The following is a 57,671-nucleotide window of genomic DNA, read 5'->3' as shown; positions in this document are numbered from 1 at the left end:
ATTCAGTTGTAGCCCTTATTTTTGGACTTTACATCATCTACGTAGGCTATAAAATCGTAAGAAAATCTTTAAGCGGTATTATGGATGAACAGGATCCTGATCTTTTGAACCAGATTATCAGAGTACTCGAAGAGAACAGAAGAATAGAATGGATCGATGTCCACAATATGAAAATTCAGCAATTCGGAGCCAATCTCCATATTGATGCCCATATTACCTTACCTTGGTACTACAGCCTTCGGGAAGCGCACAATGAAATGGAAAAAATGATTATTCTTTTAGCTAAAAATACAAAAAGAAGCGTAGAATTTAATTTCCATATGGATGATTGTAAAACAGTATCATGCCCTGTATGCCAGATAAAAGACTGCCCTGTCCGCGAAAAAGATTTTGTAAAAAGAGTGCAGTGGACTCCTGAAAATGTCACCAGTGTGGATAAACATACTGCAGATTAGCCTGTAGTAATAAATTTGTCAGATTTATTTATCTGCTCTTTCCATTAATTGTTTTCTATAATAAAACATCGGAACAATCAAAAGCAAAGCCAGCGGCTGGATGACAAACCTTCTCATATAAAAAGAGAAAAGATACCCTATCTCGAACTTATCATGTATACAGTAAAGATAAATCGGAAAAGTAATCACAAAAATAATGGTAATCAGCAATGCTCCCTGTGCCGTCCACTGGCGGTTTTTAAAAAGACATTGAATGATCAGGCACGAAAAGGCAAGATTAAGCATAAACCTGAAAAGATGTCCTGCAATTAATTTCCCCCATTCAAACCGGGGAAATGCAATATTTTTAATCGCTTCATGAAAATATTCGAGAAAAGGGTCATAGAAAATTTTGTCTTCAAGCATCCGTACGCTTATAAGACCGCAGATTCCCGCTATCACCAGAAGCCAGTTAAGAATTTTCATTTTTCAAAGCAAAGAATTTAATCCAAACCAGCCACAGAACCACAACAGTCCCATAAATAACTGCTGGAAAAATAAAATCATGGAATATTTTTCCATATTCCGGATGATCTACCATAACGATATTTAGTCCCATGATTCGCAGAAGGTTCATAATGTAAAGCAAAACAAGCCCAGCCAATGCGAAAATATATGTTTTAGCACCTTTATAAAATGCAAAAACGAAAGCTATAAACAAGATCATGACGGAAACAGCATTACATCCCTCCACCATTCTTGTCACATAGTTTTTCTTTACATAAAACCAAACCTGTTCATTTTTTACATCATCATAAAGCAATGTAGGAAATCCTATAGTCTTTTGAACAGCAGCAACCTGATCAGCAATCATCCGGGAAAAAGGATCCAGCCCACTTTCTTTACCGCTGTTCAGATAAAACTGATACCCTAGAAGCAGCACCAGGTAGATGACGATGAACCTCAGCAAAATGTTTAAAACCGGTTTAAAATCCTTTAACATGATACAAAGATAGAAATTAGACTGAAACTTAGGTTAATAAATATTTGATATCAGACGTTAGATTTTACAAAATAACTTAACTAACATCAAGTCTCAATCACCATCCAGAGCTCCAAATCCTCTGATAATCCTACTCCAGCTCTAATATCTCAAACCCTCAAACAGCCAAAACAATCAAAACAATCAAACTCCCATTAAATTAGTATATTTGTTTCCATATTATGACTTCCGAAAACGCAAAACGATTTTTTGAAAATTATCTGGGTGAACCATCTTCTGAGTTCGTTACACTGGCTCAAAGTGGTTCTGCGAGAATAAATTTCCTGGCTAAATCCAACACCAGAAAATACATTGTCACCAGCAATGAAAATACCGCGGAAAACGAAAGCTTCCTTTATTATTCTGAAATCTTCTCAGAGCTTGACCTCAACACACCCAATATTTTTGCTGTTTCAGACGACAAAAAGATGTATATACAGGAATTTCTAGGAGAACAAACTCTTTCAGATGTTATTACAACAGAAGGACTTTCCGATAACGTAAGAACATTGGTAAAGCAAACATTAGAAAAGCTTTTCCAGCTCCAAATCCGGACCCAGGCGAAAATTGATTTTTCAAAAACGTTTGAATACGAAAGGTATGACGAGCTTCCCGTGATTCATGATCTGTATTATTTTAAAAACTTTGTAGCTGATATTCTGGAGCTCGAATACCGTAAATCTGTTTTATTGAAAGAATTTAAACAGATTGCCCAGCTTATTGAAAGTCTTGAACCCAAAGGAATGATGATCCGCGATTTTCAGGCAAGGAATATTATGGTGAATGAAGATCGTAAAGTTTCGTTCATCGATTACCAATCTGCGATGGAAGGGCCATTGATGTATGATGTGATTTCTTTCCTCTTCCAGGCCAAGGCCAACTTTCCGGAAGATTTTAAAAATGAAATGCTTGACTATTATATCATGCAGTTTGAAAATGAAGAAATCAAAACTAAACTAAAAAATTCGGTAAAACCAATTCAGATGATGAGATTTCTGCAGGTACTTGGAGCCTATGGCTTCAGAGGGCTAATCCAAAGGAAGCAGCATTTTATAGTCAGCCTTGAAAAAGGAATTCACAATATCACGCAGTTTGCCGCATCCTGGGAACAGATGCAGGATTATCCGGAACTGAAAAAAGTAATAGAACAACTGTCTTCGGAAGAATCAAAATTGAAAATTAATCACATTTTAAATAGCTAGCTTTCGACTCCGATCAAGCCGACAGCTTACAGATAACCGGTTATCAATAAAACTAAATAAGCCTTAATGGTTTAAATAAAAATAAAGAATAATGTTACACATCGACATACACAGTTTTTCTTACAAAAAAGGAGGAATTCCTAAAGACCATTCAGGAAACGGCGGAGGTTTTACCTTCGACTGCAGAGGAATTTTAAATCCAGGAAGAATTGAAGAATACAAAATCCAAACAGGAAATGATATCGGAGTTCAGGAATACCTTGAAACAAAAACCGAAATGCCTAAGTTTCTCGAGCTGGTAAAATCCATTATTTCAATTAATATTGACAATTATCTGGAAAGAGGTTTTGAAGACCTGCAGATCAATTTCGGATGTACAGGCGGACAACACAGATCCGTGTATTCTGCGATCAAGATTGCTGAATTCATCAGGGAAAAATATCCTGAAGGAATAGAAATAAGCCTCCACCATGACGAACAGCACCACCTGAATATGAGTAATGGATAATGAGCAATAAGTAATATTTTACTTTTCATCAATTCCTGAAATTACTCATTACGTATCACTCATTACCTAGATTATATGAAAGCTTTAATTTTCGCTGCCGGGAAAGGCACAAGGCTAAAACCATTTACGGATCACCATCCAAAAGCACTGGCTCCGGTAAACGGCATACCGCTTTTGGAAAGAAATATCAATTATCTTAAAGGCTTTGGAATAAAAGATTTTGTGATCAATATCCATCATTTTGGAAATCAGATTGTTGAATTTTTAAATAAAAACAGTAATTTCGGCTGCAGCATTGAAATCTCAGATGAAAGGGACGAACTGCTGGAAACCGGTGGCGGCTTGATTTTTGCTAGAAGATTCCTCGATCACGGGGAAGATTTTCTAATCATGAACGCTGATATTTTAACGGATATCAATATTGATGCGCTCGTTGAATATCATAAAAAGATAAAAGATTTCGCTACTTTAGCGGTTTCCGATAGAGACAGTTCCAGAAAGCTGCTTTTCAATGATGATATGGTTTTGAGAGGCTGGCTTAATGTACAATCGGGAGAGCAGAGGCTTGCGGAATTCAACAAAGGCTTTAAGGCTCTTGCCTTCAGTGGCGTTCACTGCATCAACCCTGCTATCTTTGAAAAAATAAAGAGAACCGGCAAGTTTTCTGTTATGGAGGAGTATCTTGACCTGATGCAGACTGAGCATATCCACGGATTTGTACATGACAGCATTCTGATAGATGTGGGAAGACCGGAATCTGTAATAGAAGCCGAAAAATATTTTAAATAATTTGCAATGGAAATGGATGGAACCAGGGATGAAAGTTTAGTAAATCCTGCACTTGATATTAACGAAACAAAACTTCACAACAGTCTCAGACAGAAAACCTGGGACGAAACCATCACCAAAGACAGTTGGATGGTTTTCAAAGTAATGGCTGAATTTGTGGACGGATATGAAAAGCTGGCCAAGATAGGACCATGCGTTTCTATATTTGGTTCTGCAAGACTGAAGCCTGAAAGCAGGTATTATGAAATGGCTGTTGAAATTGCTGAAAAGATCACCAAACTGGGCTTCGGAATCATTACCGGAGGCGGCCCAGGGATCATGGAAGCTGGAAATAAAGGCGCTTTTAATGCACAGGGAAGATCCATCGGACTCAATATTGATCTGCCGTTTGAACAGCATTTCAATCCGTATATTAATAAATCCTATTCTATGAACTTCGATTACTTTTTTGTAAGAAAGGTAATGTTTGTAAAATATTCCCAGGGATTCGTAGTAATGCCGGGCGGGTTCGGTACTCTGGACGAGCTTACGGAAGCAATGACCCTGATTCAGACCAATAAAATAGGCAAGTTTCCGATTGTTCTGGTAGGAAGTGAATTCTGGGGCGGATTATTGGATTGGTTCAAAGCAACACTGTTAAAAGAAGGAATGATTGCCGAAGATGATTTAGACTTATACCGTGTGGTAGACACTGCTGACGAGGCTGTTGCACACATCAAGGCATTCTATGATAAATATTCTGTGAACGTAAATTTTTAATTGGCATATTATTTGTGACCTATAATTAGCAAGAATGATTGTAAATCTATTAATTAAGATGAAAAAACTTTTATATATATCAGGAATTTTAACATTTTTTGTGTTAATGAGTTTTATGTATGTAGACTTTTTCTCTTCAATGACCAAAGTTGATTATATAGATGGAAGCAAAACATTGAAGTTTACCACAAAAATGAATACTAACCATATTTCTGATGCTATTAAAATCAATCCTAATACAGCAGGATTTGAAGCAGAAGTAAAAAAATATGTAAATAATAATTTTGATGTGTTCGTCAATGGCTCTCCAAAAACTATAACTTTCACCGGAAGTCAGGTAAGCGGAGAAACTGTATGGGTATATTTTGAGACCGGTGGTGTTTCCGATATCAATACCTTAAAAATTAAAAACACTATTCTTTTAAGTGCTTTTCCTAAGCAGATCAACATTGTTAGTGTTGCTTACAAAGGAAGCCAGAAAGTAATGAACTTCCAGCGAGGCAAGGAAGTGAATGAAGTTGCTTTCTAAACAGAATAATTTTAAAATATGAACCACTGCATCTGCGGTGGTTTTTTGTTTTTACTGTTTTATATAATTCAATCTAAAACCTTCTTCATAATGTGGCTTTCCAATCATATTCCGGATCACCCCTTAGTATATTTAAAAGGAATCCGATTAGGCAATCTGTGATATTATATTTTTTGAGCATAATAAATTCATTTTCAATATCATTAAATCAAAAGCTACAGATATGTCATGCTTTTTTATTAATTCTTCATTTGCATTTGCTCTTATCATTTATCACAACATAAAAAGGCCATCTAATGAAAGACGGCCTGTATTTAAAATATCAGATTTAAATTATTGAACCTGAATATTATCTAACTGAATAGTCGTTGTAACACCAGTTGATGCTCCAGTATATTCAAACAGTATAAATCCATTACCCGTTAATCCGGCAGGTAAAGTATAAGTTCCCGCAGGCGTTAATGTACCGTAACCGCTAACAGGGGTTTGTGGAATTGTAAATGCAGATGTAATATCTGTTTTTGTTGCTGCGGTAATATCTCCAAGTGGAGTATAATTGGTTGTGTAGTATACTTTTAAAGCATTACCGTTCCAGAATCCAACATTTACATCAAATTTCAACGTATTGGCAGCTGTAAAATCAACAGGTACCGCAAAATAGGTCAAATAATTTCCAGACCCTGAATTAGCTCCCAGCTGAATATACTTATTGTTGTTGAAAGTTTTTAACTGCCAGTATCTGTTTCCTAATACCGCATCATTTACATATTTAGGATACACTTCAAGGTTAGCAGGAGTCAGCGAGTAACTTTCAAAGTTTTCAAGGAAAGAACCTGAATAAGTGATCTCAGTACCTCCTTTAGGCGGCGTTGAATCTACTCTTGTTCCAGTGAAATTAATATCGGACAAGCTTCTGATCAGCATCTGCCATGTTGTATTGTATCTGCTTACCACAAAAGTAACAGTTCCGCTTCCTTTCGGTAAAAGCTCTCCTCCACTCTTGAAGAATCCTGAGTTTCTGATTACTGCAGTACCACCTAATTTATCTTCAATATTTCTGTCTGTATCCAAGCCTTGGCCTCCTGCATCATAATCAAGATATTTTTTCTGTACCGGGAAAATTTCACTTATATTGAACTGCACATCAGACACCGTTACTAAAGTATTGATTAGATTAGCCTGCTTTGCATCATTTAATGAATTAAGCTTTGTTGGAATAATAGTCTGGATATCCAATCCGTTTCCACCACAAACTCCGGAAACATATCTTCCTACAAGAGCCTGAGGAATTCTACCAATGGCAAAATTCGGATCTTCAGAACCAAGTTTAATTGATCCTCTGTCAAGTCCTAAACGTAATCCTTTAGCATTAATTCTGATATGTGCCCCTACCGGAAAGTCTGCAAAGTTACTTGCTTTATCTACTTCGATCTGAAGACCCACAGTAGGGTTTACCGTTTTATCCTGGAAGGAAATCGTTTTATAAAAATTTCCCTGAGCATCAGAAGAAACGATATAACCGTCGAAAATCTGATCTGTTGTAATCAATTTGTATCCAGTTGCAGGAGCCTGAGCTGCAAAATCAGCCATTGAAATGGTAGGCGCCTCAAATTTATTTGAACAAGCGATTGGAGGAGTTTCCCAATCATCATTCTTTACACAAGAAGACACTGCAGACAGTACACCTACTGCCACAAATGCCGTTTTGAAAAAGTTAGTGAAATTATTCATTATTATTTTTTTATTTATTAGAATCTGAATTGTAAGTTAACGAAGTACGAACGCCCCTGAGTATACCAGTATTTCGGTCCGAAAGAGGGTTTAGGGCTATAATAATCATAAGCGAAATCCATAGCTTTTGTTTCTCTTGTCTGTTCGAAACCTCCTGTGATGAATCTTCTGTTGTTCAGGATATTATTTACAGAAGCAGTCAACAGTATATAATACTTTCCGATCATGAATGATTTCCCTGCATTAGCATTCAGGAAAAATGCAGAAGGAAGTTCTACCGGTTTCAGCATATCGCGTACATCACCATCGGTAAGACCTAAATAAGGAGTACTTGAATATGGGTTCTGAATAAAGTTGTTCGTTCTTAAAGCCGGAGCCGGATCCAGATAATTATTATCGAAATAGTTCCAGTTGGCTCCTACCCACCAGTATTTTGGATTGTTATATCGGAAACCTAATGAGAAAGCTCTCTGAGGAGTACCTCCCTGCTTATAATCTTTCAGATATGCTTTACCGAAAGAAGTCACACTGCTTCCTGATGCATCAGAAACCAAATAAACTTCCGGATTATTTCTGTACGTATACTGTCCTAAACTTGCAAGTCCCTGTAAAGATAAAGTAGGAATAACTTTTAGATCAACACCTAATTCCACTCCCATATTTCTTTTCTCAAGATTAGACATCACCTGAGTAACGAATGCACTCTGTACCTGAGAAACAGATCCGTCTGGATTGGTGCTGCTCATCTGGATCCCGTCTGCAAAGAAGCGCTGTACGTTGGTTTCATTCTGTGTATCTACAATATATCCTGATGCTCTTAATTTAAGGAAAGGTGTATTGATAACATAGCTTAAATCATTAGCCGTGTAAACCGTACTCCTAATATTAGGATTAACCAGGGCATTGATTCTAGGATTGATAAACAAATCCTCCAGGAATGGTGCCTGATTGTACATCGCTCCGTTATACACTAAGAAATTACGTCCGTTGATACGATAAACGATCTGTCCTTTCAGACCGAAGTTCCAGAAATTGTAATCTTTACTTTTCCCGTAAGAGTTTTCATATAAATAATGCTTGAAAAGACCTTCTCTGTTTGAAGTGGAATATCCTGCCATAGCAGAAACAAATACATCGAAATTACCGGTAGAGAATTTCAGTCCCGGATTTACTTTTGCTTCCTGTCTTCTCAGGATATAATTATAAGTCATACGGTCTCCCACTCTCAACTGAACGTTAGGATCCAACGTATTATAGAATCCTGTAGAACCAGGTTTAGCAGACTCTTTAAACGGATCAACACCAATAGCATAATCACCCCCTAAAAGGTCTTTCATTTCACGGTAAAGTTCAGATTTGTAGTTCTGATAAGAAACGTTCATGATAAACTTTATACGGTCGTTAAAGTTATATGTGTAATGGGTACCTGCGTTGAAGATCTTATCATCACTTACATCATCTACAAGATATATCTTGGAACGTTTCCCTGATAATCCATACAAACGAGCCATTTCAGCCTGGTCTGCAGCATCGTTCTTTTGATTATTGGCATAGATCTGCCCCCAGTTAATCTGAGTAACATTGGGATCTCCATTCTGCCAGTTAGACATACTTGTATTATAGGCATCCCAAAGCGTGTTATACTGCATGGGATCAGTCTCAGTGTTATTAACGGAGTTATAAATAATACTGTTGATATAGTAACTTGGTAAGTTTCTATAATAAGTAGGTGACGGATTGGTTACCCCATTCCAGTCCAAACGCGAACCTTTATCTTTTCCAAACTGGTAAGATGCAGTTGTCCAAAGGCTGGAATTTTTATTAATCTTCCAGAAATCCTGAACCTGAAAAAGCGGCTGGAATCCTCTTCGAACTCTTTCACTCCTTTTTTCTCCATCCTGCCATCCCCAGTAAGAGTTGTAATGTACACCTCTGTAGTCATATACTTCCTGAGTACTTGGACTGGCTGTAGATCTTCTATATGGTGCACCTATCGCATTGAATGTTATCGTATGGCTGTCACTGAATTTCTTTTCTATACCCAGGTAAGCACCATAAGCATCGTAGAAAGTTCCTTCCTGAATTCCTTCCTCAGCCCATCTTCTGGCTCCCATTACAGTAAATGCCCACCCTTTTTTACTCATTCCTGAGGTATAACGTAAAGAGGTTCTGTTTCTGTAGTTCCTGTTAGTCAAGGACTGTGTAAACTGGAATCCTTTTCTATACTCACTGGCTTTCGTATTCTTATAAACAACAGAGCTGTTTCCACCAAAAGCGTATTCAGACGGAGAATGGTTAGATGCGATCTCCGGATATCTCGTGATCTCGTTCAATCCACCCCAATTGCTGAAGTCAACATTACCATTATCAGATTTTACCATTGAGACACCATTCAGCATAGATTCTCCTGTTCTCCCATCAATTCCTCTCGGACGGAACCAGTAAAATCCTAGATCAAAAGCAGCAATTCTGCTGAAAATATCCTGAGAAGATTGTAATAATCCTACTGTAGAAGCTTGCCCGCTGCTGTTGCTGTCATCATCATCATTGTCTATAATCGCTAATCCTTGATCTGCGTTGGTAAGTGCAGAATATAGAGTTATGACCCCTAGATCCTTTCTTTTCTCATCGGTTACGTCAAACTCCATCATTTTGGTTTCGAAGTTTGGTTTCGTAATCATAATTTGATAATGGCCCGGCTGCAGGTCTACAAACTGGAAGTATCCAATTTTGTCAGCCGTTACATCATTTTCGCTCCCTTTAAGATCTACTTCTGCCCTTTCAACAGGCTTTCCATCAGCATCCTTAAGATACGCAAATACAGTAGTCTGCGCAAAATAGAATGAAGCAGGAAGTAAAGTAAATAAAGAGACTAATGATAGTTTTTTAATCATGAGTATATTATTTTTTTTAATACTTTTCTTCTTAATTCTCAACAGTTTAAAAGTTGGGGGCACAAATTTAATCAAAATTTGGAATCTCCAACTTTTTTAACAATATTTTTTCTTAACATTGCAACCTTTTAAGATTCATTATATAAAAGAATTGTTTTATCTTGTTTTAAATTTACAAATATTTAAATGGAGTGAATTAAAAAAAGGTAAATTTGTGGTTTAAATAATTTTAATACTCTAGAGGATGAAGAGATTGATGAGTTTTATCGCTGTTATTTTTTCAATAATGGCTTTTGCACAACAGGGAAAACTTAGGAAAGTGGCTACTGTTGGCTTTTTGAATGTTGAAAACCTTTGGGACACCATCCGTTCTGCAGACTATATTGATGGTACAAAAGATATCCGTAATCCGGCTTTCCACCGAAGCATTCCAATGGATTCCATTAAGTTTTTAGAAGCAGAGAAACATGACGGGCCCTGGAGTGACGGTGCTTTAATAGGCAAAAAAGCAGTAAGATATCAAAGCGGATCTGACGAATTTACGCCAAACAGCAGTAAAAATTATAATACTAAAATTTATAAGGCCAAGCTTGCCAACGAAGCCAAGGTAATATCTGAAATGGGTGCACAGTATACGAAAACAGCACCTGCAGTAGTGGGACTTATTGAAGTTGAAAACAGGCAGGTCATTGAAGACCTTGTAAAACAGCCTGTTCTTGCCAAATATGACTACGGAATTATTCATTATAATTCTTATGATTACAGAGGAATTGATGTTGCATTAATTTATCAGAAAAGAAGATTTACCCCGACCAATTCATTGAAAAAAGAACTAAAAGTTTTCGGTGATGATGGTAAAAGAGAATATACAAGGGACATTTTGGTAGTAACAGGTTTCCTGGACAATGAAAAAGTTGCATTTTTCATGAATCACTGGCCATCAAGAAGAGGTGGCGAAGCTGTTTCATTACCTAAAAGAAATGCTGCTGCCGCTTTACTGAAACAGCAGATGGACAGTATAAGAGCAGCAGACCCTTCCACTAAACTTTTTGCAATGGGTGACTTTAATGATGATCCTGTGAGCGCAAGTTTGAAAAATTATCTAAAAGCTGTTGCAGGCCCCAAAGATCTGAGTGAAACTACACCATATCTTAATTTAATGTATCCTTTATATAAAAAAGGGATCGCTTCACTGGCTTACCAGGATGCTCCGAACCTTTTTGACCAGATTATTGTTTCCAAAAATTTAATAGCTGATCAGGTGACAAAAGAATATTCTGTATACAAAGCAGAAATCTTTGCTCCACCTTATTTAGTGAATAAAGAAGGAAATTACAAAGGATATCCTTTCAGATCCTGGGATGGAGACCGATTTACAGGAGGATACAGTGATCACTTCCCGGCATTTGTTATTCTTCAGAAAGAACCATAAAAAAATTGACTTAGGCACTCATTTTGAGTGCTTATTTTATATACAATGTTCATTATGAAAAATCTTATTATACTATTTTTCTTCGCCTTTATTCCTTTCAGCTGTTTTTCCCAAAACAGTCCCAAGAAAGAAGAAGAAAAATCAGAAATGAAGCCTTCTAAGAACGAAGACGGAGAATGGGAGCTTACTGTGATTGATACCCAGTTTGATTACTTTTTAAATGCTGTAGCCAAACCGATCAGCCAGTACTCAGAATCTTACCTGAAAACAAAAAATACATTTCTGGTTACCGAATGGAATTCCTACTACAATTCAGGGAAATACCGGAATATTATAGAGTCAGGTATAGATTACGACCCAAGAGAAAACTACGGAATAAAATTCGAGTATAAGCTGTATCAGGTTTTTGCCTATGTCAGCTGGAAATACGGACTAAGAATGAATGGACTTTCCGGAAGCGATGCTGTTAGATAAAATAAACACTAATGTTTATACATTTGATCTACAATAAAAAAGGTTCAGAATTTCTTCTGAACCTTTTTATTTTTATAATAGCTGAAAATTATTTGTTGAATAATTCCTCCACTTTATCCCAGTTTACAACATCAAAGAATGCTGAAACATAATCAGGTCTTCTGTTTTGGTAGTTTAAATAATAAGCATGCTCCCAAACATCTAATCCAAGAACCGGAGTTCCTTTCACGTCTGCAACAGGCATTAACGGGTTATCCTGGTTTGGAGTAGAAGAAACAGATACGGATCCATCTGCATTTTTAATCAGCCAAGCCCATCCTGAACCAAATCTGGTTTTAGCCGCATCAGAAAAATCAGTTTTGAATTTTTCTAGACCTCCATAATTTTCAATGGCTGCTTTTACATTTCCTACAGGCTCTTTGCTTCCACCCGGAGTTAAAATTTCCCAGAATAAAGAGTGGTTAAAGTGTCCTCCTCCATTATTTCTTACGGCCGGCTTGCCAGTCCCAGTCTGGCAGATCTCTTCGATCGTTTTTCCTGCCAATTCAGTTCCTTCGATTGCTTTATTTAGATTGTCAATATAAGCCTGATGATGTTTTGTATAATGGATCTCCATAGTCTTTGCATCAATAGTTGGCTCTAATGCATCGTATGCATATCCTAATTTAGGTAATTCAAATGACATAATTTTTATTTTTAATGTTATATCCAAATTTAGCCAATATTTAAGCGATTATCAACAATTGGGGATTACTTTAATAAATCTTTAACATTGATATATTGATTTAGAATGAATTAATTTTTATAGGAGGGAAGCAGAAAGTCGGAAGATGGAGGTATCGCAGTATAAAATACATCTCAAAGTTGTACTTATTAATAAAAATATGAGCAGCTGTCTTTCCTTAACAGTCCCCAATTTCAAGCTTCTTAAATACCTAAACTCTAAGACACTCAAGCTATAAGATTTTCAAAAACTCTCCTATCCAAATAAAAAGCACGAAGATCGCTGATCCCCGTGCTTTTTTATTAACAATTAAATTAATCTATTTATTCATAGACATCAGGAATTCTTCGTTATTTAAAGTTCCTCTGATGTTTTTATTTACAAATTCCATTGCTTCTACAGGATTCATTTCAGAAAGGTATTTTCTGAAGATCCACATTCTCTGAGAAGTAACTTCATCTAAGAGAAGGTCATCTCTACGCGTACTTGAAGACACAAGGTCAATTGCAGGATAAATTCTTCTGTTGGCAATTTTTCTATCCAACTGAAGTTCCATGTTCCCTGTTCCTTTAAATTCTTCGAAGATTACTTCGTCCATTTTAGAACCTGTATCAATAAGCGCTGTAGCAATAATGGTTAATGAACCGCCTCCTTCAATCTTTCTGGCCGCTCCAAAAAATCTTTTCGGCTTGTGAAGTGCATTAGCATCCACACCACCTGATAAAACTTTACCTGATGCCGGCGTAACGGTGTTATAAGCTCTTGCCAATCTCGTAATTGAATCCAGCAAGATCACTACATCATGTCCACATTCAACCATTCTCTGGGCTTTTGCTAAAACAAGATTCGCTACTTTTACGTGCTTATCTGCTGCTTCATCAAATGTAGAGGCAATTACTTCCGCATTTACACTTCTTTCCATATCGGTAACTTCTTCCGGACGTTCGTCAATCAGAAGAACCATCATATATACTTCAGGATGATTGGCCGCAATAGAGTTGGCAATATCCTTAAGCAACATCGTTTTACCTGTTTTAGGCTGGGCAACGATCATCGCTCTCTGCCCTTTTCCGATAGGTGCGAAAAGATCCACAATTCTTGTTGAAAGTGTAGATCCATTTCCTGTAAGGTTAAATTTCTCTTCAGGAAAAAGCGGAGTCAAATATTCAAAGGCAACACGGTCCTTGATGAACGCAAGATCACGTCCGTTCACTTCTGTAGGTTTCAGCAAGGAAAAGTATTTTTCACCTTCTTTTGGAAGTCTTACAATTCCTTTAACGGTATCTCCGGTTTTCAGACCAAAATTTCTGATCTGTGCTGTAGAAACATACACATCATCAGGAGAAGAGATATAACTGAAATCAGATGAACGAAGGAATCCGTAGTTATCCGGAAGGATTTCCAAAACCCCTTCAATACTAACCATCCCGTCAAAACTAAACTCTTTTCTGTGCTCAGAATGATGCTCCTCATTTCTGTCAGCATGTTGTCTTTGCTGATTTTGATTTGGATTCTGATTCTGGTGCTGATTAGGATTTTGGTTCTGACCCTGGTTTTGGTGTTGATTAGGGTTCTTATTTTGGTTTCCGCTGTTTTGCGGATTGTTGTGTCCTTTTTGTTGGGATCTGGCCTGAGGTTGGGGAGTAGCAGGCTTTTCTTCTGATGGAGCAGATCCTTGAGGTTCTGCATTTTTAGGAGCTTCTGCTCTTTCTTGTGGAGTTTCTGTATTGCCTGTGTTGGCAGTTACTCTCTTTCTTTTTTTCCTAGCCTGTGCTGAATTATTTTCTTCAGGAGCGGAAACTGTTTCAGCTTTAGGCTCTTCCTGCTTTATTTCTTCAGCAGCCGGCATCTTTTCTTCTACTTTCTCTTCAGCTTTAGGGCTTTCTTCAGTAGGTGCTTTTGCTTCTGCTTTGGGTTTGGCAGGTTGTCTTTTAGGCGCTGCTTTTTTTACAGGAGCCTTTGCAGGTTTATCTGCCGGTTTTTCTTCAGTATCCATACTGGTTTCTGTGGCGTTGAAATAATCTTTTGCAACTTTAGGGTTAGAAGCCTGAAAGTCAAGAACGGCAAAGATCTTATCATTATCATTGCTGTTTCTAGCAACTTTAACGCCTAAATCTTTTAAGATTTTAGTCAGTTCCGTTACGGATTTTGACCTTAACGTTTCTATGTTAAACATACTTAATGTAAAAATGTAATTAATTGTGAGTAAGAAAAGTAAGTCCGGTGACTTTTGTTTTCAAGTACATATGTATAATGCAAATCTACACTTATTTTTGAATTGTGCAAAATTTATGTTATTTTTGCCAGGTATTTAATAATCTATGTTACAGAGAATACAGACTATATGGACCCTTTTGGCAGTTTTGGCTGCTGTTTTCCTTTTCATTACGGGACAGGATGTTGACGTTTTCGGCAATATTCCGGTGATTAATATTGGCTGTATTGTACTTGTTTTAGCAGGAGCATTGAGTATTTTCAGTTTTAAAAACAGAAAAAGACAAATTTTGCTGAATACATTCAGCATCATTATAAACGTTTTGTTGATTGGTGTATTGGCGTACTGGTTACTAAACTTATCCGGAGGAATTCAGATTCCTGAGAAGGGTATTGAGCCGGTTTTCCCATTGATCGCGGTAATATGTCTGTTTATTGCAAACGCATATATCCGCAGAGATGAGAGGCTCGTGAAATCTGTAGACCGACTTCGATAGCCTTACAACGATTTTTTGAGTGAGAACAGTTCCGAAAGGAGCTGTTTTTTTTATTTAACGCAAAGTTTCACATCTAAGTTTTATTATTTTAAGTGGAGCAAAGATGCGGGCTTCGCCGTTGGTCAAGCGGATGGTAATACGAATTTAATTCGGATTGAAGGTTGATTCAATTTTTTAAACCATTAAGATTGAATAGGCTTTTATGAATATTAAGTTCAGCTTCACTTAAAAGCAGATAATTTTCTTAATTATATTTACCCCCTTTAACCTTCTTAATGGTTCAAAAATGTATGCTCACCAGATATTTTATATCATTTCATGCAACATTTCCGTTAAGAATACGACTGATCCTATAAATTTGTATCAAAAAATGAAAAAACTAACCTACCTGGTCCTGTCATTCTGTTCAATATTTACATTTGCACAGGAAGTTTCAAAAGAAAGAGTAACCACCATACTTGCAACCCTTGCTTCAGATGAAATGAAAGGCCGCGAGATCGGAACTCCGGAAAATGATAAGGCCGCAGAATACATTGCAACGCTTTTTAAAGAAAACAAACTTGAATACTGTACGGGAAATTCTTACCTGATTCCTTTCGAATATGAAGGAAAGAAAGCTTATAATGTATGCGGCATCAAAAAAGGAAAAACAGATAAATACTTAGGATTTTCAGGGCATTTCGACCATATCGGGACCAGTGATAAAACCGGTGACAATATTTATAACGGGGCAGATGATGATGCGAGCGGAATTACCACTTTAGCAGGCATTGCCGACTATTTTAAAAATAAAAAGCCTGAATTCTCAATGGTTTTCATGGCCTTCAACGGTGAAGAAAAAGGAATGCTGGGTTCAAGAGCTATATCTACAGATACCGGTTTAGATAAGGTATATAATAATATGACTGCACTTTTCAATTTTGAAATGGTGGCTACAGAATCCCAGTTCGGAAAGAATGCTCTTTTTATGACAGGCGATGAATTTTCTGATTTTGATGAGCTTTTTAATAAGTATGCGGCCAATGGATTAAAAATCAATTCCGATCCGTATGCTGCACAAAAATTATTCTACAGATCGGACAATGTGAGCTTTGTCAAGAAAAAGATTATTGCTCACTCATTTTCTACCGTGGACATGACAAAAGCGTCCCATTACCATAACGAAAGTGATGATGTAAAGGTTGTAGATTTTGATAATTTAACAACCATCATCAACAATGTTGGAAAAACTTTGGAAAAACTGACACCACAGAATTTTGCTCCGAAATATAATAACAAAGTAAAATTTCAATAATAAATAATAAAAAACAAAACCGCCGGACTGGCGGTTTTTTCATGCCCTGAACCCTTCTAATCACTGAAAATTAAACAAACGTTTGTAACAAAAAACAATTTACTGAAACATATTAATTAAAGTAAAACAGGATTAAGAACGTCTTTTCCTTTAATTTTACGTAATTTTGCTATCCAATTTTTCATTGAATGAAACCATTACAAAGAATACTTTATTTCGCGAAACCGCATCAAAAATACCTTTTCGGAAGTATGTTTTTCAATATACTGTACTCCTTACTCAATATCTTATCTGTAGGAACTATGCTTCCTATTTTGGGGCTGATGTTCGGTACGATTGAAAAACAAGGAAAAGAACCGGTATGGAGCGGTGCCTTTGGCGATTATTTCAATTATATAAAAGATAAAGCTTATTATTTTGTACAGGTACAAATTGATCAGCATGGTGCTGTTTATGTACTTGCTGTTCTGTGTGCGATTACAGCAGTTTCATTTTTATTAAGAAATATTTTCAGGTACGTAGGCGCATTCCTTTTAGTGAATTACCGTGTGGGGATTACCAGAGATCTTCGTACGGCGATGTATAATAAATTTTTGCAGCTTCCGGTTTCTTTCTTTACAGAACAGAGAAAGGGAGACATGATGTCCAGAATCTCCAATGACATCGGAGGTGTAGAAGGTGGAATTATGGGAGTACTGGTAGATATCATCAATGCTCCGTTCATGATTATCTCATCATTGATTGCCTTATTTTTACTGTCCCCTCAGCTGACACTCTTTTCACTGGTGGTTTTCCCGGTTATGGGATTATTGATCTCCTGGACGGGGAAAAGCTTAAAAAAGCAGGCTCATTTTGCCCAGGCTGAACTGGGAAACCTATTTTCACTGGTAGACGAAACTTTAAAATCTTCTAAAGTAATCAAAATCTTTAATGCGGATAAGATCCTTAAGAACAGATTCAACGAAACAACGACCAACTGGCAGAATTTCGCCATAGATATGAGCCGAAGAAGAGAATTGGCCTCTCCTATGAGCGAATTCCTTGGCTCCATTACTATTCTTATTATTACGTGGTATGCCGGAACTCAGATTTTAGAGGAACAGACTATGAAACCTCAGGCTTTCCTGGTTTTCATCGGAATGTTCTTCCAAATCCTGGATCCTGCCAAAAAGCTTTCCAGTGCAATATCTTCTATCCAGGGAGGTATGGCAAGTTTGGAAAGAGTAGCTGAAGTTCTTGATTATGATTTAAAGGTAGAAGAAATTGCAGAGCCGGTTTCTATCTCTACCCTTAGCAACCAAATTGAATTCAAAAACATTGGATTCTATTATGATAAAGACAATGTTATCCTTAAGAATTTCTCACTGATCATTCCGAAAGGAAAAACCATAGCACTTGTAGGACAGAGCGGGAGCGGAAAAACAACGATTGCCAACCTTCTGGCCAGATTCTATGATGTGAATGAAGGTGAAATTTTAATTGACGGAACCAATATTAAACATTTAAAATTAAAAGAATACCGTCAGCTTCTGGGAATGGTAACCCAGGAGTCTGTATTGTTCAATGATTCCATCTATAATAATATACTGATGGGTAAACCTGAGGCCACAAAAGAAGAAGTTATTGAGGCGGCAAAAATTGCTAATGCCGATACCTTTATTTCAAATCTTCCCGAAGGCTATGATTCCAATATCGGGGATGATGGGAATAAACTTTCCGGTGGACAGAAACAGAGGGTTTCTATTGCCAGAGCCGTATTGAAAAATCCACCGGTAATGATCCTGGATGAAGCCACCTCTGCCCTGGATACTGAATCTGAAAGATTTGTTCAGGATGCTTTGGATAAAATGATGGAAAACAGAACATCACTGGTTATTGCCCACCGCCTTTCAACCATACAAAAAGCAGACTGGATTGTAGTAATGGAGAAAGGAATTGTAGTGGAACAGGGAACACATCATGACCTTATCGCTAAGAAAGGAATGTACCACAAACTGGTGGAACTTCAAAATTTCGACTAATCGTTTATTGAATTAAATTTCACTTAAATGAATCCTATACAAGAGTACTTCTACAGAATTAAAGAACCTGAAAGAAGTGCTCTTTTGTTTTTACGCAAAAAAATTCTGGAATCTGATACGGAAAATATAACAGAAACATTAAGCTTCGGACTTCCATTCTTTAAATACAAAAAGAAAATGCTGTGTTATCTTTATTACAGCAAAAAGTATAAGCAGCATTATGTAAGCTTTTATCACGGCGATAAACTCGATTACCCTGAACTTATCCGGGATGGCAGAAAGAAATTTAAAATCCTTTTAATTGATATGGAAAAAGACTTACCTGTTTCTTTTATTATGAATGTCATTGATGATATAAAGCAGTACCTGTGACCAGCCAATACAGAGACTAAGCTCAACAAAATACAGCTGAAAATTCTTTTGCTTTAACGAAATGCAAAGTTATTTAAATCAATCTGGTACAATCAAAATAGGACTACATAACATCATGCATGAGTAGAAAAATTCAGGGTACCAGGCTTATATTTTAAGTATAAAGTTGTTGATGTTAATATCAGAGGGGATATCCAATTTTTTTCGGATTCTATATTTTCTGCTTTCAATCGCTCTCACACTGCTATTGGTACATGAAGCAATTTTTTTAGTATCAAAATTCAGTCTCATTAATGCACAGATATGGATTTCGGAACTAATAAGACCTGAGTTGATATTTAAAAGGTTAGGCATAAAATCCGGAAAATAAATCTGAAATTTTTCAATAAAGAGAGGTGAATCTACTTCTGCCAGCTCTAAAATTTCGGCAATATTGTCTTCAGTAAGATTATTGTTAGTGATCTGCTGTTTCATCAATTCATTATTGGTCTTAAGCAGGTCTTCGATGGTTGAATCTTTAATCTCCGTTTCCTTCATTAAACCGTTAATGAGTTTATCTTTCTGGTATATAAAGAACGCATCTATGAGAAATTTCGTAAAGCAAAAAATGATATTAAGCAACTGTATTATCTTAAAGTCTGCCTCCTTGATATATTTGCTTCTTGGTAAAAAATTCAATTCAAAATATAAACAGCCGACAAAGTTTAGAGCAATAATGATCACAATAAACAATATAAGATAATAATCTTCTTTGTAATTGAAATAGAAAGGCAATGCAAATAAAAGCGAAAAATAGAAATATTCAACACCTGCATTCCTAGAAGTATATATATAGAAAAAACTTATTATGAATGTAAGAGCTATAAAAACAATTATTATTGTTGCTTTTAAAACTCTTCTGAATTTACTGATTTTTCCTATAAAAAATATTAAAAATAACCAGAAAAAAGTAATACAGATAAGAAATGTAGATCTCCCACCATCTCCAAAGAAAAATACCGAATAAAATAAAAACAGTAAAAAAAGAAATAAAAGATAACGATTGATCAGCTTTATATAGTTATGGTCTAAATAATTATCATATACTTCATTTTCACTGTTAATTAGTTTAGAAATCCTGTTTATCATATTCCAAAACGTTTAAAATGTGACTGTATTACAAAATACACAGTAAAGATAATTCTCCCACAGATTGATTACAAACTTATATTTTAAAAATACGCTTCCACTTGGAAAGCGTATTCCGGCTCATTCGGAAATAGTTCGCCGTTTGCGTATTATTAAGTTTATTTTTTTTCTGATATTCAAGGATATTGAGAATGGACCTTTGGTCATAGGAGCGAAGTTTTTGATTTTTACTTTCCACTAAAAGCTCTTGCTTACCAAAAATCATTCTGTTTAATGCTATAATATCTATAACAGTATTAATCGTTTCAATTTTTTGCATGATCCTGAAATTATTCATTTTATCAGGGAATTTCTCCTCAATAATATCAGTATATATTTTTTTATAATCCGGCCCTGTATCTTTCATGCTTTTTTAATCCACTTGGAAAGAGTGGTTTTAGGTATTCTGTATTTCAGGACCACGTCATTCATTGTCATCTTTTTGCTGACAATCTTTTCTATTATAAAACTCTTCACTTCCTCAGTATATATGTTTTTTCTAAAAGCCGGCAAGTTATCTTTTGGCCTAGAAATATCATGCCTCTTACTGGGAGGGGCATAAAGAATCAAATGCCCGCTATACACCCTAAAAAAATCATACTCCAGTAACTTGCTCCATCTTAACAATAAAAAGGTATCAATACTGCTTTCCCGATACATACTTTCAATCTCGTTCTCACTGCATTTCATAAACTTCTCAATTCTGCCGACAGGCATCCCAACTTCACGAACCCGTTCATGTATAAGCTTTCCAATATGTATACTTTTTAAATTCATTCTTCATTTGTTTTTATTATTGACTGAAAATATTAACTATTGCTGTCGCGGGTACAAAATTATTGACAACCCACGTAGCCCCCTCATCATAACCTACTCAATATTACGCATGAGTAGTAAAACTCATACACAAAGAGATTATGGAGGAATCAGAATAATTTCAAACTGTCAGCTTCATATGAAAACAAAAAAGGAGAAAACTTAATTTCTCCTTTTTTTATATTTTGACTTATCCTATATTAATCTTTCATTTTGGCGATCACATCCAGACCTCCTTTTGTAATGTCTCCTATCTTGCAGATGATTTCGGTATCCAAGGGCAGGAAAACATCCATTCTTGAGCCGAATTTAATGAAACCGAACTCATGTCCTGCTTTGGCCTGATCTCCCTCATTACAGTAGAAAACAATCCTTCTTGCCACATATCCCGCGATCTGTCTGAATACGACCTGATGATTGGTTGCTGTTTCTACAGCTACCGTAGTTCTTTCATTCTCTGTAGATGACTTTTCGTGCCATGCCACAAGATATTTTCCGGGATGGTATTTCTTATAGATCACTTTTCCGGAAACCGGATATCGGCAGATATGAACATTCAGCGGTGACATGAAAATGGAAACCTGGATGGCTTTTCCTTTAATAAATTCAGTCTCATCCACTTCTTTGATCATAACCACTTTTCCGTCTACCGGAGCAATCACATTTTCTCTATGCTCAAGTATATTACGGTCCGGAACTCTGAAAAACCAAAATACCAAACTATAAACCACCAATAATGGCATAATGATCAGCAAAGACCATATTTTAAGAAAATAAATAGCCAATATACTTATGATGATAAACAGTATCGTTGCTACGGTAATCGTTCCTTTTGATTCCTTATGTAATTTCATTAAATAAATTTTTCTAAAATAAAGTACAAATATACGACAGGAACGCAGATTAAAAAACTGTCCAGTCTGTCCAGTACACCTCCATGCCCCGGAATGATGTTTCCACTGTCTTTTACCCCGAAATTTCTTTTAAGCTGGCTTTCTACCAGGTCACCCAACGGAGCGAATGCAGCAACCAGGAAACCTACCACCATCCAGTTTCCGCGAAGTTCCGGTTGGTAATGCTCTACAAAGTAAGATAAAACCAGCGTCAGGATAACTCCTCCGGCATAGCCTTCCCAGGTCTTTTTGGGGGAGATTTTAGGGGCCATTTTATGTTTCCCGAAAAACTTTCCGGTAAGGTAAGCAAAAGTATCACTGCTCCAGATCAGGATAAACAGGAAAAGGACCTCAAGTGAGAACGTCCCTTCAAAGCTGGAAAACTTGGGCAGACCTAATGCAAAGCTGAAAGGCAATGCCACATAGATTACCGTAAATATCAGTTTTCCGCTGTCATAATATAATTCATTGGAATATTTGAATAATGTAACTACCGCAATAGCAATCAGGGAAATAGCCAGTATTTCGTTCAGTCTGAAATCGAAAAAGAAATCATGCTTGAAATATCTTTTGGAAAAAATATAATAAATAAAAATGACCAGCGGAAGTACAATCCATTTTTCATAGCCTTTCCCAAACTTCATGATCTTAACGCATTCCCAGGTACCTACCAGCAGCAAAAGACTTATCAGACCGTAATACAGGTATTCCTGTCTGATAAAATCCGGATGGATCTTGTTGATCAGCTGGGCACCCAGCGGTGTTGTGCAAAGAATGATAACGGCAACGTAAACAAGTCCGGAAATGGTTCTTTGAATAAGGTTTTTGTCCAAAATGTAAAATTTATAAGTTGATGCTTAATCTTCAAGCAGCAATAAAAACAGTTTTGTATTCGTATTGGAAGAAGTATCTAAGCTTGACTGACCTCCACTGATGGAAGTAAGGTTCTTGATATTCCCATTTCTTTTTATTTTTCCCATCGCATCATTAAGGTTGTTCACAATTTGTGATACATTGGCCATGATAATGATTTTACTCGGAAGTCTTGAAGAGTGGTAATGCAGGATATTGTTGTGCGAAAGCATGATCCTGCCGTCATAGGCAATAAGATATTCGCAGGTAATGAAAGCAGCATCGTTGCTATGCTCCATTTCAGAAGTATAGGGTATTTTCACTACGTTCAAGAAGTTTTGAAGCTCCTTGTCCCAGCAGAAAACATTACTGATTCCTTCTATTTTCACAATCTGGTTTAAAGTCTGTAGAGCTTCCGCTTCATCTGCACAGTAATTAAAAAAACCTCCTGAATGCGTAAATAATTGCGCAAACTTATAGTCAAGATCCGCATTTTTCAGCGAATCCCCGAGCTTTTCCAGACTCTGTTTTTCTTCTTCCTCAGGCTGGTTGGTAAGTTTGCTTACAATCCTCTTGAATAAATTCAACTTAATCTATTTTTAGTCAACTTTATACAAAAATAGAAAATTAATTACAATAGATTCTAAAAATAGTCCTTAAATATGAAAAAACCTGACAATTCTAAGAATGTCAGGTTTATTTGAATATATTTTGGAAGTATTTTAAAGCTGAGTCGGGCTTTCCGGAGCCTGAATTTCACTTTCTTCTTCTTTATCTTGGATAATGATCTGCTCATCGGGTTGTTTCACAGTAGAAATCGTGCTGGTAACAGGTCTTTCTGTTAACTCAGGATCCCATGCTCTTTTACCGAATATATCTTCAAGATCTTCGCGGAAGATCACTTCTTTTTCCAAAAGTTTATTTGCCAAAGCATCAAGCTTATCTTTATTCTCAGTAAGAATTCTTACCGCTCTTTCATATTGAGTTTCGATGATCGATTTGATCTCTGCATCAATTTTCGTAGCCGTCTCTTCGGAATAAGGTTTACCGAAAGAATATTCAGACTGGCCTGAGCTGTCATAGTAGGAAATATTCCCAATATTAGGGCTTAGTCCGTAAACAGTAACCATAGCCTGCGTTCTTTTCGTTACTGATTCCAAATCAGATAATGCTCCTGTAGAAATATTATTGAAAATAACCTGCTCTGCTGCTCTGCCTCCTAATGTTGCACACAATTCGTCCAGCATTTGCTCAGTAGTGGTCAGCTGTCTTTCTTCCGGAAGATACCAGGCTGCACCTAAGGAACGTCCTCTCGGAACAATTGTTACTTTTAAAAGTGGTGCTGCATGTTCTACCAGCCAGGAGATCGTAGCATGACCTGCTTCATGATAAGCAACTCTTCTTTTTTCAGAAGGTTTGATCGCCATATTCTTTTTCTCAAGACCTCCGATGATTCTGTCTACAGCATCAAGGAAATCCTGTTTTGTAACAGAAGTATGACTGTTTCTTGCTGCAATTAATGCTGCTTCGTTACATACATTCGCAATATCCGCTCCACTGAATCCAGGGGTTTGTTTTGCTAAGAAATCTCTGTCAACGGTGTCATCCAGCTTGATTTTTTTCAAGTGAACATCAAATATCTCTCTTCTTTCATGCAATTCCGGAAGGTCTACATAGATCGAACGGTCAAAACGTCCGGCTCTCATCAGGGCTTTATCAAGGATATCCGCTCTGTTGGTAGCAGCCATTACAATAACGTTAACGTCTGTTCCGAAACCGTCCATTTCTGTAAGAAGCTGGTTCAGGGTGTTTTCTCTTTCGTCGTTTCCGCCTGAGAAATTATTTTTTCCTCTTGCACGTCCGATAGCGTCGATCTCATCGATAAAGATGATAGCCGGGGATTTAGCTTTTGCCTGGGCAAAAAGGTCTCTAACTCTTGAAGCTCCTACTCCTACGAACATTTCTACGAAATCTGAACCTGAAAGGGAGAAGAACGGTACTTTGGCCTCGCCTGCAACAGCTTTTGCCAATAATGTTTTCCCGGTCCCCGGAGGGCCTACAAGTAGAACTCCTTTAGGAATCTTACCTCCCAGTTTTGTATATTTTTCAGAATTTTTCAAGAAGTCTACTACTTCCTGTACTTCTTCTTTAGCGCCTTCAAGACCTGCAACATCTTTAAATGTCACCTGGATTCTTTCTTTTTCGTCAAAAAGTTTCGCTTTAGATTTTCCTATTGAGAAGATCTGTCCGCCAGGACCTCCGCCTCCACCCATCTTTCTGAAAAGGAGGAAGTAGAAAAGACCTAAGATCGCTATCCATATCAATGCTGAAACCAGGATATCCATGAAAGGATTTTTGCCTGCCCCATAATCTTTTGTGGTTTTGATGTTAGCGTCTGCAGCTTTTATCTGATCAAATTTCTGAAGGAAAAGCTGAAGATCTCCATATTTTACGGAAAAATCTGCTTTTGGAGCCATATCGAATGCAGAAAGAGGGTTGCTTTGGTTGGCCGTTTTACTGACCATTGCTGTCTTTGCTGCTTTTGTCAGGAAAACATCAGCTTTCTCTGTGTCTTTGTATATGATAACGTTTTGGACCTTTCCTGCCTGCATTTCCCTAAAGAAAGCATCCTCATCAATAGATTTTGCACTGTCGCCTCCTAAAAAATTGGAACCGAAAAATAACAAAAGAGCCACGATTGCAATTGGAAAAAACCAGTTGAATCCTTTATTGTTCATTTATACTTTTTAAAATTTAAAATTCATATTCTATTTTGGTAATTGCCGCATCTCCCCATAGTTCTTCAATATCGTAATATTCACGTACTTCTTTCTGGAAAATATGCACTACCACTGTTACATAATCTACCAAAACCCACATTGAGTTTTCGGTACCCTCTACATGCCAAGGTCTATCTTTAAGATCGTTTCTTACTTTTTTCTCTACACTTCCTGCCAATGCAGAAACTTGAGTATTGGAGTTTCCGCTACAAATTATAAAAGTTTCCGCTACAGAATTTTCAATTTTTGAAAGATCAAAAATCATTATATCTTCTCCTTTTACGTCCTGGATGGCTTCAACAATTTTATCTATTAGTGCCTGCTTTTCTGCTGTTTTATTCATTAAAATATCTATAATCTGCAAATTTATTGTTTTTCTTTTACTTTAGCCTTATTTTTAGCCCTTTAAAGTCTTAAAGTTTTCTTAAATGGGTCAATTATTTTATTTAAAAGAGTGTTCTTCTACTAATGACGAAATATCCCGGTTTTTACTTTACGGAAATTCAGATTTTATCGCTTTATATACATTCAACCAAACTAAAGGCCGCGGACAATATGGAAATACCTGGGCGGCGGCAGCCGGAAAAAATGTTGCGTATACGCTGGCTGTTAAGGCTCAGAGCGTTCTGCTCTCAGATTTTATATTCAATTACTATACCGCAGTGGTTATCCGGGATTTCCTTGCCAATTTGACTGATAATGATGTAAAGATAAAGTGGCCGAATGATATTATCCTTAAAAATAAAAAAATCGTCGGAATTTTAATTGAAAAGAAAAAAATTAATCAAAATAATTATTTTATCATTGGGGCAGGCTTCAATGTTCTGCAGGATCATTTTGAGGAAATATCGCAGGCAGGATCACTTCTGACGCAGACCGGACAGGTTTACAACCTTGATGATTTTGCTTTAAATCTTCACGAATATCTATCAGAAAAACTGAAAAATATTCCTTCGGAACAGGAAATCATTGATCAATTCAACCGGAATTTATTCCGTAAAGATGAGATCTCAGTTTTCGAAATAGAAAAAGAGAGACAAAATGGCATCATCAGGAATGCTGACGAAAAGGGAGAGCTCTGGATAGAACTTGAAAGAGATGGCTTAAAGGCCTTCTATCATAAAGAGATCAAGCTTCTTTACTGATTGGCTCTTTTCAGATACAGGTATAGTGTAAGAGGGAAGAAAACCATATTAGGCAGCCACATGGCAACAGCAGGCGACAGGCTTTTGTTCTCTGAAACCACTTTTAATGCTTCAAATGAGAAAACAAAAACAAACGCAAGGGAAATCCCTATGGCAAGGTTAACTCCGAGACCTCCTCTTTTTTTCTGGGATGCCAGCGAAAGCGCCAGAAACGTCAAAATAATAATGGAAACAGGCATTGAAGTTCTCTGATGAAACTCATTAAGATAAGAATTCAGGTTGCTATTTCCTTTTTCTTTTTCCCTGTCAATGAATTTTATAAGCTCTGGAGTAGTTTTATTCTGTCCCAGAAGCTCGTTCGGGAAAAGCTCTTCCGGGGAATGCCCGTAGCTTTTCTTTATTTCAGCACCACTGCCCAGTTTTTCAGAGTTATCTTTATTGATGGTCTTTTCCAGATAGTTGGTAAGTGTAAATTGTTTTTTAGCCTTATCCCAATATACTTCCGATGCCTTAAGCTCGTAAGTCATCTTTCTGGTTTTATCAAATTTCTGATATACAAAGCCTGAACCTCTCGTTTCTCTTTTGTTCCAGGAATTCACGAAAATGTATTCCATTTTGCTTAATTGTGCAGAGGCAGGACCCGTCCCCAGGATCTTTTCTTTATTCGCCGCATTATAGGTATAGGCCTCAAGTTGATTTTTCTTGATATTAGCCCATGGAAGCACCATATGATTCACCAGAAGTGATATCAGTGCAATGAAAAGTGAGGTATACAGGTAAGGCTTTGCGAATCTGTGGAAACTGGCTCCACTGCTGATGACTGCAACAATTTCAGTATTATTTGCCATTCTGGATGTGAAATAAATCACGGAAATAAATACCAGAATAGAAAGAAATGTTACTATCAGGTTAATGATCCAGAATGGATAGAAATTGATCAGGAAGTACATTAGATCCAGCTTAGGGTCCAATGCTTTTGCATTTTCTATCCTCGGAATCTTCTGCTGCACATCAATCACCAATACAACTATAGACAGCAATATCAGCATGAAACTGAATGTTCCAAGGTATTTCTTAATGATATATCTGTCTATAATTTTGATCATATTCTTCTCTGTTTAAAGTCTTTGTCTAAGAACCGGCACTACAGATTTTTTCCATTCATAGAAATCACCTGCCACAATATGCTCTCTCGCTACTTTCACAAGATCCAGATAAAATGCCAGATTATGTACTGACGCAATTTGTTTTGCAAGATATTCTTTTGACACAAATAAATGACGCAGATATGCTTTTGAATATTCTCTGTCTACATAACTTGTTCCAAACTCGTCGAGAGGAGAAAAGTCACGCTTCCATTTTTCATTTTTAAGATTCATTACGCCCTGCCATGTGAAAAGCATTGCATTTCTGGCATTTCTGGTAGGCATTACACAGTCCATCATATCGATACCTAAACCAATGGACTCAAGGATATTCCATGGAGTTCCTACTCCCATAAGATACCTTGGTTTGTCTTTAGGAAGAATATCCGTCACTTCGTCTGTAATTCTGTACATTTCCTCTTCCGGCTCCCCTACAGACAGCCCGCCAATAGCATTTCCTTCCGCTCCTGCTTCGGAAATAACTTCTGCCGATATTTTTCTAAGATCTGAATAGGTAGATCCCTGAACAATCGGGAAAAGCCTTTGCTTATGACCGTAAATCTCTTTATTTTGCTCGGTCCATTCAATACATCTTTTCAGCCAACGGTGTGTAAGCTCCATAGATGTTTTGGCCTGATTGTATTCGCACGGATAAGGCGTACATTCATCAAAAGCCATGAAAATATCTGCCCCGATCTGTCTTTGGATTTCCATAGACTTTTCCGGGGTAAACATATGATAACTTCCGTCGATATGAGATTTGAACTTCACGCCTTCTTCAGACATTTTTCTGCTTTTGGAAAGCGAAAATACCTGAAAACCTCCTGAATCGGTAAGGATCGGCAGATCCCAGTTCATGAATTTGTGCAGTCCTCCTGCTTCCTGCATAATATCCATTGTTGGACGAAGGTACAGGTGATAGGTATTACCCAGAATAATCTGGGCTTTAATGTCTTCTTTTAATTCTCTCTGATGAACTGTTTTCACACTTGCAACAGTTCCTACAGGCATAAAGATAGGCGTCTGGATCTTGCCGTGATCTGTAGTGATCTCTCCTGCTCTCGCTTTTCCTTCAGAGGTTTTTTCTATATTAAAAAATTTCATTCGTATATTCTTTTAATTCGCCGCTATTAACGATTCTGCTTTGGTGGCAGAAAACGTTTCCGCATCATAATTACCTGTTTAAAACGGGCGCATTTCCACTGTTTTTCAGCTTATCTTGTATATATTTATCCGCTTTGGGGTCTTTTTTTAATACTATTTTTTGTGCGTCTTCCGCAATATTTTTCATTTTGTCTTTAACAACATAATATTTAAAGCTTTCTACAAAATCCTCAGATTTTATCTTGTGGGTTTTAAGGATAAACCTTGTTCCTGCTTCTAAATTTTTGTTTTGATAGATAATGACTGCCTGATCCGTAATAGCAAGATCAGCCAGGATTTCAGCCATCTTTTCAGGCTCGATCAGGTTTTTAGGCTTGTCGATATAGTCGCCACATGAGAACATGCACAGGGTAACGAAAATGAAGACCAGTTTTTTCATAATCTGTTGATTATTGATTTCCATTTTAAATTTAAAACTCCAAATACAGCTTCATGAATAATGCCGCCGTTCATTTTACTTTCTCCTAAAATTCTGTTTGTAAATATAATAGGAACTTCTACAATTTTAAAACCTTTTTTAAAAGCTCTGAACTTCATTTCAATCTGGAAGCCGTATCCTTTAAGCTTCACATTATTCAAGCCAATCTCTTCGAGAACTTTCCTGGAAAAACAGACAAAGCCTGCGGTTGTATCATGAATGGGGAGCCCCAAAATAAACCTTACGTATTTGGAAGCAAAATAGGAAAGCAGAACCCGTCCCATTGGCCAGTTCACTACATTGACTCCTTTGGAATAGCGTGATCCTATTGCCATGTCTGCATTCAGACAGGCTTCGAAAAGTTTGGGTAGATCATTTGGATTATGTGAAAAATCGGCATCCATTTCAAAAATATAATCATATTTGTTTTCGATAGCCCATTTAAATCCGTGGATATATGCCTTCCCCAAACCGTCTTTTACATGCCTTACCGACATATGGAGATGGTGTGGGAATTTTTTTTGCAGGTCTCTAACTATTTCTGCTGTTCCGTCCGGAGAAGAGTCATCCACCACCAGAATATGAAAGTCATCTTCCAATGCAAAAACCGCGGAAATAATATTTTCTATATTTTCCTTTTCGTTATAGGTAGGGATGATGACGAGTTTTTTCATTTCAGTTTGCAAAGATAGTTTATTTAACCTTTTTATTTTATACAAAATAATCTATAATTTTGCAAAAAATATTCTTTTGCTGTTATCACAAAACTTTATAAACCACGTAAGAATACCTGAGAACAATGACTGGGTAATCTTTATATTAATAGGATGCATATTTCTGTATGTTTTCATGATGAATATCATCGAAAGAGATGCCAGCCTGAAAGACTTTCTGCTCCAGAAATATTTTGATGCCAGCAATAACCTTCCGAGCTGGATCATTACTTCCTGCGTAACGGCACTTACACTATCTGCTTTAGTTTCACAGTATATTCCCATCGTTCCGAAATACATTAATGATCTGCAGTTTTTCGGGTATCAGCTTAATAAATTTGGATATACACTGCTTGCGGTCATATTTTTTTATGCCTCGAAATCTGCGTTGGGCTTTTTATTCTACCAAAGCATAGGTGACGGCAGAAAATGGACTATTTTTTATTTTACCTCCACAAAATTCTACTTTATCCTTTCATTTTTGTTAATAATCCTGTGTGTAACCCATTATTATTTCCCGATAGACAGAAATAAAATATTTTCGTATTACTTCTACTTCTTTGCGTTTGTTGCTGTTTTCAAGATTTTCTTCTATTTGTTTCACAAAAACAATATACTTCCCGAAAAATGGTATTATAAATTTTTGTATATTTGCACCCTCCAAATCGCACCTTTATTGTTGCTTTGGAAGTTGTTATTTTTTTAATAAAAGTCAATGATGAGAATAAAGTCTATATTGGTTTCTCAACCAGCGCCTAGTGAGTCTTCTCCATATCTGGATATAGCAAAGAAGGAAAAAATAAAGATTGATTTCCGTCCTTTCATCCACGTCGAAGGAGTTGACAACAAAGAACTAAGAACTCAGAAGATAGATCTGACGCAGTTTACTGGGATTATTTTCACCAGCAAAAATGCGATAGACCATTACTTCAGACTTGCCGAAGAATTGCGTTTTGCGGTTCCGGATACGATGAGATATATCTGCCAGTCTGAGGCGATTGCCAACTATCTTCAGAAACATATTGTTTATAGAAAGAGAAAAATTAGTTTTGGGGAGAAAAACTTCTCGGATCTTCTACCTCTGTTTAAGAAATTCCCTGCTGAAAAATACCTTCTGCCGTCTTCAGATGTCTTAAGCCCGGATATCGTAAAAACGATGGAAACGGCCAATGTGGACTGGACAAGAGCAATCATGTACAGAACGGTATGCAGCGACCTTACGGATATCAATGCTAAAGATTATGATATGCTGATCTTTTTCAGCCCACAGGGAATCAAATCTCTTCAGCAGAATTTCCCGGATTTCAAGCAGGAAGAAACAAAGATCGGTGTTTTCGGAAACACTACTTTAGCAGCAGCGGAAGACGCAGGCTTAAAGGTAGATCTTATGGCTCCTACAAAGGAAACCCCATCTATGACAATGGCACTTGAAAAGTATATTAAAGCTCTTCATAAGTAGACTTTAATACTCAATATAAACAGCCGTCTTTTCAATACAGGAAAGATGGCTTTTTTTTAACTAAATTTGAACAAGAATTAATATTGAATGAAATGTCCTATAAATTATTCTCAAATTATGAAAATCTATAGCACATTACACCAGGCCAAATAAATTTAAAATATTTAAATGAAAGCTCCACAGGCAAAAAAAATAGAGAAAATACTAGAAATACATGGCGACAGAAGAATTGACAATTACTTTTGGCTTAATGAAAGGGAAAATCCGGAAGTGATACAATATCTTGAAGAGGAAAATGCCTATGAAGAGTTTATGATGAAAGACACCGAGGCCTTTCAGGAAGAGCTTTTTGAAGAAATGAAGGCTCGCTACAAAAAAGATGATGAATCTCTCCCCTATTTCTTTAACGGATACTGGTATATTGTACGCTATGAAGAAGGAAAAGAATATCCTATCTTCTGCAGAAAGCATAAAAGTCTGGATAACGAAGAGGAAATTATTGTTGATGTTAATATTTTAGCAGAAGGCGAAACCTATTTTGAAGTGGGAAGCATTGCAGTTTCCCCGAATAATGAATTGGTTTCTTTTTCATCGGATAACGTAAGCCGCAGGATTTATACCATTAGCTTTAAAAATCTTGTAACAGGTGAAGTCTTCTCTGACCAGATTTTGAACACAACAGGAAAAGCAGTTTGGGCCAATGATAATGAGCATGTATTTTACATCAGAAAAGATGAAAGTTTACGGGCTTTCCAGGTGTACAGACATAAGCTGGGCACTGATGCTGCGGAAGATGTTTTGATTTTTCATGAAAAGGATGATACTTTTGATGTGAATGTCTTCAAGACAAAATCCATGGAGTATATTTTCATTGCCAGCTCCAGTACAATTTCCGACGAGCATAGGTTCATTCCTTCTGACAATGTTTTTGCAGAATGGAAAATCATCCAGCCCAGAATTGATGATCTGGAATATTCGGTAGAGCATTTTGAAGATGAATTTTATATCATCACCAATGCAGATGATGCAATCAATTTTAAAATCGTAAAGACCAAAATTGACAACTGTGGAATGGAAAACTGGGTAGATGTTATTCCACATCGTGCTGAAGTTCTGCTGGAAGGTTTTGAAATTTTCAGGGATTATCTGGTCCTTGAAGAAAGAGAAGAAGGGCTTCTCCAGATTAAAATCATCGATGAAAAAACCCAGGAATCTTATTATCTTCCTTTTTCCGACCCAACATATACGGCCTATATCGGGATCAACATGGAGTTTGACACTGAGGTTCTCCGTTATGGCTATACGTCACTGACGCAGCCAAGCTCAACCTATGAGTATAATATGAAGGAGAAAACGACTCAGCTCCTGAAACAGCAGGAAGTTCTTGGTGGCAAATTTGTTCCTGAAAATTATATTTCAGAAAGAATCTGGGCAGAATCGAGGGATGGAGAAACAAGAATCCCGATTTCATTGGTTTATCATAAAGACACCAAAAAATCTGCAGACACACCTTTACTGTTATACGGTTATGGCAGTTATGGACATACTGTAGATGCAAGTTTTTCTAATGTAAGACTTTCCATTTTAGACAGAGGATTTATTTACGCCATTGCTCATATCCGCGGTGGTGAATATCTGGGCAGAGAATGGTATGAAGACGGTAAAATGCTTTTCAAGAAAAATACATTCTTCGATTTTATTGATGCCGGAAAGCACTTAATTAAGGAAAATTATACATCATCAAACCACATGTATGCAATGGGCGGAAGCGCAGGCGGACTTCTGGTAGGAGCCGTTATGAATTACGAGCCTAAGCTTTTTAACGGAATTGTAGCACAGGTTCCATTTGTAGATGTGGTGACAACAATGCTGGATGAAACTATTCCATTGACAACCGGAGAATATGATGAATGGGGAAACCCTAATGACAAGGAATACTATGAGTACATGAAGGAATATTCGCCTTACGATAATGTTGAAGCGAAAGACTACCCACATATATTGATTACAACAGGCCTTCACGATTCTCAGGTCCAATACTGGGAACCTGCAAAATGGACTGCAAAACTGAGAGAATTGAAAACAGATGATCATCTTTTATTATTCAAAACTGATATGAGCTCAGGTCACGGCGGAGCCAGCGGAAGGTTTGAATCGTTGAAGGAAGACGCTCTGGAATATGCATTCTTGCTGAAAATAGATAAAAAATAATTTTAATCTTTTCTTCACCTTTAAAAATAAAATCATGTTATTATTAATATTTCCTGCAATAGCCATGTGTATTATTTAATACAAAAGGATAAAATTCGAAAGGCAGAGAAGCGGGAAATTTTTAAAGAAAAACAAGAAAAAAAACTGCAGCAGCTTCTTGAAAAAGCAAGAGAAGAAGATGCAGAAGCTAAAGAAAAAAAATGACGAATACTATGAACGAATCTGAATATTGGCAAAAGATAGAACAGTTTTTTATAGACAATTTTGATACTGAGAAAAATCCTCCGATTGAAACACTTTTATTTCTGATCGGACTGCAGGAATTGGGAAGTGGCCAGCAGAAATACACCAAAGAAGACAAAGTAAACCTGATTCATATTGCAGTGTGCAGATTGCTGGAACCTTTCGGTTACTATAAGTTTACTCATTATGAAGATGGATGGCCACAGTATGACAAGCTGGAAGAGCTTCCGGAACTAAAGCCAAACGAACAGTCTCTTTTGATGAAAAAAGCAATTATACAATATTTTCAGGAAGAGGAGCTGATTTGATGTACTGATAATAATTTGCCAATCAGGCAATAAATGATGAATGTTACAATGCATATATAAATAAAAAAAGACGGGTTATCCCGTCTTTTTTTATAAAGCCAAAGATAAACATATTCCGGCCTTTAAAAATTTTCATATTTATTTGAGAATTTCTTCAAGCTGCGCCAGTCCCATTTTAAAACCCTCTTCAAAACCCATTTCCAGCTGTTGCTTCATAGCTTCAGAAGCTGGAAAATAAATATTGATGGTCACTTTTGTACCTTCTTCTACTCCTGTAAATCCAAGCAGCCATTTTGCTTGTGCAAAATCTTCATTAATGTTTCCTTTTTCGTCACAGAAAGCATCTACACCATCAAAACTTCTATGCTCTGTAATTTCACCATATGCCATCTGACCATACATTTTTTCACCTTCAGGTCCTACCATGGCATAGTGCCAGACTCCACCTTCTTTAAAATCCTGTTTTACAGTTTCACATTTCCAGGGCTTCGGTGCCCACCATTGATCCAATAATTCGGATTTGGTAAAATAGTCCCACACTTTTGAAACGTCAGCGTCATATATTTTCATGACATATACACTGTTTGAATCAAAATCTTTGTTAAAAATGATATTAGATTCCATAAGTAATTATTTTTGTTAAAGCTACTCCTTTATCCATTTACAGGACTTTTCATATGACAAGTTATTGTAAATTCATAAATAATTGTTAAAAAACTCCCTTTTAAGAGAAATTAAACAATTTTTTGGCTCGTTTTTTGTTTATCAAGTCTTAAAATAATTAATTTTAACATTCATTTTTTTCAATATATAAAATCCAATAATGAATAATAAGTTCATCCCAATAATTTCGGTGTTTATGACAATCTCACTGATTGTATTTGTTACGCTCCAATTTTATTGGCTGAAAGGTTATTATGGTGCTCTTGAGCAGGAATTTTCCAATAAAGTATACGCTGCTTTAGAAAACACTTCAAAAAATATTGAAGAAATTGAAGCTGATAAATACCTGAACCAAGATTATACTAATTTAAGAAATAATATCCTTGCCAGCAAAGACCAGCCTTCTTTAACAACCATTCAGCAGGTAGAAGATTCCGGCGCACAGCGTCAGATTATCTATTCTAAAAACATCATATCAAAAACACAACTTCCGATCTCTCAGAAAGGTGATTCGGTAAAGCTGACAACTCTGTATACAGACGATGCAACTTATAAAATAAAGAAAGACACCACCAACCGCGAGCTTCTTACCACAGACCTTAACAATGATATTGAAAACGGGGATTATGCCATAAAAGAATTTGTAAAAGTGGTTGGCACCAATCTGCCCATCGATAAAAGAGTAGACACTAAAGTCCTTGATTCGGTAATCGCTAAAGAACTGAAAATAAAAGGCATCACTGCAAAATTCGGATACGGGGTAATTGATAAGAACAACAAGCTTACCAGTGTTGTCAATAAGGTTTATAAAGAGAAAAAAGACAGCAATACCTATAGCTATCCCCTTTTTACAGATAAAAAAGACCGGACTTTATACAGTCTGGCTTTAGTATTTCCTAAAAAAGAATATTCCCTGGCGATGAACAACTGGCCCATGCTTCTGGGAACTTTCCTGTCATTACTGACTATTCTTGGGATTTATATTATCTCCATCAATTATATGATGAGACAGAAAAAACTGGCTGAAGTGAAAACAGACTTCATCAATAATATGTCCCATGAGTTTAAAACACCACTGGCAACAATTTCTGTAGCCACAGACTCTTTAGCCAATGATAAGATTGCTACCAATCCAGATAAAGTAAAATACTATTCGGAACTGATCAAACAGGAAAATTTAAGGATGAAAAAGCAGGTGGAAAACGTTTTGAATATGTCCAAGCTTGAAAGAAATGAGGTAGAGCTATTCCTAAAGGAGACCAATGTACGTGAACTGATCAAAAGAACGACAGAATCTTTTAATCTCATTGTGCAGCAGAGAAACGGTTCTTTGACACAGGAATTTACTGCAACGAACTATACTTTTAAAATAGATGAGTTCCACATCTCGAATATGCTGGTGAACTTACTGGACAATGCCAACAAATATTCTCCTGAAACCCCTGAAATTAAAGTAAAAACAAGTAATGAAGGAAACTGGTACGTCATAGAAATTTCCGATAAGGGAATGGGAATGGAGACCCATAATAAAACTAAAATCTTTGAAAAGTTCTTCAGAGAAGAAACCGGAAATATCCACAATGTAAAAGGACAGGGACTGGGGCTTTCTTACGTAAAGAAAATCGCAGAACTGCACAAAGGGCAGATAATTGTAGACTCTCACAAAGACAAAGGAAGTACGTTTACGATAAAACTGCCGATGAGCTAAATCATCAATGATAAGTAATGAGTAATGAATGAGAAGATCCTATAAAAAATCAATGAGATCAAGATCATTTATCATTAAAAATAGAAACCAAATAACAAATATAGAAGATAGAGTGAGGAGGTTCATTCTTAATTTTTAATCATTAATTTTAATTATTAAAATCATGAGCAACAGAATATTATTAGTAGAAGACGATCAGAGTTTCGGAGCAGTGCTGAAGGATTATTTAACGATCAATAACTTTGAGGTAACCCTTGCTACAGATGGAGAGCAGGGTTTGAAAGAATTTACAGAAAATGAATTTGACATCTGTATTTTCGACGTGATGATGCCTAAAAAAGATGGATTTTCATTAGCCGAAGACGTAAAAAAAATCGATAAAAACACCCCTATCATATTCCTTACAGCAAGAAATATGAGAGAAGATATCCTAAAAGGATACCAACTGGGTGCGGACGACTATATTACAAAGCCGTTTGATACAGAACTTCTTTTGTATAAGATCAAAGCGATCCTGCAGAGAAGCTCTACTTTGGAAAATGAGGAGCAGGAGCAGTTCAAGATCAGTAACATTTTCTTCGACTCTATGCTGAGACAGCTTAAAGTTGGTGATAAAGAATACAAACTTTCTCCAAAAGAAAATGAGCTGTTAAAACTTCTTTGTATCCACAGAAACGATTTCATGCCGAGAGATCTGGCGTTGAGAAAAATCTGGAAAAAGGAAAATTACTTTACCGCAAGAAGTATGGATGTGTATATTGCCAAACTCCGTAAACTCTTAAAAGATGATGAAGGATTGGAAATTATCAACGTTCATGGTGAAGGATTTAGGCTTTTAGTTAAAAATTAAGCCTAAATACCAATTATAAATATAAAATTAGCAAAACAATTAAAAATGTTTTGCTAATTTTGTTTCATACCGATTGGATATGAAAAATACATTCTTGGGCATTATTGCCATTTCAATATTAGCTGTTTCATGCAAAAAGGACGAAAAGCCTACTTATATAAAAGAAGAAGCAGGTGTTCAGCAGCCCAGCATTGCCGTTAATTCAACTTCTCAAACTGCCCTGATGGAGCAGGCAGGTGTACAGTCCAATCCAAATCCGGCTTCTGCCACGGTAGTTCCGGGAATTAAAAACCCTCCACACGGGCAACCCGGCCACAGATGCGATATTCCCGTAGGACAACCGCTCAATGTAAATCCGGCAACCATCCAGACAACACCCGGACAAAACCCCAATAATTCCATTAAAATAGATGCCAATTCTATGTCAGCAGGCAAAGTGGCAATCAACAATAATGCACAGCCGGTTAAAACGGCTCCGGGAATGAATCCTCCGCACGGACAGCCCGGCCACAGATGTGATATCCCGGTAGGACAGCCCTTAAACAGTAAGCCGGCGCCGGCGCCAGCTCCAATGCCACAACCTGTTCAAAGCGCAGCGCAAAATGTTCCGGGACCTGTAACAGCCGCTCCTCCAACAGGTGAAAAACCTAAACTTAACCCTGCACACGGAGAACCATGGCACAACTGTGCTTTAAAAGTTGGTGATCCTTTATCATAATTTTTGTATTTTTGCAAAGATGAAGCTGTTTCACATTCTTACAGTTATTTTTTGTCTAGGAATTTTTTTAGTTCCTAAAGACAGCTTCTACTCGCAATCTATGCAGGATACTTGCTGCAAAACCAAGTCTGAAAAAAGCGACTGCTGCAAAAATCACTCTTCAAAAGAGAGTAAGGACAGCCAAACCAAGTCTTCATGTAATGACGACTGCTGCTCAACCTGTGTTGCGTGCTATACTTATATAGAAACTCCGTTTTCAAAGAATTTACATTTTGAACCGTCTTATTACAAAGCGAATAAGAATCCGCAGTTCCAATATTCACCGCCTCATTTATCAGACCGTTTAAAAGAGATCTGGCAGCCGCCTAAAATAGGTTAATTGTCAAACAGTGAGTCCGTTAAGCATTTTAAGGGACCGTTTATAATTAATCTAAACTTTTAAACAAAATGAAATTATATATTTCCAAGTTCATTCTTGGTCTAATGATCGTGTCTGTACACTTTATATCCGCTCAAAACCTTTCAAAATCCCAGTTCAAAGTCAAAGGAAACTGTGAGATGTGCAAATCCAGAATAGAAACTACCGCTAAAAAAGCAGGAGCCAAAACCGCTGTTTATTCTATTGATCTTCAGACTTTAACCCTGGAAACCGACAGCAAAATTTCTCCCGACGAAATTTTAAAGAAAGTAGCCGATGCCGGTCATGATAATGAAAAATTCAAGTCCCCTGACGAAATTTATAAAAGTCTTCCTGGGTGTTGCCATTATGAAAGAGACCTTCAGCCTTCCATTGCAGAAGCTCATCTGCATCATTCTAAAAAAGGAAATGAGTTTTATGTAAAAGGAAACTGTGCTTCATGTAAAGCCAGAATAGAAAAAACCGCAAAAGATGCCGGTGCAGATTCCGCAGAATGGAATGCTGAAACACAGACGGTAATCTTAAATTTTGATCCTTCAAAAACCTCGCCGGATCAGGTTTTAAAAGCGATTGCAGATGCCGGTCATGACAATGAAAAATACAAAGCTTCCGACGCTGTTTACAAAAGTCTTCCCGGATGTTGTCTGTACGACAGAGATATTCCGTTTGGAGAAGCCAACCCAAATGTTCACTATGAAGAGGGCGCAAAACACGACGATCATGAAGAACATGGTGCAACTCTTAATGAAACTCATGAACAGCACGAGAAAAGCATTGAAGGAGTAACGGTTACCGGTTCAAAAGCAGCAACTGCATTGAGCAAAAAAGAGGCAGGTCTTGTTTTTAATATTGATAAAAAAGAATTACTAAAAGCAGCTTGCTGTAACCTGTCTGAAAGCTTTGAAACCAATGCCACCGTAGATGTTTCTTTCAGTAATGCTGTTACGGGAACCAAACAGCTGAAAATGCTCGGCCTGGACCAAAAATATACCAGTTTAACCAAGGAGCTTCTTCCTGAAATCAGAGGTCTTGCTTCGGCTTACGGACTAAATTTCATTCCCGGAAGATGGATCGAAAGCATCCAGCTGACAAAAGGCGGAAGTACGGTAACGAACGGCTATGAAAGTATTACAGGACAGATCAATACTGAGCTTCTGAAAAATGCCAAGGAACCTGAAACGTCATTGAATATATTCGCTGATTTCAACGGAAGAGCGGAAGCCAATATCACCAGTGTCTCTCCTATCAATGAGAAATGGTCACAGACATTCTTATTGCACGGAAACGGAACATTTGGAGACACGGATATGAATCATGATACTTTCCTGGACAGACCCAAGGGAACCCAGATTAACGCAGCTTATCTCCTTAATTATAATGATCTTGAAAAATCGGGATTCGGGTCTCATTTCGGGATCAATTTTATCAGAGACGAAAGAACAGCCGGACAGGTTGCTTTTGATAAAAAACTGCCTCAGGACGAACAGGGTGCATATGGTGTGGGTATTGATATTTCAAGATTCCAGGTCTGGAATAAAACAGGGTATGTCTTCAAAGGAAAGCCCTACCAGAGCCTCGGATGGATGAATCAGTATGTATATCATCAGCAGGACAGCTTTTTCGGATTGAGAAATTATGCCGGGAAACAGCATACTTATTATTCAAATTTAATTTTTGAAAGCATTATCGGAAATACTAATCATAAGTACAAGGCAGGAGCCAGTTTTCTATATGACGGCTACGAGGAAACGTATTTAACAGACGATATGAAGAGAAATGAAATCGTTCCGGGGGTTTTTGCAGAATATACATTAACAGGATTAAAATATACTTTGGTAGCAGGAGCCAGAGCGGATTTTCATAATCTTGCGGGTACTCAGTTTACTCCGAGACTTAATTTTAAATATGATTTCACGCCGCAGACAATCTTAAGGCTTTCTGCAGGCAGAGGATTCAGGACGGCTAACGTTTTTGCTGAAAACCAACAGTATTTTGCATCAAACAGAAGTATCCAGATTTTGCAGAATGGTGGAGATATTTATGGTTTAAAACCTGAGATCGCATGGAACTACGGAGCCAGTCTACAGCAGGAATTCAAGCTTTTCGGAAGAAAATCTTCCATCGTCGCTGATTTTTTCAGAACAGATTTCCAGGACCAGGTGCTTGTTGATCTTGACCAGTCTCCACAACAGCTTACTTTTTATAATTTAGAAGGAAAATCTTTTGCGAATTCTTTCCAGACTCAGTGGGATTTTACGCCTTTCAAAAATTTTGATGTAAGACTGGCTTATAAATATTATGATGTTCAGGCAGATTATCTGGACGGCAGAAGAGAAGTTCCGTTTATGGCGAAACACAGAGGCTTTGTGAATCTTGCCTATGCAACAAATAAAAATAACAAAGGAGGATTCTGGAGTTTTGATACCACGCTGAATTGGGTAGGAAAACAAAGACTCCCGGATACTTCAGGCAATCCGGCAGAATTTCAGCTTCCTGTATACTCTGATTCTTATGCTGTGCTGAATGCGCAAATCTCAAGGAATTTCAATAAAAAGCTCAGAGCTTATCTAGGAGGTGAGAACCTTACGTCATATTATCAGAAAAATGCCATTGTTGATTTTAGAAATCCATTTGGAAATTATTTTGATGGCGGAATGGTGTATGCCCCTATCATGAAGGCTAACTTTTATGTGGGATTGGATGTAACTTTTTAATTTTTTAACGTAAAGTTGAAGCGTGTAAAGTAGGAATCAATAAGTTGATTAATGAATCAAGAGACTGTTTTAAAAACAGTCTCTTTTTTATTAAGCTGCGACATTTGAGCATCTTATTTTAAAAACGAAATGATCTGTTAAATTCATGTTCAAAAAAAGTATTTAACAAAACCCACTTCTATAGATAAACTTCTATGATTAATCGATATATATCGATGCTTTTTATAAGGGATTTTATTTTAGAAAGCTGTTACTTTGTACCAGTAAAATTAACCAACGGGGAATGTTACTGGAAACAAAAATGATGAAACAAAAATATTGATGTACAGATAACCTCAAGAACTTTTTGAAAACTTAAAAACACAAATAAGGAAAAATTAATTTGGTTTAAAGGTTATTTGATACAAATAAAAAAGACTGTTGTTAAGACAGTCTTTTTTTATTTTTGCAATTATCTTCCGAAATCGTCCTGTACTCGTACAATATCATCTTCATTCGAAGGATTGGAAGCATCGGTATGCTGCCAGATTTCCGCTACTACTCCCCAGCCGTCTAAACCGATCAGCCTGTGTCTTTCACCTTGCTGAAGTTTAATCTGATCTTTTGGATGGTATTCTTTCAGCTCGCCTTCTTCATCGGTATTGCTTGTTTTGATCCCAACTGTTCCTTCCACTACCTGCCAGATTTCGGCTCTGCGATGATGGTACTGCCAGCTTAAACGGGTATTGGGAGCAACCAAAAGGATCTTAGGACTTAGCTTTCCTCCTATTTTCAGACTTTCTACATTGATTCCGTCAAAATACTGATTGGCAAAATCCTGAGCCTGACCTTCATCGATCACGAAAAAGCCGCCCCAAGGTCTTGTATCATCTTTTGCCGCAATAGTAAAACCCTGGCTCGCTAACATTTTTTCTACCTTTTCGAATATTTCTATTTTCTCTGCACTCATAATTTATTCCTGTTCTAAAATTATTTTCAAATATAAAGTTTGTTGATCATTATTCTTTCGACATTGAATAGGGAAAATCTTTTTCCTGAGAGCCTCTTTCTTTATTAGGCTTATTATCCATCTGGAATTCCAACACAGCTCCATTCATCAGTTCTTTGTGGCTCAGCCAGTTTTTCGAATACGGCCGAAGATTTACGTTTAATGATTTTACATATAGATTTTCAGCACTGTTTTCCGGTGCCTTTATTTCAATTTTCTTACCATTTTCTAAGTGAATTACTGCTTCTTTGAAAAGCGGCGCTCCCAAAACATATTGGTCTGTAGCCGGGGTCACCGGATAGAATCCTAAGGCAGAAAATACATACCAGGCGGAAGTCTGACCATTATCTTCATCACCGCAATAGCCATCCGGTGTTGCATAATATAGCTTATCCATCACCTGTCTTGTCCAGTACTGTGTTTTGTACGGGGCTCCGGCATAATTGTACAAATAAATCATATGCTGGATCGGCTGGTTTCCATGGGCATACTGTCCCATATTCATGATCTGCATTTCGCGGATCTCGTGAATTACGCTTCCGTAATAGCTGTCATCAAATACCGGTGGAAGTGAGAATACCTCATCCAGCTTGGCTTCAAATTTCTTTTTCCCACCCATCAATTGGGATAAACCGTCAATATCCTGGAAAACAGACCATGTATAATGCCAGCTGTTCCCTTCTGTAAAAGCATCCCCCCATTTAAACGGATTGAATGGTGACTGGAATTTTCCGTCTTTGTTTTTACCGCGCATCAGACCTGTCTGCGGATCAAACATGTTTTTATAGTTATACGCTCTTTTTTTATAAATATCAATTTCTGAAGCCGGTTTTCCCAATGCTTTTCCTAACTGATAAATGGCAAAATCATCATAAGCATATTCCAGGGTTCTGGCAGCATTCTCATTGATCTTTACATCATAAGGAACATAGCCTAAAGTATTGTAATATTGCACTCCTCTACGGCCTACAGCATCGATCGGGCCTTCGTTATTGGCTCCATGTTTCACTGCCTGCCAAAGTGTTTCCACATCATATCCGCGAAGTCCCTTGATATAAGCATCGGCAACCACTGAAGCGGAATTGTTCCCGATCATAATATCGGAATATCCAGGACTGCTCCACTCCGGAAGAAATCCTCCTTCCTTAAAAGTATTGACTAAACCTTCCTGCATTTCAACATTGATGCTTGGATAAACAAGATTCAGGAAAGGATAAAGAGCGCGGAAGGTATCCCAGAATCCGGTTCCTGCAAACATTTTTCCGTCCAGGATTTTTCCGTTGTAGGGACTCCAGTGTTTTACTTTGTTCTCAGCATCGATCTCATATAGCTTTTGAGGAAAAAATAATGTTCTGTAAAGGGAGGAATAAAATGTTCTGATCTGCTGATCTGTTCCGCCTTTTACTTCAATTCTACCCAGTGTTTTATTCCAGATATTTTTTGCGTCTGCTTTTACCTGTTCAAAATTCCTGCCTGCAATTTCTCTTTTAAGATTCAGTTCTGCCTGCTCGAAACTGATGAATGAAGAAGCTGTTCTTGCATAAACGCTTTCTTTATTTTTTAATTTAAATCCGACAATTGCCCCGGCATGATCACTTGTGATTTCCAGCTGGTTTTTCACAAAAACACTGTCTTTCCAGGTAGTCGTCAAATCAAAATCCTTATCAAACTGGACCACAAAATAGTTTTTGAAATTGTTATATTTTCCTCTGGAATATTTAGTGGTGTACCCAAGGATTTTTCTTTCTTTGGGAAGAATTTTAATGTAAGATCCTTTATTCAGGGCATCAATAACGATATAGGCACTGTCTGTTTTAGGAAAATCGAATTTGAAGAAAGCTGCTCTTTCTGTGGGAGTAAGCTCTGTGGTCACATTGATATCCGCCAGATAAACGCTGTAGCTGTAAGGTTTTGCATTCTCTGCTTTATGGCTGAACCAGCTTGCCCGTTCTTCCTCCTTAAATTTTAGTTTACCGACTCCCGGCATAATGGCGAAAGCACCGTAATCATTCATCCAGGGAGACGGCTGGTGGGTTTGTTTAAAACCTTTTATTTTATCTGCATCGTAGGTATATGCCCATCCATCACCCATTTTTCCAGTTTGCGGAGTCCAGAGATTCATTCCCCAGGGAAGTCCTATGGCAGGATAAGTATTTCCATTGGACAAGGAAGGTTTGGATTGGGTTCCCATTAAAGGGTTTACATAATCGGCAAGAGACACTTCCTGGCCAAATGCTAAGATATTGAATAGAATAAAAAAACTTGAGAATAAAGACTTCATGATATCATTTTGTTAAATTGATCCTGGCTTTTTTCAAAGCATACCCTGCAGCACCAAGAATAGCTGCATCTTCAAAAATAGCAGAAATTTTAATATGAAGATTGATTTTATGCTCTGCTAAATGCTGATTTAACCTCTTTTTAAAGTAAGGATACACTTTTGCGATATTTCCGCCAATGACCAGCACTTCAGGGTTATAGTCTTTTACATATTTTATAATGAACCCGGCAAAAGAATCTGCATAGTCGTTAAACATTCTGGTTTGTATCTCCTCGGGCTGATCCAATAAATCTTTGGTTCCGGATATAGTTCCACCAGTCAAAGCAGCATACTGATTGACAAACCAGCGTGTTGCCAGATAATCTTCACAGATAGAATCTTTGAAAGGCGAATCCCATAAATCTTCATCTGAAGCTGTTTCTCCATTATAGAAAGCTGTTCCCAGACCTGTCCCGAGGGTGACTCCAAAAATCTTATTATATTCCTGCACACAACCGCCAAAAACTTCCCCTTCAAGAAAGGCTCCGGCATCATTCACAAAATGAATCTGATCCGGGGAAACTGAAAGTCTTTGAGCTAATTCGTCTTTAATATTGACTTTATAAATATCAATAAATTTTCCCTGCTGCATCAGCGATATTCCATTTTCATAATCAAAAGGACCCGGCATGGCTATACCGATCAGAAGTTCATTTCTGACAAGGTTATGGATCACTTTTTCGATGGCTGAGATCCAGGAAGAAAAAATGGTTTCGCGTGTCCCGAAGGAGTCCACATGTTCTCTCACATAGGTAGAACTGATAATTTCACGTTTTTCAGGATCAACCTGCGCCATGGTGATGTGCGAGCCACCAATGTCTATTCCTACTATATTCTGCATTATATTCTTTCTTTATATTCTGTATAAATTATTCTTTTTCATTAAAAGGGACAGACAGGAAAGTATTTTATACTCCCCGCCTGTCATCCTAAATCCCCTAATTTTATTTTTACTTTTTATACGCCTGTTGAGGATTCAAATTTTATTCTATGATCACCTTTCCCGAAGATTTCATCTTACCGTCTTTTGAATTGATCTTATAAATATAAGTTCCTGCAGATAAGTTCCCGGTATTAATAACCACATCATTCTTATTAATTTTTTGGTTCATTATTAATTTTCCTACCATATCATATAACGTGATTTCACTGGCAGATTTATCTTTAATGGTAAAATGAATATCATTTCCTTTTTTAACAGGATTTGGATAAGCGTAGTTCATGTTATTTTTTTCTGAAGCAATATCTTTTGTTGATAACGCTGCAGCACAGGCTACATCTGTTCGCCAGTTGGAAGCTGACATATTGACCAGAGTCGCAAAATGAGTGTTTGCTGTAGCATCTAAAGCCCCGTTTCCGCTGCCTTCGTTCATTTTCCAGTTGGCTTCAAGATTGGGAGAACCGGCCGGAACGTTACAGTTATTGGTAAGAATTTCTGAAGCGGTCAATGCTCTTTTCCAAACCCTGAATTCATCCAGGAATCCGTTAAGGGTACGGGAATTATCATAATTTCTGGCCAGATAAAGAATTCCGTTTGCTGTAAAATTTCCGGAAGCAGCTACACTGGCATCAAGCACCCCATTGATATAGATTTTCATTGCTGATCCATCGTAGGTTGCAGCTACATGATTCCATATATTAGTTGTCAATGCTGTAACACTGTTAAGTTTTACCTGAGCAGATCCGAAGCTTAAGATAAATTGCAGCTTATTATTAGCCAGGTTCCCATCTCCAAATCTCAGCATTGCAGAGTTACTATCTCCCACTTCAATTCCAATTACTGATGAGATATAGGGAAAACTGGGTTTGAAGGCATTTACTTTAACCCAACCTTCAAATGTCACTGCGTTTCCACTAAGATTAAATTGCCCTGCATTCAGGTAGTTTGTGCTTCCGTTAAAAGAAAGTGATCTTGCGCCAGGGCTCTGCACGGGAGCAAATCCACTGTTGAATGTTGACTCTCCCGAATATACGCTGGTGGTTGTTCCACCACATACAGCCTGTACTTTCCATACATAATTTGTATTCTCCGTTAATCCCGGTAAGGTATAAGAGTTTGTGGAAATATTCTGAACATCAGTCCAGGTTGTTGCTGCAGCTGTTTTATACTGTAAATTATAGCCGGAAGCACTTGCTACCACATCCCATGATACTTTGGTGGTTGTTCCCAAAAAGCTTTCAGACTTCATTCCAGAGGGTGTTCCACATGTACTGCCGGAATTAAAACGGGGAGCAAATAAATAGGTACTTTTTATAGTTGCTGAGCAGTTCGACTGTATTCTCCAGTCATAATCCGTATTCAGCGTCAGGTTATTAACCATAATATTGTTTCCGGAATAATTACTTGCAATGTTTGTCCAAGTAGTTGAATTAGCTGGTTTATAATCAATATTATAGGTCTGGGAAGCATTGCCTGTCCAGTTTAATTTAGCTGAAGTTCCGGTGGTATTAGTCGCTTCAAGTCCTAGAGGCGGGTCACAGGCATCTCCCTGGGCCCAGGAATAAAGCGGTCCGGTAAGCAGGGTATTTTCGTTGTACAGAATATTTGACCCAGTGCTTAAATAACTAGCATTATTAACTCCGTTAAGATCGTACCACATAAAAACGCCATAACCGTCATTAATTGTATTGGTTGCCAAAGTGGAAAGAGTAGCAGCAGAAGTGGACTGAGGATTTGAATTCTGTATCCATGTAGCTGCTGCAGAAAGCTTGGAATTGGTAAGGGGCGGTACGGAAGGCGCACTGTAAGTTCCATAATAGGGATTCCAGCTGTAATTGATATAATTTCCGGCTGCATCACCGTTGTAGCTTTGTCTTGAAGTTGCCGGTCCTAAATAATAAAAGGTGATCAGCTTATCCGGCATTGCTGCCTTTAGCTCCTGCAAAAGCATTACAAAAGAGCTGCTGTTGGGTTGCCCAGTCCCGTTATTTCCGTAGCCTGCATATTCATCGTCAAGATCCACCCCATCCAAACCATAGGTGTAAACGGTATGGGCTAGCTGCCGGGCAAAATCACGTGCAGCTTCCCGGTTCGGGAAATTGGAAATTCCGGCTCCCTGATGATTTCCGAGGATATCCAGAAGTACCTTAATTCCTTTCAGCTGTAAGGGGCGGACGTAGGTATTAACGTCATTCAGGACTTTTGTGACGTTATTGTTATTCGAAATATAGGCCCTGCTTTTGGAAACATCATAATTAATATTGGCAGCAAAAATAATTGCTACATCAAAAAGCTGTCTGTTTGTGTTCTGCAAAGTATACGACCCAGCATTCAGCATATTATTGTTGTTCACCTCCACATAGCAGACTCCCAAAGAATTGAGCTGTTGGGCTTTAAGTATGGATGCCCCGTGAATGACCAGTAAGATCAGGGCGGTAAGAATAGATTTTTTTTTCATAGTATTAATTTAGTTTCGGTAAAATCACCGGGCCGGAGCCCGATGATGATGATTTTTTATTTTATAATTAATTTTTCAGCTTGTTTCAGGCTTCCATTTTGAGATTCAAACTGAATGATATAATTGCCTTCTTTAAGTCTTGAAAGATCATACTGCTGATCTCCTGCATTGATTGTTTTTGTTTCCAGAGGATTCCCGGTAAGGCTATATACCGTTAGTTTTCCTTTATTATATTCGTCGGGAACTGAAACTGTAAATGGCAAAGATTTACTTGCAGGATTCGGGTATAACTTTATCTTTTTTGCTGTAACTTCTTCAAGACCTGCATTTTGGATTCTTGCTGTTGAAACTTTTTGAATTCCTGCTGGACAAGGTATATCTGTTCCCCAGTTGGAAGCATCCACTCCCGTTAATGTCAGAGTAATTCCGTTTCCTGAACTGTCCTGAACCGAAGAACCACTCCCTTCATTAAATTTCCAGTAGGCTGTAAGAGAAGTTGCCGGAAGAGTCACATTACACATATTCTGGCTGATTTCTGTCTGGCTTAATGCTCTTTTCCAAACTCTCACCTCATCTATTTTACCATTGAAATTCCTTGATGTATTGTATAAATATCCTACATTGAATGCTCCGCTGGAGGAAACGCTTCCGGTCTGGGATTTAGTCGCATCAAGAACTCCATTGATATAAATTTTCATGGCAGAACCGTCGTAGGTTGCTGCAACATGATACCATGTATTGGCATTCAATGCTGTAGCAGCGGTCAGTTTTTGCTGCACATTATTGATGCTTACCACAAATTGCAGTTTGTTATTGGCAATATTGGCATCGCCTAATCTTAAAAATGCTGAATTGCTGTCGCTTACCTCCGTTCCTAAAAGAGATGAAATATAAGGGGATGCCGATTTAAAAGAGGATGGTTTTATCCAGCCCTCCAGTGATAATGCAGATCCGCTTAAATTGATGGTTCCCGCTGCACCAGATTCCGTGCTTCCATCCAAAGAAAGAGAGGTCGATCCCGAAGGAGCTGTTCCTGTTCCGCTGTTGAATCTCGGGGCAAACATATAGGTACTCTTTACGCTACAGTTAGTTCTGATTCTCCAGTCGTATTCCGTATTGGCTGTTAATCCTGATATGGTTACAGATGTAGCTGTTGTAGCTGTTGCAACATTCGTCCATGTAGTAGAAGTAGCCGGTTTATAATCTACATCATAAGTGCTGGTTCCTACGGCTGACCAGTTTAATTTTGCACTTGTTCCTGTAAGATTGCTGGTAAATAATCCTATCGGGGCATCACAATTGGTTCCCTGTGTCCATGACTGTAAGGCAGTGCTTAAGATAGTCTGTTCCCCATATAATGTCTGTGTTCCGGCTGAAAGCTGTGATGTTTCATTGGTTCCGTGCAGATCGTACCACATAAATACTCCGTATCCGCCGTTCTTCGTCTGGGTAGCCAGGCTGGTTGTAGTGGAATTGGAAGTATTTCCCAGCCATACAGCTGCCGGAGAGATCTGTGCATTGGTAAGAGGCGGAACATTAGGGGCGGAAAAAGTTCCGTACATAGCATTCCAGCTGTAGTTGACATAATCCCCTACTCTAAGTCCGTTCCATGAAAGTCTTGAAGCAGCAGGGCCATAGTAATAAAAAGTGATCATTTTATCCGGCAGTAAAGCTTTTAATTCCTGTACAAGCATCACAAAAGAACTTGCGTTGGGTTGGCCGGTTCCGTTTTGTCCGTAATCAGAATATTCATCGTCAAAGTCAATTCCGTCTAACCCATAAGTATTTACAGTATGGGCAAGCTGCTGGGCAAAATCCCTGGCTGATTCACGGGTTGGAAAATTACAAATACCCGCCCCCTGATGGTTCCCCAAAATAGTCAGTACCACCTTCATTCCTTTTGCCTGAAGGGGCTTTATGTAAGTATCTGCGTTGGTCAACACTTTTGTAACGTTGTTATTACAGTACAGATAAGGCCTGCCTCTGCCTGTATCATAATTAATGTTGGCAGCAAAAATATTGACGACATTAAACAAGTATTTACCTGATGTCTGCAGTTTGTATGAACCTGCATTCAGGATATTGTTGTTGTTTACCTCCACATAGCATATTCCTGTAGGATTAAGCTGTTGTGCATTCAGCACAGGAATGGCATGAATGATCATTACGATCAACATAGTAATGGCTTTTTTCATAATGTTTTTTTTAAGTTGTTTTGGTATGATCTGAAATTTCTTCCTTGAAATTTAAATTTGCAATATAAATACAGACTAGAAGGCTCCTTCCGTTGACTTTTCCAGCTCACGGGCCGATTTCAAAAATTCTTCCACATCCATTTCTTTGAAAAAGAGCAGACCATGGGTTGCCCTGAGACGCGGACTTTCATTGTCGTAGAAATAAGGTTTTCCTAAAACCAGCTGAACATCTTTCAGTTGCTCCACCCAGGTCTGAATGGAAAGGTGACTGAATTTTCCATCGTAACGGTAACTCGGGAACGAAGCATCCACCTGGCTCATGTAGCTGTTGGTAAAGCTTTCATCCATCGTACTCATGGCATTCAGCGATACAGGGAAAATATGGGTGACATCCGCTGCATTAAACTGATACCAAACATTTCTGTACCCCCAGATTTTAATATTTGAAAGATCTTTTTCTTTGCCCCATTCCCTTACAGCTTCGGCTATGGCCTGCAGAACTTTGTAATGGGTGTCGGGACCGCTGCCTTCGGGGTCAAATGCCAGGCTGATTACGGTAGGATCTATCTCCCGCAGCTGTTTGAGGATCGGGATAACATCTCTTTCCCGGTTGGGTTTCTCCGTAAAAATCGCACCGGTATAAAATCCCAGTCTCAGATGATGAACATTTTTGGTTCTCACTCCGAAGTGGGCCCATACCAGCTCTTCTTCATATTCACGGATCATACCTTTTAAGGTCTGGATCTTTGGCTCAGGATTTTGTCCGTCATAGCTGAAATTCACGGCAGTGATGATTTCACTGATCCTGGTTTCCAGATCCTGTCTGTTTTTGAGATTCCAGAGCTCAACAATATTCCTTACCATTCTGTGGGAAACGGCTCTCGACCTTTCGTAAGCACTTCCGGAGGCAATATTGATCAGGTAATGGTAGACGTCTTTATCTTTTTTATTTTTATATCCTGCTTCAAAAAAATCGGGGTACTGAAGCATTTCTATTTCATCTTTCTTCACAAAATAAAGAGTGTCATTCAGAATTTTTATCAGAAACTTATTGGTAACCGCCGTAAATCCTGAAGTAAGAACCGAATAATGGGATGCATTGGTCTCATTACGCGACTGATAGTGGATATAAGGCAGCAATCCTAAAGAAATATCATCGTGATGTGGTCCGGTATGGTAAAAAACTTCGCTGCTGAGCCTTTCTGTTCCTTTTTTAATTTTCCCGTTAATGGAATCAATGACAGATTGAACGGTATGTTCGCTAAGGCCGGGAATAAGCTGTGTATACTGATCTTCTCTGAGATCATCCAATGTTAGATGTTCCGCATATTTATTCAGCTTCCGGGTCAGGGACATGATGGCTTTGTCTGTTTTTTCCTGTGACCAGCTGCCAGAATGGTAGTAATCATCAATATAATCATTCAGCATACTTGCCGCTCCCAACGTGATATAGAATCTTCCATTCGGGAGCCCTGCAAGAACAGAGGCCGGATATATGTTGGATGGCGGAAGCTCAAGAGCATTTTTTATCACAGGAGCCTTTGCTTCTCCTGCCGCGAAAATAATGGCTACGGCATCTTTGTTATGGGTAATGGTTTCCAGACCAATGGTGATCACCAGCCTTTCCTTTGAAATTTCAATTCCTCCGAGATCTCCTGCTGCAACAGCCTGGGTTTCAAAATTGGTGGATGTAAGCCGTGTGGTAGAGTAAGGATCGGAACCTTTGATATTGAAAGCGATATGGCCATCGGGACCTATTCCGCCCAGAAAAAAACCTATTCCACCCAACCCACGGATCTTCTGCTCATATTCCGAGCACCAGTTATCAATTAAAAAAATAGATTCTTTCTGTAGTTTTTCCTGAGGATTCCGGGCTTCGCGGTATCTCAGCTCAAGGTTTACTTTATGATCCGGGAAAATTTCTTCAAAACCCTTACCTTCTGCTAAAGGAATTTCATTGGAATTGACGAGCAGTGCATTTTCACGTTTCAGTCCAAAACCTTCAATATAATATTTGTTGACGTAATGATAAAAGCTATTCGCCTGTGATGACTGTATAGGATAAAATTCATCAATCTGAACAAAATAAAGTTCTGCCAGTGAGGGTTTATCCTGAAACATCAATCCGTGTTTCTTCCTCAGTTCAAGGATGCTTTCGTTGTCCCAGTTTTCAAGAATATGTTGGGTCCAGAAAATAAAATATTCCGGCGTTTTACCCGTGGGAAGACTGATGACTCCGGCCGGGTTTTCATGAACCCACTCCAGAAAGCGCAGGGCTGTAAGCATCCCTAAATTCGGAAAGTTATCTACAACGATATAGGGAACATTTACCTTATTGTTGCGTGGAACATCATTTAAAAATGACTGTTCTACGGGCGTAAAAGTTTTGTTCTTTTCCATTACGTTTTGTATTTTGTTTTATACGGGAACAACCTTAAGTCAGCAGGTCAGGATTCTCATTAAAGGTTTTCCATAATAGTTCTCCAAACAATGTATTGGCCCAGGCAAACCATTCCCTGGTAAATTTCTTATCGTTATCCTTGTGGAAGGATTCATGCATAAATCCTGTTCCTCCATGAGTTTTCTGCAGGGTTTCTATACACCATTTTATTTCCTTCTTGTCATTGGAAGTAAGCGCTTTCATGATGATACTCATCGGCCAGATCATATCAAGACCGATGTGCGGGCCGCCGATTCCTTCTGCAAGTTTTCCTTTGAAAAAGAACGGGTTATCCTGTGACCAAACATAATTTCTGGTATTTACATAAACCGGATCATCAGCTTTTACAGCCCCCAGATAAGGAAGGCCCAGAAGGCTTGGACAGTTGGCATCATCCATTAAATTATAACTCCCGAATCCATTCGTTTCGAACGCATAAATCTTTCCATATTGAAGGTGATCGTAGATTCCGTACTTCTTGATGGCGGCGTCTACCTCATCAGCCAGGCTATTTAGCTGCTGGGCTAACATTTTTTCATTTTTGATCTGTGAAACCATTTCCGCTGCCTGACGTAAACTCACGACTGCAAATAAATTGGAAGGGATAAGGAAAGCATAGATGGTAGCATCATCACTCGGACGGAACATAGAATTGATCAATCCTACAGGTTTTGTCGGATAGCCGTAACCGCCCATTGGAATTCCGTCTGTTGCCCAGGCTGTTGTACGTTCAAATTTATAGGGTCCCAGATCTGTTTTTCTCTGCTGCTCTGTAAAGGTTTGCAGAGTAAGCTTGATTCCCTGCAGCCAGTTGTTATCAAAGGGTTTTGTATCTCCCGTCGTCTTCCAGAAATGGTAAGCCAAACGAATTGGATAGCATAATGAATCGATCTCCCATTTTCTTTCGTGGGTGCCGGGTTTCATATCCGTATGATCATATTCTTTCCACTTGCTTATTTTATTTTCGTCGTTATAGAAAGCATTGGCATAAGGATCTTTAAGGATGAATTCTGTCTGTTTGTGAATGACCCCGGAGATCAGTTTATGAAGTTTTTCATCCTTTTTTGAGAACTGCAGGTATGGAAAAACCTGTGCAGAACTATCGCGAAGCCACATGGCATCAATATCTCCCGTAATAACGTAAGTATCCGGAGTTCCATTGATTTCTTTATAAAAAACGGTGGTATCTAAAGTATTGGGAAAGCAGTTTTCAAAAAGCCACGACAGCTCTTTATTCTTCACTTTCTTTTTAAAAGCTTCAATTGCACTTTCTACCGCTTCACTCGTAAAATGTCTTTTATCTTTCGGAACGCGGACTACAGGGAAATTTTCTACGCTTAATGTTTTTGCGAAAACATTTTGAGTAAACATCAGTCCCGCTCCTGCCAGTGCACTTGTCTTTATAAACTTTCTCCTTTCCATTATACTTTTATATTTCGTTATTGTTTGATCTATTTTACAGGCTTGCTTCCCATTACAAATTTCAGCTCGCCTCCATTCATAATGTCGCTGTGATTGATTTCCCAGCTTTTGAATTCTTTCCCATTCAGGAACATTTTCTGAACGTAGATGTTTTTATCGGAAATTTTATCCGCAATCACCGTGAAGGTTTTTCCATTTTCCAGCTTTAAAGATGCTTTCGGAAACTGTGGCGCTCCGATTGCGTATACTGGTTTTCCTGGAGTTACAGGATAGAATCCTAATGATGAGAAAATATACCATGCAGACATCTGGCCGCAGTCTTCGTTATTGACAATCCCGTCCGGTTTTGCCGCATACATATTATCGCGGATGAATTTGACCATTTTCTGGGTTTTGTAAGGAGCTCCCGCATAGTTGTACAGGTAAGGAACATGATGTCCCGGCTCATCACCAAATCCCAGAGAACCGATGAATCCTGAAATATCTACATGCTGCTCACCGAGCATTTTAAGTTCTTCGGTAAAGGTTTTGTCCAGTTTTTCTTCAAATCCTTTTTTACCTCCGTATAAATTCATCATTTCATCAATCTGGTGAGGAACGAAGAAATCATATGCCCATATATTTCCGGAAACCCAGTGTGGCTGTAGTTTTTTCCAGTCGTTTAAAGTAAAATCAGCAAGGAATTCACCGTTCTTTTGTCTTGGCCAGAAATGATTATTTTCTTTGTTGAAGGTATTCAGGAAATTCATAGAACGTTTCTTATAAACTTCTGCCTCTTCTTTTTTACCCAATTTCTCGGCAAGCTGCTGAATGCACCAGTCATCATACGCATATTCCAGCGTTGCAGAGACTGAAGCCCCGTTTTCAGATGGTGTGTACCCTAATTTGATATAATCATTAAGGCCGCCACCGCCATCACTGCTGCTCATTTTATCCGTTAAAGAAGCATCTTTCATTGCTGCAAATGCTTTTTCCTGATCAATACCCGGTACGCCTTTGGAAATGGCATCCCAGATTACGGATACACTGTGATAACCAAGCATGCAAAAATTATCGTAACCACAAAGTTCCCAGATTGGCATGTGATCTTTGCGGTCTGTGTATCTGCTGATCAGCGAGTTGGCAAATTCTTTTGTATGTTTCTGATCCATAATGGTTAGCAAAGGATGGGTTGCTCTGAAGCCGTCCCAATAGGAATAGGTACTGTAGTTGGTAAACCATTTAGTATTCATATTTTCCTGTGCAGCAACATAATCTCCATTGGTATCCATATACAGATTAGGAGCGATAAAGGTGTGGTACACTCCAGTATAGAAGATTTTTCTCTGGTCGTCCGTACCGCCGGTCACCTGGAATCTGTTGATTAGATCTCTCCAGGTATTCTGAGCCGTTTCTTTAGCTTGTGCAAAATCTACGTTCTTAGCTTCGGCATCAAAGTTTTCCTGAGCACCTTCCGTACTTACAGGAGATAAGGAGACTTTAACCTCTATACTTTCATTTTCCTGGGTTGAAAATCTCACGAAAGCTTTGGCATCTTTAGCTAGCGCTATTTTTTCGTTCTCTTTTATTTTTCCTTCAGAATAAGTTCCATAGGATTTAAAAGGTTTTGAAAATTCCATCACGAAATAAGCAAAACGTTTTCCGCCCCAGCCGTTGCTGTAGCAGTATCCTTTGATCTTATTGTTTCCTTCTATGCTTACCAGCGTATGGTAAATATTCCCGAAAATTTTATTGGTAGGATCAATGATGACATTAGATTCTTCACTCTTTGGGAAGGTATATTTATGGAAACCTACTCTCGGAGAAGCGGTCAGCTCGGCTTTAATTCCGTAGCTGTCCAACATCACGGAATAATATCCCGGTGAAGCCGTTTCTTTGTCGTGACTGAATGTCGACCGGTAGCCACTTTCCGGTTTGTCCTCAGAACCTGGAAGCATCTTTATTTTCCCGACGGTTGGCATCACTAAAATATCTCCAAGATCTGCCCAACCTGTTCCGCTGAGATGATTATGACTGAATCCCATAATGGTTTTACTGCTGTAATGGTATCCCGAACACCAGTCCCAATCGCCGCTTTTAGTATTCTGATCCGGACTGAGCTGGATCATTCCAAAAGGTGTAGTCGCTCCGGGAAATGTATGGCCGTGTCCTCCTGTTCCGATGAAAGGATCTACCCATGAAAGAACATCATCCTTCCGTTGCTGGGCATTTCCCACATGAGAAAACAGGATCATTGATAAAAATATAAGCAGTTCTTTTTTCATAATCATAATAGGGAAATCTTAAAAATTTCTCAAGATAGGAGTTTATTTAACAATATAAAAACCGAAACAATGATTTCAACAAGCAGTGACCGGTATATTATTTATATTTTGAATCCGCTTACAGCGAATTCTTTTTCATAAAATCAATAATTTCAGAAATATATCCAAACGCAATGGCCACAACGGTATCCGCGGCTCCATAATATACAGTTACCTTATCTCCTTCTGAAAGGGCAGCACACGGGAAAACCACATTCGGAATATCTCCCGTAAGTTCATACAATTCTGCCGGAGCCAGTAAATAAGGCTTCGTTCTGTACAATACTTTTGACGGATCTTCAAGGTCAAGCAGTGATGCTCCCATAGAATAACGGAACCCTCTGCAGGTATTGATCACTCCGTGATAAAAAAGCAGCCACCCTTCATCCGTTTTAATCGGAACAGGTCCTGCCCCTATTTTTGTACATTGCCATGCACTGTCTTCAAACGGTGCTACTTTCATCACGCAACGGTGCTCGCCCCAGTATTTCATATCCGGGCTGTAGCTGATGTAGATATCTCCGAAAGGCGTATGCCCGTTATCGCTCGGTCTGCTCAGCATGGCATATTTACCGTTTATTTTCTCAGGGAAAAGAACCCCGTTTCTGTTGAAGGGAAGGAATGCATTTTCACACTGAAAGAATTCTTTAAAATCAAAAGTATAGGCAATTCCTATAGTAGGTCCATGGTATCCGTTACACCACGTGATCCAGTATCGGTCTTCTATAAAGGCAACACGGGGATCATATTTATAATCCGATTCTATCATTTCTGTATTTCCGGCTTTCATATCAATCGGGTCATGATTGATCTCCCAATTGATCCCATCTTTACTGAAACCTGCAAAAATATTCATCTGCACTGCTTTGTTATCGCAACGGAAAACTCCTGCGAATCCATCTTCAAAAGGAACCACCGCACTGTTAAAAATGCTGTTGGACGTAGGTATTGCATATCTGTTGATAATCGGATTTGCAGAGTAACGCCACATTATATCCCGGCTCTCTTCCGGACGATCCTGCCAAGGGATCTTTGCTGGTTGAAATGTCATAAAGTATTTTTACTTTTTTATTTAATGTATTTAATAAAATGATTTAGTGTTCTTTTAGTTTTTCAGGATATGAAAACGGAACCAAAAGGGTCACGACAAAAGCAGGTATGGTAGCAATAAGTACCCAGATAAAAAACATTTTGTAACCTACCCAATCACTGATCATCCCGCTGAACATTCCGGGAATCATTACCCCAAGATTCATAATCCCGGTTGCAAAAGCATAGTGAGCCGTTTTATGTTCGCCCGGTGC

52 protein-coding genes (2 of these 52 running past the window's edge) are annotated in these 57,671 nt (G+C 38.0%); 23 read left to right on the top strand and 29 right to left on the bottom strand.

Annotation, left to right across the window (positions count from 1 at the left end; translation table 11 throughout):
• On the top strand, positions 1–455 hold the 3' portion of the coding sequence (locus tag ACTJIV_RS02490; protein ID WP_440625391.1) for a cation diffusion facilitator family transporter. The gene continues 547 nt to the left of window position 1, outside the view; the window shows 455 of its 1,002 coding nt (coding positions 548–1,002); its start codon lies off the left edge, out of view; its stop codon occupies positions 453–455.
• A gap of 24 nt (positions 456–479) precedes the next feature.
• On the opposite strand, the gene ACTJIV_RS02485 is transcribed toward ACTJIV_RS02490, so the two are convergent.
• Positions 480–920, bottom strand: a complete 441-nt coding sequence (locus ACTJIV_RS02485) for an exosortase F system-associated membrane protein (protein WP_336377818.1) — start codon at positions 918–920, stop codon at positions 480–482.
• Positions 907–1,437, bottom strand: a complete 531-nt coding sequence (xrtF, locus tag ACTJIV_RS02480; protein WP_223558112.1) for an exosortase family protein XrtF — start codon at positions 1,435–1,437, stop codon at positions 907–909. Before xrtF ends, ACTJIV_RS02485 begins: the two co-directional genes overlap by 14 nt.
• A gap of 221 nt (positions 1,438–1,658) precedes the next feature.
• Between xrtF and ACTJIV_RS02475 the strand changes: the two genes are divergently transcribed.
• The 5 genes from ACTJIV_RS02475 to ACTJIV_RS02455 all read left to right on the top strand — a co-directional run bounded on the left by ACTJIV_RS02475 (position 1,659) and on the right by ACTJIV_RS02455 (position 5,263).
• On the top strand, positions 1,659–2,678 hold the full coding sequence (locus tag ACTJIV_RS02475; protein WP_440625388.1) for an aminoglycoside phosphotransferase family protein: 1,020 nt from the start codon (positions 1,659–1,661) through the stop codon (positions 2,676–2,678).
• A gap of 91 nt (positions 2,679–2,769) precedes the next feature.
• Positions 2,770–3,186: an RNase adapter RapZ gene (locus tag ACTJIV_RS02470; protein ID WP_223558110.1), complete on the top strand. Its 417-nt coding sequence runs from the start codon at positions 2,770–2,772 to the stop codon at positions 3,184–3,186.
• Positions 3,187–3,261: 75 nt separating this feature from the next.
• Positions 3,262–3,975 (top strand): nucleotidyltransferase family protein, encoded by a 714-nt coding sequence (locus tag ACTJIV_RS02465; protein WP_111958842.1) that lies wholly within the window; start codon positions 3,262–3,264, stop codon positions 3,973–3,975.
• 6 nt (positions 3,976–3,981) lie between these two features.
• Complete coding sequence (locus tag ACTJIV_RS02460; RefSeq protein WP_111958840.1) at positions 3,982–4,734, top strand: TIGR00730 family Rossman fold protein; 753 nt, start codon at positions 3,982–3,984, stop codon at positions 4,732–4,734.
• 58 nt (positions 4,735–4,792) lie between these two features.
• Positions 4,793–5,263, top strand: coding sequence for a DUF6702 family protein (locus ACTJIV_RS02455; RefSeq protein WP_223558109.1), 471 nt, complete (start codon positions 4,793–4,795; stop codon positions 5,261–5,263).
• A gap of 333 nt (positions 5,264–5,596) precedes the next feature.
• Here ACTJIV_RS02455 and ACTJIV_RS02450 read toward each other — a convergent pair whose 3' ends face one another.
• Complete coding sequence (locus ACTJIV_RS02450) at positions 5,597–6,994, bottom strand: DUF5689 domain-containing protein (RefSeq protein WP_440625385.1); 1,398 nt, start codon at positions 6,992–6,994, stop codon at positions 5,597–5,599.
• A 17-nt stretch (positions 6,995–7,011) separates the two neighbouring features.
• Positions 7,012–9,888 (bottom strand): carboxypeptidase-like regulatory domain-containing protein, encoded by a 2,877-nt coding sequence (locus ACTJIV_RS02445; RefSeq protein ID WP_111959039.1) that lies wholly within the window; start codon positions 9,886–9,888, stop codon positions 7,012–7,014.
• A gap of 244 nt (positions 9,889–10,132) precedes the next feature.
• Here ACTJIV_RS02445 and ACTJIV_RS02440 point away from each other — a divergent pair, with 244 nt between their 5' ends.
• Both ACTJIV_RS02440 and ACTJIV_RS02435 read left to right on the top strand, forming a co-directional pair.
• Positions 10,133–11,320: an endonuclease/exonuclease/phosphatase family protein gene (locus ACTJIV_RS02440; RefSeq protein ID WP_223558106.1), complete on the top strand. Its 1,188-nt coding sequence runs from the start codon at positions 10,133–10,135 to the stop codon at positions 11,318–11,320.
• A gap of 54 nt (positions 11,321–11,374) precedes the next feature.
• Positions 11,375–11,794: a DUF6146 family protein gene (locus tag ACTJIV_RS02435; RefSeq protein WP_111959037.1), complete on the top strand. Its 420-nt coding sequence runs from the start codon at positions 11,375–11,377 to the stop codon at positions 11,792–11,794.
• Between the two features lie 88 nt (positions 11,795–11,882).
• On the opposite strand, the gene ACTJIV_RS02430 is transcribed toward ACTJIV_RS02435, so the two are convergent.
• Both ACTJIV_RS02430 and rho read right to left on the bottom strand, forming a co-directional pair.
• A complete protein-coding gene (locus tag ACTJIV_RS02430) occupies positions 11,883–12,479 on the bottom strand; it encodes a superoxide dismutase (protein WP_440625382.1) in 597 nt (198 codons plus the stop codon).
• Between the two features lie 358 nt (positions 12,480–12,837).
• On the bottom strand, positions 12,838–14,694 hold the full coding sequence (rho, locus tag ACTJIV_RS02425) for a transcription termination factor Rho (protein ID WP_336377823.1): 1,857 nt from the start codon (positions 14,692–14,694) through the stop codon (positions 12,838–12,840).
• 145 nt (positions 14,695–14,839) lie between these two features.
• On the opposite strand from rho, the gene ACTJIV_RS02420 reads away from it, so the two are divergent.
• The 4 genes from ACTJIV_RS02420 (at position 14,840) to ACTJIV_RS02405 (ending at position 18,916) form a co-directional block, all read left to right on the top strand.
• Positions 14,840–15,229 carry a DUF4293 domain-containing protein gene (locus ACTJIV_RS02420; RefSeq protein WP_111958828.1) on the top strand — a complete coding sequence of 130 codons (390 nt, stop codon included), beginning with the start codon at positions 14,840–14,842 and terminating at the stop codon, positions 15,227–15,229.
• 370 nt (positions 15,230–15,599) lie between these two features.
• Positions 15,600–16,523 (top strand): M28 family peptidase, encoded by a 924-nt coding sequence (locus ACTJIV_RS02415; RefSeq protein WP_440625379.1) that lies wholly within the window; start codon positions 15,600–15,602, stop codon positions 16,521–16,523.
• Between the two features lie 188 nt (positions 16,524–16,711).
• Positions 16,712–18,544, top strand: coding sequence for an ABC transporter ATP-binding protein (locus ACTJIV_RS02410; RefSeq protein WP_111958826.1), 1,833 nt, complete (start codon positions 16,712–16,714; stop codon positions 18,542–18,544).
• A gap of 27 nt (positions 18,545–18,571) precedes the next feature.
• A complete protein-coding gene (locus tag ACTJIV_RS02405; RefSeq protein WP_111958824.1) occupies positions 18,572–18,916 on the top strand; it encodes a DUF1801 domain-containing protein in 345 nt (114 codons plus the stop codon).
• A gap of 147 nt (positions 18,917–19,063) precedes the next feature.
• Here the strand turns inward: ACTJIV_RS02405 and ACTJIV_RS02400 are convergent, their stop codons facing one another.
• The 8 genes from ACTJIV_RS02400 to rsfS all read right to left on the bottom strand — a co-directional run bounded on the left by ACTJIV_RS02400 (position 19,064) and on the right by rsfS (position 25,767).
• Positions 19,064–19,453 (bottom strand): helix-turn-helix transcriptional regulator, encoded by a 390-nt coding sequence (locus ACTJIV_RS02400; protein ID WP_223558101.1) that lies wholly within the window; start codon positions 19,451–19,453, stop codon positions 19,064–19,066.
• A gap of 667 nt (positions 19,454–20,120) precedes the next feature.
• Positions 20,121–20,450: a helix-turn-helix domain-containing protein gene (locus tag ACTJIV_RS02395; protein WP_111958820.1), complete on the bottom strand. Its 330-nt coding sequence runs from the start codon at positions 20,448–20,450 to the stop codon at positions 20,121–20,123.
• Entirely contained in the window at positions 20,447–20,860 is a 414-nt protein-coding gene (locus ACTJIV_RS02390; RefSeq protein ID WP_111958818.1) for a transposase, read from the bottom strand. The genes ACTJIV_RS02395 and ACTJIV_RS02390 overlap by 4 nt, the downstream gene beginning before the upstream one ends.
• Positions 20,861–21,099: 239 nt before the next feature.
• Positions 21,100–21,753 (bottom strand): phosphatidylserine decarboxylase family protein, encoded by a 654-nt coding sequence (locus ACTJIV_RS02385; protein ID WP_111958816.1) that lies wholly within the window; start codon positions 21,751–21,753, stop codon positions 21,100–21,102.
• Positions 21,753–22,625 (bottom strand): phosphatidate cytidylyltransferase, encoded by an 873-nt coding sequence (locus ACTJIV_RS02380; protein WP_111958814.1) that lies wholly within the window; start codon positions 22,623–22,625, stop codon positions 21,753–21,755. The genes ACTJIV_RS02385 and ACTJIV_RS02380 overlap by 1 nt, the downstream gene beginning before the upstream one ends.
• A 24-nt stretch (positions 22,626–22,649) precedes the next feature.
• Positions 22,650–23,231, bottom strand: a complete 582-nt coding sequence (locus ACTJIV_RS02375; protein ID WP_440625375.1) for an LUD domain-containing protein — start codon at positions 23,229–23,231, stop codon at positions 22,650–22,652.
• A gap of 135 nt (positions 23,232–23,366) precedes the next feature.
• Positions 23,367–25,382: an ATP-dependent zinc metalloprotease FtsH gene (gene ftsH, locus ACTJIV_RS02370; protein WP_223558098.1), complete on the bottom strand. Its 2,016-nt coding sequence runs from the start codon at positions 25,380–25,382 to the stop codon at positions 23,367–23,369.
• A gap of 16 nt (positions 25,383–25,398) precedes the next feature.
• Positions 25,399–25,767, bottom strand: a complete 369-nt coding sequence (gene rsfS / locus ACTJIV_RS02365) for a ribosome silencing factor (protein WP_111958808.1) — start codon at positions 25,765–25,767, stop codon at positions 25,399–25,401.
• An 85-nt stretch (positions 25,768–25,852) separates the two neighbouring features.
• Between rsfS and ACTJIV_RS02360 the strand changes: the two genes are divergently transcribed.
• Positions 25,853–26,569 carry a biotin--[acetyl-CoA-carboxylase] ligase gene (locus ACTJIV_RS02360; protein WP_440625372.1) on the top strand — a complete coding sequence of 239 codons (717 nt, stop codon included), beginning with the start codon at positions 25,853–25,855 and terminating at the stop codon, positions 26,567–26,569.
• Here the strand turns inward: ACTJIV_RS02360 and ACTJIV_RS02355 are convergent.
• The 4 genes from ACTJIV_RS02355 to ACTJIV_RS02340 form a co-directional block, all read right to left on the bottom strand.
• Positions 26,563–27,672 carry an LptF/LptG family permease gene (locus ACTJIV_RS02355; protein ID WP_223558344.1) on the bottom strand — a complete coding sequence of 370 codons (1,110 nt, stop codon included), beginning with the start codon at positions 27,670–27,672 and terminating at the stop codon, positions 26,563–26,565. The genes ACTJIV_RS02360 and ACTJIV_RS02355 overlap by 7 nt on opposite strands.
• Before the next feature lie 15 nt (positions 27,673–27,687).
• Complete coding sequence (gene tgt, locus ACTJIV_RS02350; protein WP_111958804.1) at positions 27,688–28,818, bottom strand: tRNA guanosine(34) transglycosylase Tgt; 1,131 nt, start codon at positions 28,816–28,818, stop codon at positions 27,688–27,690.
• 70 nt (positions 28,819–28,888) lie between these two features.
• Positions 28,889–29,257: a DUF4296 domain-containing protein gene (locus ACTJIV_RS02345; protein WP_111959031.1), complete on the bottom strand. Its 369-nt coding sequence runs from the start codon at positions 29,255–29,257 to the stop codon at positions 28,889–28,891.
• Entirely contained in the window at positions 29,254–29,970 is a 717-nt protein-coding gene (locus ACTJIV_RS02340; protein WP_111958802.1) for a polyprenol monophosphomannose synthase, read from the bottom strand. The genes ACTJIV_RS02345 and ACTJIV_RS02340 overlap by 4 nt, the downstream gene beginning before the upstream one ends.
• 76 nt (positions 29,971–30,046) lie before the next feature.
• Between ACTJIV_RS02340 and ACTJIV_RS02335 the strand changes: the two genes are divergently transcribed.
• The 5 genes from ACTJIV_RS02335 (at position 30,047) to ACTJIV_RS02315 (ending at position 34,230) form a co-directional block, all read left to right on the top strand.
• A complete protein-coding gene (locus ACTJIV_RS02335; RefSeq protein ID WP_223558096.1) occupies positions 30,047–30,715 on the top strand; it encodes a DUF4271 domain-containing protein in 669 nt (222 codons plus the stop codon).
• Positions 30,716–30,727: 12 nt separating this feature from the next.
• Positions 30,728–31,468 (top strand): uroporphyrinogen-III synthase, encoded by a 741-nt coding sequence (locus ACTJIV_RS02330; protein ID WP_111959027.1) that lies wholly within the window; start codon positions 30,728–30,730, stop codon positions 31,466–31,468.
• 168 nt (positions 31,469–31,636) lie between these two features.
• Positions 31,637–33,679, top strand: coding sequence for a S9 family peptidase (locus ACTJIV_RS02325; protein WP_440625369.1), 2,043 nt, complete (start codon positions 31,637–31,639; stop codon positions 33,677–33,679).
• 66 nt (positions 33,680–33,745) lie between these two features.
• Positions 33,746–33,883, top strand: a complete 138-nt coding sequence (locus tag ACTJIV_RS02320) for a hypothetical protein (RefSeq protein ID WP_440625368.1) — start codon at positions 33,746–33,748, stop codon at positions 33,881–33,883.
• A gap of 8 nt (positions 33,884–33,891) precedes the next feature.
• Complete coding sequence (locus ACTJIV_RS02315; protein WP_111959025.1) at positions 33,892–34,230, top strand: hypothetical protein; 339 nt, start codon at positions 33,892–33,894, stop codon at positions 34,228–34,230.
• A gap of 138 nt (positions 34,231–34,368) precedes the next feature.
• Here ACTJIV_RS02315 and ACTJIV_RS02310 read toward each other — a convergent pair whose 3' ends face one another.
• The gene (locus ACTJIV_RS02310; protein ID WP_111958798.1) at positions 34,369–34,854 is read right to left on the bottom strand and encodes an SRPBCC family protein; all 486 of its coding nucleotides are present in this window, start codon (positions 34,852–34,854) and stop codon (positions 34,369–34,371) included.
• 199 nt (positions 34,855–35,053) lie between these two features.
• Here ACTJIV_RS02310 and ACTJIV_RS02305 point away from each other — a divergent pair, with 199 nt between their 5' ends.
• The 5 genes from ACTJIV_RS02305 (at position 35,054) to ACTJIV_RS02285 (ending at position 41,301) form a co-directional block, all read left to right on the top strand.
• The gene (locus ACTJIV_RS02305; protein ID WP_111958796.1) at positions 35,054–36,601 is read left to right on the top strand and encodes a sensor histidine kinase; all 1,548 of its coding nucleotides are present in this window, start codon (positions 35,054–35,056) and stop codon (positions 36,599–36,601) included.
• Positions 36,602–36,764: 163 nt separating this feature from the next.
• Positions 36,765–37,451 carry a response regulator transcription factor gene (locus ACTJIV_RS02300; protein ID WP_002982671.1) on the top strand — a complete coding sequence of 229 codons (687 nt, stop codon included), beginning with the start codon at positions 36,765–36,767 and terminating at the stop codon, positions 37,449–37,451.
• A gap of 79 nt (positions 37,452–37,530) precedes the next feature.
• Entirely contained in the window at positions 37,531–38,169 is a 639-nt protein-coding gene (locus ACTJIV_RS02295; RefSeq protein WP_440625363.1) for a hypothetical protein, read from the top strand.
• 100 nt (positions 38,170–38,269) lie between these two features.
• Positions 38,270–38,548, top strand: a complete 279-nt coding sequence (locus ACTJIV_RS02290) for a hypothetical protein (protein ID WP_440625362.1) — start codon at positions 38,270–38,272, stop codon at positions 38,546–38,548.
• Between the two features lie 68 nt (positions 38,549–38,616).
• A complete protein-coding gene (locus tag ACTJIV_RS02285) occupies positions 38,617–41,301 on the top strand; it encodes a TonB-dependent receptor domain-containing protein (RefSeq protein ID WP_440625360.1) in 2,685 nt (894 codons plus the stop codon).
• A gap of 451 nt (positions 41,302–41,752) precedes the next feature.
• On the opposite strand, the gene ACTJIV_RS02280 is transcribed toward ACTJIV_RS02285, so the two are convergent.
• The 10 genes from ACTJIV_RS02280 to ACTJIV_RS02235 all read right to left on the bottom strand — a co-directional run.
• On the bottom strand, positions 41,753–42,250 hold the full coding sequence (locus ACTJIV_RS02280) for a phosphoheptose isomerase (RefSeq protein WP_440625358.1): 498 nt from the start codon (positions 42,248–42,250) through the stop codon (positions 41,753–41,755).
• Positions 42,251–42,299: 49 nt separating this feature from the next.
• Entirely contained in the window at positions 42,300–44,570 is a 2,271-nt protein-coding gene (locus ACTJIV_RS02275; protein ID WP_440625357.1) for a GH92 family glycosyl hydrolase, read from the bottom strand.
• A gap of 4 nt (positions 44,571–44,574) precedes the next feature.
• Positions 44,575–45,450 (bottom strand): ROK family protein, encoded by an 876-nt coding sequence (locus ACTJIV_RS02270; protein WP_440625356.1) that lies wholly within the window; start codon positions 45,448–45,450, stop codon positions 44,575–44,577.
• Between the two features lie 142 nt (positions 45,451–45,592).
• Entirely contained in the window at positions 45,593–48,007 is a 2,415-nt protein-coding gene (locus tag ACTJIV_RS02265; protein ID WP_440625354.1) for an endo-beta-N-acetylglucosaminidase H, read from the bottom strand.
• Positions 48,008–48,063: 56 nt separating this feature from the next.
• Positions 48,064–50,202, bottom strand: a complete 2,139-nt coding sequence (locus ACTJIV_RS02260) for an endo-beta-N-acetylglucosaminidase H (protein WP_440625352.1) — start codon at positions 50,200–50,202, stop codon at positions 48,064–48,066.
• Between the two features lie 75 nt (positions 50,203–50,277).
• A complete protein-coding gene (locus ACTJIV_RS02255; protein WP_440625350.1) occupies positions 50,278–52,602 on the bottom strand; it encodes a glucosamine-6-phosphate isomerase in 2,325 nt (774 codons plus the stop codon).
• 34 nt (positions 52,603–52,636) lie between these two features.
• Entirely contained in the window at positions 52,637–54,064 is a 1,428-nt protein-coding gene (locus tag ACTJIV_RS02250; protein WP_336377835.1) for a glycoside hydrolase family 125 protein, read from the bottom strand.
• Positions 54,065–54,093: 29 nt separating this feature from the next.
• A complete protein-coding gene (locus ACTJIV_RS02245) occupies positions 54,094–56,328 on the bottom strand; it encodes a GH92 family glycosyl hydrolase (RefSeq protein WP_440625348.1) in 2,235 nt (744 codons plus the stop codon).
• A gap of 118 nt (positions 56,329–56,446) precedes the next feature.
• The gene (locus ACTJIV_RS02240; protein ID WP_111958778.1) at positions 56,447–57,418 is read right to left on the bottom strand and encodes a glycoside hydrolase family 130 protein; all 972 of its coding nucleotides are present in this window, start codon (positions 57,416–57,418) and stop codon (positions 56,447–56,449) included.
• A 43-nt stretch (positions 57,419–57,461) separates the two neighbouring features.
• Positions 57,462–57,671 carry the 3' portion of an MFS transporter gene (locus tag ACTJIV_RS02235; RefSeq protein ID WP_440625345.1) on the bottom strand. It continues 1,077 nt past the right edge of the window, so the window shows 210 of its 1,287 coding nt (coding positions 1,078–1,287); its start codon lies beyond the right edge, outside the window; the stop codon is at positions 57,462–57,464.

The sequence above is a fragment of the Chryseobacterium sp. 22532 genome (assembly GCF_052044665.1).
GTDB classification, from domain to species: Bacteria; Bacteroidota; Bacteroidia; order Flavobacteriales; family Weeksellaceae; genus Chryseobacterium; species Chryseobacterium lathyri.
The sequence above is the reverse complement of the archived record's forward strand: the minus strand, read 5'-3'. Positions and strand labels throughout refer to the sequence as shown.

What these genes read in the sequence shown, in the direction of transcription:
- ACTJIV_RS02485 (WP_336377818.1), bottom strand. Translation starts at nt 920, where the DNA reads ATGAAAATTCTTAACTGGCTTCTGGTGATAGCGGGAATCTGCGGTCTT.
- xrtF (WP_223558112.1), bottom strand. Translation starts at nt 1,437, where the DNA reads ATGTTAAAGGATTTTAAACCGGTTTTAAACATTTTGCTGAGGTTCATC.
- ACTJIV_RS02475 (WP_440625388.1), top strand. Translation starts at nt 1,659, where the DNA reads ATGACTTCCGAAAACGCAAAACGATTTTTTGAAAATTATCTGGGTGAA.
- ACTJIV_RS02470 (WP_223558110.1), top strand. Translation starts at nt 2,770, where the DNA reads ATGTTACACATCGACATACACAGTTTTTCTTACAAAAAAGGAGGAATT.
- ACTJIV_RS02465 (WP_111958842.1), top strand. Translation starts at nt 3,262, where the DNA reads ATGAAAGCTTTAATTTTCGCTGCCGGGAAAGGCACAAGGCTAAAACCA.
- ACTJIV_RS02460 (WP_111958840.1), top strand. Translation starts at nt 3,982, where the DNA reads ATGGAAATGGATGGAACCAGGGATGAAAGTTTAGTAAATCCTGCACTT.
- ACTJIV_RS02455 (WP_223558109.1), top strand. Translation starts at nt 4,793, where the DNA reads ATGAAAAAACTTTTATATATATCAGGAATTTTAACATTTTTTGTGTTA.
- ACTJIV_RS02450 (WP_440625385.1), bottom strand. Translation starts at nt 6,994, where the DNA reads ATGAATAATTTCACTAACTTTTTCAAAACGGCATTTGTGGCAGTAGGT.
- ACTJIV_RS02445 (WP_111959039.1), bottom strand. Translation starts at nt 9,888, where the DNA reads ATGATTAAAAAACTATCATTAGTCTCTTTATTTACTTTACTTCCTGCT.
- ACTJIV_RS02440 (WP_223558106.1), top strand. Translation starts at nt 10,133, where the DNA reads ATGAAGAGATTGATGAGTTTTATCGCTGTTATTTTTTCAATAATGGCT.
- ACTJIV_RS02435 (WP_111959037.1), top strand. Translation starts at nt 11,375, where the DNA reads ATGAAAAATCTTATTATACTATTTTTCTTCGCCTTTATTCCTTTCAGC.
- ACTJIV_RS02430 (WP_440625382.1), bottom strand. Translation starts at nt 12,479, where the DNA reads ATGTCATTTGAATTACCTAAATTAGGATATGCATACGATGCATTAGAG.
- rho (WP_336377823.1), bottom strand. Translation starts at nt 14,694, where the DNA reads ATGTTTAACATAGAAACGTTAAGGTCAAAATCCGTAACGGAACTGACT.
- ACTJIV_RS02420 (WP_111958828.1), top strand. Translation starts at nt 14,840, where the DNA reads ATGTTACAGAGAATACAGACTATATGGACCCTTTTGGCAGTTTTGGCT.
- ACTJIV_RS02415 (WP_440625379.1), top strand. Translation starts at nt 15,600, where the DNA reads ATGAAAAAACTAACCTACCTGGTCCTGTCATTCTGTTCAATATTTACA.
- ACTJIV_RS02410 (WP_111958826.1), top strand. Translation starts at nt 16,712, where the DNA reads ATGAAACCATTACAAAGAATACTTTATTTCGCGAAACCGCATCAAAAA.
- ACTJIV_RS02405 (WP_111958824.1), top strand. Translation starts at nt 18,572, where the DNA reads ATGAATCCTATACAAGAGTACTTCTACAGAATTAAAGAACCTGAAAGA.
- ACTJIV_RS02400 (WP_223558101.1), bottom strand. Translation starts at nt 19,453, where the DNA reads ATGAAGGAAACGGAGATTAAAGATTCAACCATCGAAGACCTGCTTAAG.
- ACTJIV_RS02395 (WP_111958820.1), bottom strand. Translation starts at nt 20,450, where the DNA reads ATGAAAGATACAGGGCCGGATTATAAAAAAATATATACTGATATTATT.
- ACTJIV_RS02390 (WP_111958818.1), bottom strand. Translation starts at nt 20,860, where the DNA reads ATGAATTTAAAAAGTATACATATTGGAAAGCTTATACATGAACGGGTT.
- ACTJIV_RS02385 (WP_111958816.1), bottom strand. Translation starts at nt 21,753, where the DNA reads ATGAAATTACATAAGGAATCAAAAGGAACGATTACCGTAGCAACGATA.
- ftsH (WP_223558098.1), bottom strand. Translation starts at nt 25,382, where the DNA reads ATGAACAATAAAGGATTCAACTGGTTTTTTCCAATTGCAATCGTGGCT.
- rsfS (WP_111958808.1), bottom strand. Translation starts at nt 25,767, where the DNA reads ATGAATAAAACAGCAGAAAAGCAGGCACTAATAGATAAAATTGTTGAA.
- ACTJIV_RS02360 (WP_440625372.1), top strand. Translation starts at nt 25,853, where the DNA reads ATGGGTCAATTATTTTATTTAAAAGAGTGTTCTTCTACTAATGACGAA.
- tgt (WP_111958804.1), bottom strand. Translation starts at nt 28,818, where the DNA reads ATGAAATTTTTTAATATAGAAAAAACCTCTGAAGGAAAAGCGAGAGCA.
- ACTJIV_RS02345 (WP_111959031.1), bottom strand. Translation starts at nt 29,257, where the DNA reads ATGAAAAAACTGGTCTTCATTTTCGTTACCCTGTGCATGTTCTCATGT.
- ACTJIV_RS02340 (WP_111958802.1), bottom strand. Translation starts at nt 29,970, where the DNA reads ATGAAAAAACTCGTCATCATCCCTACCTATAACGAAAAGGAAAATATA.
- ACTJIV_RS02330 (WP_111959027.1), top strand. Translation starts at nt 30,728, where the DNA reads ATGAGAATAAAGTCTATATTGGTTTCTCAACCAGCGCCTAGTGAGTCT.
- ACTJIV_RS02325 (WP_440625369.1), top strand. Translation starts at nt 31,637, where the DNA reads ATGAAAGCTCCACAGGCAAAAAAAATAGAGAAAATACTAGAAATACAT.
- ACTJIV_RS02315 (WP_111959025.1), top strand. Translation starts at nt 33,892, where the DNA reads ATGAACGAATCTGAATATTGGCAAAAGATAGAACAGTTTTTTATAGAC.
- ACTJIV_RS02310 (WP_111958798.1), bottom strand. Translation starts at nt 34,854, where the DNA reads ATGGAATCTAATATCATTTTTAACAAAGATTTTGATTCAAACAGTGTA.
- ACTJIV_RS02305 (WP_111958796.1), top strand. Translation starts at nt 35,054, where the DNA reads ATGAATAATAAGTTCATCCCAATAATTTCGGTGTTTATGACAATCTCA.
- ACTJIV_RS02300 (WP_002982671.1), top strand. Translation starts at nt 36,765, where the DNA reads ATGAGCAACAGAATATTATTAGTAGAAGACGATCAGAGTTTCGGAGCA.
- ACTJIV_RS02295 (WP_440625363.1), top strand. Translation starts at nt 37,531, where the DNA reads ATGAAAAATACATTCTTGGGCATTATTGCCATTTCAATATTAGCTGTT.
- ACTJIV_RS02290 (WP_440625362.1), top strand. Translation starts at nt 38,270, where the DNA reads ATGCAGGATACTTGCTGCAAAACCAAGTCTGAAAAAAGCGACTGCTGC.
- ACTJIV_RS02285 (WP_440625360.1), top strand. Translation starts at nt 38,617, where the DNA reads ATGAAATTATATATTTCCAAGTTCATTCTTGGTCTAATGATCGTGTCT.
- ACTJIV_RS02280 (WP_440625358.1), bottom strand. Translation starts at nt 42,250, where the DNA reads ATGAGTGCAGAGAAAATAGAAATATTCGAAAAGGTAGAAAAAATGTTA.
- ACTJIV_RS02275 (WP_440625357.1), bottom strand. Translation starts at nt 44,570, where the DNA reads ATGAAGTCTTTATTCTCAAGTTTTTTTATTCTATTCAATATCTTAGCA.
- ACTJIV_RS02270 (WP_440625356.1), bottom strand. Translation starts at nt 45,450, where the DNA reads ATGCAGAATATAGTAGGAATAGACATTGGTGGCTCGCACATCACCATG.
- ACTJIV_RS02265 (WP_440625354.1), bottom strand. Translation starts at nt 48,007, where the DNA reads ATGAAAAAAAAATCTATTCTTACCGCCCTGATCTTACTGGTCATTCAC.
- ACTJIV_RS02260 (WP_440625352.1), bottom strand. Translation starts at nt 50,202, where the DNA reads ATGAAAAAAGCCATTACTATGTTGATCGTAATGATCATTCATGCCATT.
- ACTJIV_RS02255 (WP_440625350.1), bottom strand. Translation starts at nt 52,602, where the DNA reads ATGGAAAAGAACAAAACTTTTACGCCCGTAGAACAGTCATTTTTAAAT.
- ACTJIV_RS02250 (WP_336377835.1), bottom strand. Translation starts at nt 54,064, where the DNA reads ATGGAAAGGAGAAAGTTTATAAAGACAAGTGCACTGGCAGGAGCGGGA.
- ACTJIV_RS02245 (WP_440625348.1), bottom strand. Translation starts at nt 56,328, where the DNA reads ATGAAAAAAGAACTGCTTATATTTTTATCAATGATCCTGTTTTCTCAT.
- ACTJIV_RS02240 (WP_111958778.1), bottom strand. Translation starts at nt 57,418, where the DNA reads ATGACATTTCAACCAGCAAAGATCCCTTGGCAGGATCGTCCGGAAGAG.